We start from the raw sequence: 57358 nt of genomic DNA on the forward strand, positions 1-57358 counted from the left end.
ACCCAGGTCATAGAGCACGCTATTGGGTTGGGCGAATTGCGCGGCGAGCACGCCGAGGTTTTCGACGATGGTCGGGTAACCCGGCACCGAACGCTTGATCATGTCCGGAAACACCCGCACCACGTCCTCGTTGAAGGCGAAGTCCGGCACTTGGGCCAGGGGTTGGGCGAATAGGCGATCGGGTTCTTTGCTCACGGCGGTTCCAGCGGCATGGGTGGTGAAAAGGCCGGCATTTTAACCAAAAAACCGGTGGGAGCGAGCTTGCTCGCTCCCACATTGATCTTTGTTCAGCGCTGCTTTTGCGGGAACGCTGACGCCGTGATGCCCCATTGGCCCAGCCAATAACTGATGATGATCAGATAAGGCGCGGCATGGAAGGGCTGTATGAACCGGTTGATGCCGATCAGGCTGTCGGAAAACACAAAGGCCAGCGCCCCGGCGGCGGCCAGCCAGGCCGAGCGTTTCGGCACCTCGGTACCCAACCGTGCCAGGGCTCGCCAGAGCATGGCGCTGATAGCCAGGCCGTAGACAATCACCGGCACCAGCAACGGCCCGAGACCGCTCGACAGCAGTATCCCCAACAGCACTGCGCCGATGCCCAAGGCCAGGGCCAATGGCAGCAGCGCCGGACGGTGACAGTCGCTCAGGTAAGCTTTCAGGTAAGCCAGGTGCGCCAGCAGAAACGCGCCAAGGCCGAACACGAACAGATCCCCCGGCCAGGCCAGTAACACATCGCCCACCAGCGAAAAAATCAGCCCGAGGCTGATCCAGCGCCGATACTCGCCTGGCGGCGCATCGTGCAGCCAACCGAGCAGGGCCAGCACCGGCATAGGCTTGACCAGCAGACACAGCAGCGTGGCGTGCATGGCCAGGCCGTACAGGTAAGTGGCTGCGCCCATCAGTGCAAGGATCAGCCAACCCACGGTCAATTCACCGCAATGGCGCAGTCGAAGGTTTCCACGGGCGGTACTTCCGGAGCCCAGGGTTGTTGATAAGTCAGGCGCAGACGCCCAGTGCCGGCGTTGAACGCCTGGAAGCGCCAGGTCGAGACCCCGGCGGCGCCGACGATGCCGGCGTCTTCCGGGTTGCGATAAACCTCGGGGCCGAGGCCTTTGAGCACGCCGCCGGCCGAATCCTGGATCGCCCAGCGATAACCGGTGGTGGGGTTGCTCGGCAAGCTCAAAATCAGGTTCTGCCCGTTATTGAGCCGCACCGGGCACTGGCTCAGTTTTTCCACGGTCACGTTGCGTCCGCTTTGCGTGGCGCAGGCGCTCAGCAGGGCGAGGCTCAAGGGGACGAGCAGGCGGGTGATGGACATAAGGGTGATGACTCCGGCATTCACGACGAACGGCGAGCATAACCGAAGATGCTACCAGGTGTGTCAGCTGGGGAAGTGCTGTCGCTGATGACGCTATCGCGGGCAAGCCTTGCTCCCACAATGGATCTTTGTCGCACACTGACTCTGTGAGCGACATTAAACCCTGTGGGAGCAAGGCTTGCCCGCGATGGGGCCCGCATAAGCGCTACAGTTCTATCAGAACAACACCTTGGCCACATCCGCAAACCGCTTGGCAAAGTGCACCGTGACGCCTTCCTTGAGGTAGTCCGGCAGTTCTTCGAAATTGCCCCGGTTGGCTTCCGGCAGGATCAGTTCATTGATTTTCTGCCGTCGCGCCGCGATCACTTTCTCGCGCACGCCGCCGATCGGCAGTACATGCCCGGTAAGGGTCAGTTCGCCGGTCATGGCCACGCCTTTTTTCGGTGGCTGGTTACGGGCCAGGGACAGCAGGGCGCTGGCCATGGTGACCCCGGCGCTCGGGCCGTCCTTGGGCGTGGCGCCTTCCGGTACGTGCAGGTGAACGAAGGCCTCGTCGAAGAATTTCGGATCGCCGCCGAATTGCTTCAGGTGCGAACTGACGTAGCTGTGGGCGATTTCCGCCGACTCTTTCATCACGTCCCCCAGTTGCCCGGTCAGCTTGAAACCGCGATTGAGGGTGTGGATGCGCGTTGCCTCGATGGGTAAGGTCGCGCCGCCCATGCTGGTCCAGGCCAGGCCGGTAATCACTCCGACGCCGGACAACACCTGCTCGTTGCGGAACACCGGTTTGCCCAGGGAGGCCTCCAAGTCTTTCGGCCCGAGCTTGATCACCGCTTTGGGGTCGTCGATCAGCTTCATCACCGCCTTGCGCACCAGTTTGCCCAGTTGTTTCTCCAACTGCCGCACCCCGGCTTCACGGGCGTAGCCGTCGATCAGGGCTTTGAGGGCGCTGTCGTTGATGCTCAGGCTGCCCTTGGACACGCCGGCCTTGGCCAACTGCTTGGGCCACAAGTGGCGCTTGGCGATGGCGACTTTTTCTTCGGTGATGTAACCCGACAGGCGGATCACTTCCATCCGGTCCAGCAAGGGGCCGGGGATCGAGTCCAGGGTGTTGGCGGTGCAGATGAAGAGCACTTTCGACAGATCCAGGCGCAGGTCCAGGTAGTGATCGAGAAATTCGACGTTCTGTTCCGGGTCGAGGGTCTCGAGCAAGGCCGACGCCGGGTCGCCCTGGTAGCTCTGGCCCATCTTGTCGATCTCATCGAGCATGATCACCGGGTTCATTACCTCGACATCCTTGAGCGCCTGCACCAACTTGCCCGGCTGGGCACCGATGTAGGTGCGCCGATGGCCCTTGATCTCGGCTTCGTCGCGCATGCCGCCAACGCTGAAACGGTAGAACGGCCGCCCCAGGGATTCGGCGATGGACTTGCCGACGCTGGTCTTGCCCACGCCCGGCGGGCCCACCAGCAACACGATAGAGCCGCTGATCTCGCCTTTGTAGGCACCGACGGCGAGGAATTCCAGGATACGGTCCTTGATGTCGTCCAGGCCGGCGTGGTGCTGGTCGAGGACCTTGCGCGCATGCTTGAGGTCAAGTTTGTCCTGGCCGTACACGCCCCACGGCACCGAGGTTGCCCAGTCCAGGTAATTGCGGGTAACGGCGTATTCCGGCGAGCCGGTTTCCAGGATGGAGAGTTTGTTCATCTCCTCTTCGATGCGCTTCTGCGCCTGGGCCGACAGCACCTTGCCTTCCAGCCGTTGCTCGAACTGTTCGATATCGGCGCTGCGGTCGTCCTTGGTCAGCCCCAGCTCCTGCTGGATGACCTTGAGCTGTTCCTTGAGGAAGAACTCGCGCTGATGCTCGCCGATCTTGTTGTTGACCTCGGCGGAAATCTCTTTCTGCAGCCGCGCCACTTCGACTTCCTTGCGCAGCATCGGCAGCACTTTTTCCATGCGCTTGAGCATGGGCACGCAGTCGAGCACTTCCTGCAGTTCGCTGCCGGTGGCGGAGGTGAGCGCGGCGGCAAAGTCGGTCAGTGGCGATGGGTCGTTGGGGCTGAAGCGGTTGAGGTAGTTCTTCAGCTCTTCGCTATACAGCGGGTTGAGTGGCAGCAGTTCCTTGATCGCGTTGATCAGCGCCATGCCGTAGGCCTTGACCTCGTCGGTCGGCTCGCTCGGCTGGTGCGGGTATTCGACTTCCACCAGATACGGTGGGCGATGGTGCTTGAGCCAGGTGCGGATACGCACGCGGGTCAGTCCCTGGGCGACGAACTGCAGTTTGCCGCCTTCCCGGCTGGCGTGGTGCACCTTTACCAGCGTGCCGTACAGCGGCAGTTTCGAGGTGTCGAAATGGCGCGGGTCTTCCTGGGGCGTGTCCATGAAGAACAGTGCCAGGGAGTGATGTTCGGACTTGGCCACCAGCTCCAGGGTCTCGGCCCACGGTTCTTCGTTGACGATGACCGGCAACACCTGGGCCGGGAAGAAGGGGCGATTGTGGATGGGGATGATATAGACCTTGTCCGGCAGGTTCTGGCCAGGCAGGGCCAGGCCGGTACCGGACGAGGTGTGTTCGATGTGTTCGGAGTCAGCGTCGTAATCGTGAGTGGCTTCAGTAGAGTGCTGGTCGCTCATGGGGCACCTGCGCAATGGGGTATGGGTCTTAGATGGGGCAGGTGGGGGGTGGTTTCAATGGTAAGCGACTGTTAGCGGTTATTTCATTGGCGGGTGTTCAGGCTTGCGACAGCTTCCCGTGGCGAGGCATGCAGCGCTCGCCACGGGCCTCAACCTAGGCGACCCGGTTCAAGTCGTTGTGGCGCGTCTCCTTCAGGCACAGCACGGCGATCACGCTGAGCAGCGCGGCTGCTGAAACATAGCCTCCGACATAGCTCAAACCGCCCATCGCCACCAGTTTCTGGGCGAAGAACGGCGCGGCCGAGGCACCGACGATACCGCCCAGGTTGTAGGCTGCCGAGGCGCCGGTGTAACGCACGTGGGTCGGAAACAGCTCCGGGAGCAAGGCGCCCATGGGGGCAAAGGTCACACCCATCAGGAATAGCTCGATGCACAGGAACAGTGCCACGCCCCCGGTCGACCCGTGGGTCAGCAAGGGTTCCATGAGGAAACCCGAGGCAATTGCCAGCACACCGCCGAGGATCAATATCGGTTTGCGGCCGTAGCGGTCGCTGGCCCAGGCCGACAGGGGGGTAGCGGCGGCCATGAACAGCACGGCAAAGCACAGCAGGCCCAGGAAGGTCTCGCGGCTGTAGCCGAGGGTGGACACGCCGTAGCTCAGGGAAAACACCGTCGAGATATAGAACAGCGCGTAACACACCACCATCGCCGCCGCGCCCAGCAGCGTCGGCGCCCAGTACTGGCTGAACAGCTCGACCAACGGCACCTTGACCCGCTCCTGGCGGGCCATGGCATTGGCGAATACCGGGGTTTCATGGAGTTTGAGCCGCACATAGAGGCCGACGATCACCAGCACCGCGCTGAGCAGGAACGGAATCCGCCAGCCCCAGGAGCGGAATTGCTCATCGTCCAGGCTCATGGCCAGGGTCAGGAACAGCCCATTGGCCGCCAGGAAGCCTATGGACGGCCCCAATTGGGGGAACATGCCGAACCAGGCACGCTTGCCCTTGGGCGCGTTCTCGGTGGCAAGCAGCGCCGCCCCGCCCCATTCACCGCCCAAGCCCAGGCCCTGGCCGAAACGTAGCAGGCACAGCAGGACCGGTGCCCAGGCGCCAATGCTGGCATAACCGGGCAGCACGCCGATGAGCGTGGTGCACACCCCCATCAGCAGCAGGGACGCCACCAGCGTGGACTTGCGCCCGATCCGGTCGCCGAAGTGGCCGAACAGCGCCGAGCCCAGCGGCCGGGCGAGGAAGGCGATGCCGAACGTCAGGAAAGACGACAGCATCTGTGCCGTGCCAGAAGTTTGCGGGAAGAACACCGGCCCGATCACCAGGGCCGCCGCCGTGGCATAAACGTAGAAATCGTAGAACTCGATGGCGGTGCCGATGAAGCTTGCGGTCGCCACGCGGGTGGCGGAATTTGTCGGCTGGACAGGCACAGCCTCGTTGCAGGTAGTGGTCGTCATGCGGTTATCCCTGACAGTCATGTGCTCCGTTGGAGCGAATTATTATGGTCGAACGCCCAGGGATGTGGGCGGGTACCCTTTCGCTGTTTCGGGTAGGAACAGTCGCAGGGCTGATGCGGATTTCGCCGATGGTCGGACCGGAACCGGCTGAGTGCAGGGTAGACGCAGGGGCCGGTAAGCGGCTTGAGTATAGGAAGGGGGCTAACGAATCAACAAGAGAGCCCGCACACAATATTGAAGCGTGCGCTGAGCTTCTGTGGCGAGGGGATTTATCCCCGCTGGGCTGCGCAGCAGCCCTAAAACCCGACAACTCGGTGCGCCAGGCAAAATTGAGTTGACTGTATTTGGGGCTGCTTTGCAGCCCAGCGGGGATAAATCCCCTCGCCACAACGGTGTTTCACTTGGGATTCAGGAAACAGCAGGCACCGAGCTGTTATGCCACGCCAGCACCTGGCTCACACGGTTGTCCACGGTCTCGATGATTTCCAGTCGATACCGCCCGATCTTCAGGCATACCGGGCTTTCAGGAATGGTTTCCAGGGCTTCGGTCACCAGCCCGTTGAGGGTTTTGGGGCCGTCGCAAGGCAGGTGCCAGCCCAGGGTCCTGTTCAACTCACGAATCGACGCCGCGCCATCGATCATCAGGCGGCCATCGGGCTGGGGATGGACATGGGGATTGTCGAGGCTGTGCTCGCTTTCGAATTCGCCGACGATTTCTTCGAGGATGTCTTCCAGGGTGACGATGCCCAGCACTTCGCCGTATTCGTCCACCACCATGCCCAGGCGCCGCTGCTGCTTGTGGAAATTCAGCAATTGCAGCTGCAGTGGTGTGCTCTCGGGCACGAAGTAGGGCTCGTGAGAGGCGGTCAGCAGCGCTTCCTTGGTCAGGCTCGCGTCCGCCAGCAGGTGGCGGATCTGGCGGGTGTTGAGCACCGCTTCGACCTGGTTGATGTCGCTGTGGAACACCGGCAGGCGGGTACGACGGTTCAGGCGTAGCTGTTCGATGATCTCGCCGATGGGGTCGTCGAGGTTGATGCCATCGACCTCGCTGCGGGGCACGAGGATATCGTTGACGGTGATGTTGTCCAGGGCGTGGATGCCGGAAATCGGGTGCAGCCGGCCGCTGTTGTGCTCCGGTTCATGCTCGCTACGCGGTGGCGCGGGCATTTCGTCGTCGCTCTGTTGCACCATGCTGGCCTTGCGGGCAAATGGGCGCAGCAGCAATTGGCTGGCGCCATTCAACAGCCAGGCAAACGGATAGAGGATCTTCAACGGTATGCCCAGCAAGGTGTTGCCTAGTGCCAGCACCGCTTCTGGCTGGCGAGTGGCCAAGGTGCGCGGCAGGTAGTCGGCAAACACCAGCAGGGCGGCGCTGGTGCCGAGCCAGGCCACCCAGGGGCCGTTTTCCAGCCAGGTAAAAATCGCCAGCAAGGTGCCGATGACCACGGCCAGGGTACGGCAGAGGGTGTTGCACAGGATCAGGCTGGCCAGCGGGAATGTCAGCGTCGCCAGCGGTTTGTCAGTGGCGCGCGAGGCCGTACGCTGGGCCAGCAGGTGTTGCTGGGCGGCTTCGATCGCGGTGAACAGGGCCGACCAGAGGATCAGCACCACCAGCACGGCAAACAGCGGCGCCACGGGCAACGTATCCATCAGGGCCGTCCGTCACACATGCAGGATGTATTCGCGGACCAGCTTGCTGCCGAAGTACGCGAGCATCAGCAGGCAGAAACCGGCCAGGGTCCAGCGAATCGCCTTGTGCCCGCGCCAGCCGAGGCGGTTGCGGCCCCACAGCAGCACGCTGAAGACTATCCATGCCAGGCAGGCGAGCAGGGTCTTGTGCACCAGGTGCTGGGCGAACAGGTTCTCGACGAACAACCAGCCGGAGATCAGCGACAGTGACAGCAAGCCCCAGCCGGCCCAGAGGAAGCCGAACAGCAGGCTCTCCATGGTTTGCAGCGGCGGGAAATTGCGGATCAGCCCGGACGGGTGCTTGTTCTTGAGCTGATGGTCTTGCACCAGTAACAGCAGGGCCTGGAACACCGCGATGGTGAACAGGCCATAGGCCAGGATCGACAGCAGGATGTGGGCGAGGATGCCCGGCTCTTCATCGATGATCTGCACTGTACCCGACGGCGCGAACTGCGCCAGCAGCACCGTGGCCAGCCCCAGCGGGAACAGCAGCACCAGCAGGTTTTCCACCGGGATGCGCGAGCAGGCCACTAGTGTCAGGGCGATCACGGCGACGGCGATCAGGCTGGCGGCGTTGAAAAAGTCCAGGCCCAGGCCGATCGGCGTCATCAGGTGGGTATAAAGGCTGGCCGCATGGCCGAGCACCGCCAGCACGCCAAGCGTGACCAGCAGGCGTTTGTTCGCCTTGGCACCGGTGGCCAGGCGTGAGCCTTGATAGAGGGTCGCAGCGGCATAAAGGCAAGCGGCGGCGAGCGTGGCAAACAAGCTGGGTGACAAGGGGAGCATAAATCCTGTTAGGCAAGCCCGAAAGGCGCTGAGTTTGGCATAGAACCCCCTCCGCACGAAAGACCACCGCAACTGACAGTAAGGTGTACGTCGCCCGCTTCTTCGCTATAATCCGCGACCTGCCCACGCCGCAGGCTCGCCGAGCACATTTTTCACGGTCTGGGCCGCCATTATCCCGGTCTCATCTGGGCCTGAAAGGATCGCGCATGTTTGAAAACCTAACCGACCGTCTCTCGCAGACGCTGCGCCATGTCACCGGCAAGGCGAAACTGACCGAGGACAACATCAAAGACACCCTGCGCGAAGTGCGCATGGCGTTGCTCGAAGCCGACGTCGCCCTGCCGGTGGTCAAGGACTTCGTCAATTCGGTCAAGGAACGCGCCGTCGGCACCGAAGTGTCGCGCAGCCTGACGCCGGGCCAGGCGTTCGTGAAGATCGTCCAGGCCGAACTCGAAAGCCTCATGGGCGCCGCCAACGAAGACCTGAACCTCGCCGCCGTACCGCCAGCGGTGGTGCTGATGGCAGGTCTGCAAGGCGCGGGCAAGACCACGACGGCCGGCAAGCTGGCTCGCTTCCTTAAAGAGCGCAAGAAAAAGTCGGTGATGGTGGTGTCCGCGGACATCTATCGTCCGGCGGCCATCAAGCAGCTGGAAACCCTGGCCAACGATATCGGCGTGACGTTCTTCCCGTCCGACCTGAGCCAGAAGCCGGTGGACATCGCCCAGGCGGCTATTAAAGAAGCAAAACTGAAATTCATCGACGTGGTCATCGTCGATACCGCCGGTCGCCTGCACATCGATGAAGAGATGATGGGCGAGATCAAGGCGTTGCATGCCGCGATCAACCCGGTGGAAACCCTGTTCGTGGTCGATGCCATGACCGGCCAGGACGCGGCCAACACCGCCAAGGCGTTCGGTGACGCACTGCCGTTGACCGGCGTGATCCTGACCAAGGTCGACGGCGATGCCCGTGGCGGTGCCGCGCTGTCGGTGCGCGCCATCACCGGCAAGCCGATCAAGTTCATCGGTATGGGCGAGAAGAGCGAAGCGCTCGAGCCGTTCCACCCCGAACGTATCGCTTCACGCATCCTCGGCATGGGCGACGTGCTCAGCCTGATCGAGCAGGCCGAGCAGACGCTCGACAAGGACAAGGCCGACAAACTGGCCAAGAAGCTGAAGAAGGGCAAGGGCTTCGATCTCGAGGACTTCCGCGACCAACTGCAACAAATGAAGAACATGGGCGGTCTTGGCGGGCTCATGGACAAACTGCCGAACATCGGTGGTGTGAACCTGGCGCAGATGGGCAATGCCCAGGGCGCGGCTGAAAAGCAGTTCAAGCAGATGGAAGCCATCATCAACTCCATGACCCCGGCCGAGCGCCGCGACCCTGAGCTGATCAGCGGTTCGCGCAAGCGTCGTATCGCCATGGGTTCCGGCACCCAGGTGCAGGACATCGGTCGCTTGATCAAGCAACACAAGCAGATGCAGAAGATGATGAAGAAATTCTCCGCCAAGGGCGGGATGGCCAAGATGATGCGCGGCATGGGCGGTATGTTGCCCGGCGGCGGCATGCCGAAAATGTAAAGAATCTGCGCCGGCTGTCATGTCGGCGTTGCCCCGCACGGATGCGGGGATCTCCAGCAAACCCGTGCTGCACGGGAGCTGACCTGCCGTTTTTCATGACGGCTCCATGGCAAATCTTGATCGCACGGCCCAGGCGCCGGAAAAAGACATTTGCAAAAGGCCGGATATTCCTTAGAATATGCGGCCTTTCGGGCACCTATGCCCGCTGTGCATTTAGATTTGCAGCACCGACTACAGGAACGATGTTCACATGCTAACAATCCGTCTTGCCCTTGGCGGCTCCAAAAAGCGCCCGTTTTACCACCTGACCGTAACCGACAGCCGCAACCCGCGTGACGGTTCCCACAAGGAGCAGGTTGGTTTCTTCAACCCTGTTGCCCGTGGTCAGGAAGTTCGTCTGTCCGTGAACCAAGAGCGCGTAGCCTACTGGCTGAGCGTTGGTGCACAACCTTCTGAGCGCGTTGCTCAGTTGTTGAAGGAATCGGCTAAGGCTGCGGCCTGAGCAATATGAACGCGACGCCAAAAGATGCCGGTGATTTGATCGTTGTCGGCAAGATCTATTCTGTACATGGCGTTCGCGGCGAAGTGAAGGTGTATTCCTTTACTGATCCGATCAAGAACCTGTTGGACTACAAAACCTGGACGCTCAAGCGCGAAGGTAGCGTGAAACAGGTGGAGCTGGTCAGCGGACGTGGGAACGACAAGTTCCTGGTCGCAAAGCTCAAGGGTCTCGATGATCGTGAAGAAGCGCGTCTTCTGGCCGGTTATGAGATCTGCGTGCCGCGCAACCTGTTCCCTGAACTGACCGACGGCGAGTACTACTGGTACCAGCTGGTGGGTCTGAAGGTCATCGACCACCTCGGGCAATTGCTCGGGAAAATCGATCACCTGCTCGAGACCGGTTCGAACGATGTCATGGTGGTCAAGCCTTGCGTCGGCAGCCTGGATGATCGCGAACGCCTGTTGCCCTATACCGAGCAATGCGTGTTGGCCGTCGACCTTGCCGCAGGCGAGATGAAGGTGGAATGGGATGCGGATTTCTAAACGTGGCTAATTTGCGCGTTGAAGTCATCACATTGTTTCCCGAGATGTTTTCCGCCATCAGCGAGTACGGCATAACCAGCCGCGCGGTGAAACAGGAGCTGTTGCAGCTCACTTGTTGGAATCCGCGGGACTACACCACGGATCGACATCACACTGTGGACGATCGCCCGTTTGGCGGTGGTCCGGGCATGGTGATGAAGATCAAGCCCCTGGAAGACGCTCTGGTTCAGGCCAGAACCGCAGCCGGGGAGGGCGCGAAGGTGATCTACCTGTCGCCCCAAGGCCGCCAGCTGACTCAGTCGGCGGTACGCGAGCTGGCGAATTCGGATGCATTGATCCTGATTGCCGGCCGTTACGAAGGCATTGACGAGCGTTTCATTGAAGCTCATGTCGATGAAGAGTGGTCGATTGGCGACTATGTACTGTCTGGCGGCGAGCTGCCGGCGATGGTCCTGATCGATGCGGTTACACGACTGCTGCCTGGAGCTTTAGGGCATGCAGATTCCGCTGAGGAAGATTCCTTTACGGATGGTCTGCTGGATTGCCCGCACTACACCCGACCGGAGGTGTATGCGGATCAGCGTGTTCCCGACGTGTTGCTAAGTGGCAACCACGCGCACATCCGGCGTTGGCGTTTACAGCAGTCCCTTGGTCGGACCTATGAACGACGCGCCGATCTTCTGGAAAGCCGCTCGCTTTCTGGAGAAGAGAAGAAGCTGCTCGAGGAATACATCCGCGAGCGGGACGATAGTTAACAACGTATCGATGGTGAGTCCGACGACTTGCCTTAGGAGCACAGCATGACTAACAAAATCATCCTTGCACTCGAAGCAGAGCAGATGACCAAAGAAATCCCTACCTTTGCCCCGGGCGACACCATTGTCGTTCAGGTGAAAGTGAAGGAAGGCGACCGTTCCCGTCTGCAAGCGTTCGAAGGCGTCGTTATCGCCAAGCGTAACCGTGGCGTGAACAGTGCATTCACCGTTCGTAAAATCTCCAACGGTGTCGGCGTAGAGCGTACTTTCCAGACCTACAGCCCGCAAATCGACAGCATGGCTGTGAAACGTCGCGGCGACGTGCGTAAAGCCAAGCTGTACTACCTGCGTGACCTGTCCGGTAAAGCAGCTCGCATCAAGGAAAAACTGGCTTAAGTCCAGCTTCCGATGCAAAAAAAAGCAGCCTGCGGGCTGCTTTTTTGTTGCCTGCGATTTGCGCTTTGAGCACCCTGCATGGCTTCATTTCCCCTTTCGATGCCGTGTGCCCGCATCCTTCAAGAGTCTTTATGCCAGCCATCGATCATCCGCTGATAGACCAGTTTCTCGACGCCCTGTGGCTGGAGAAGGGGCTGTCCGATAACACCCGCGATGCCTATCGCAGCGACCTGGCGCTGTTCAACGGCTGGTTGCAGGAAAACCACCTGGAGCTGGTCAATGCCGGCCGGGAGTTGATCCTCGATCACTTGGCCTGGCGCCTGGAGCAGAACTACAAACCACGCTCGACCGCGCGGTTTCTCTCCGGTTTGCGTGGGTTTTATCGCTACTTGCTGCGGGAAAAGCTGATTGCGGTGGACCCGACCTTGCGCGTGGAAATGCCGCAATTGGGGCGCCCGTTGCCCAAATCCCTGTCGGAAGCCGATGTGGAAGCGTTGCTGGCGGCGCCCGACCTCAGCGAAGCCATCGGTCAGCGCGACCGGGCCATGTTGGAAGTCCTGTATGCCTGCGGCCTGCGTGTCACCGAGTTGATCAGCTTGACGCTGGAGCAGGTCAATTTGCGCCAGGGTGTGCTGCGGGTGATGGGCAAAGGTAGCAAGGAACGCCTGGTGCCGATGGGGGAGGAAGCGATTGTCTGGGTCGAGCGCTACGTGCGCGATGCCCGCCATGAACTGCTGGGCGGGCGTCCCAGCGACGTGCTGTTTCCCAGCCTGCGCGGCGAGCAGATGACCCGTCAGACCTTCTGGCACCGTATCAAGCACCAGGCCAAGGTGGCCGGGATCAACAAATCCCTTTCGCCTCACACCTTGCGCCACGCCTTCGCCACGCACCTGCTCAACCACGGCGCCGACCTGCGAGTGGTGCAGATGTTGCTCGGCCATAGCGACCTGTCCACCACCCAGATCTACACTCACGTTGCCCGGGCGCGGTTGCAGGATCTGCATGCCAAGCATCACCCGCGTGGCTGAATAAAATCCCCTGTGGGAGCAAGGCTTGTCCGCGATGAACGATAACGCGGCTCCGTTGTTACACCGCGGCGCGGCCATCGCGGGCAAGCCTTGCTCCCACACGCCCGCTCCCACGGAAAAGCCGCCACCAATGTCTTGCGTCAGCGGCATTCGGTCACGCGAGCCTTATGTGGTAGGCTTTGTCGGTTTGCACAGTGGGCGGTTGGAACCCGAATCTGCGGGTCGGCGTTTCCCGTCTCATTTGTTCGCCTCAGGAGTCCCCATGCGTTTGATCCAGATGTTCACCGCCGCCGCCATTGCGTTGGCCAGTACCTTTGCCATCGCCGACGACGCGGCCGACAAGGCTATCCGCAAGAGCCTGGAAAACCTTCAGCTCGAAGTGCCGATCGAAACCATTTCGGCCAGCCCCATGGCCGGCCTGTATGAGGTCAAGCTCAAGGGCAGCCGCGTGCTTTACGCCAGCGCCGACGGTCAGTACATCGTCCAGGGCAACCTGTTCGAGCTCAAGGATGGCAAGCCGGTCAATCTCACCGAAATGACCGAGCGCCAGGGCATTTCCAAGTTGATCAACGGCATTCCAGTCGCAGAAACCGTGGTTTATCCGGCGATTGGCGAAACCAAGTCCCACATCACGGTGTTCACTGACACCACCTGCCCGTATTGCCACAAACTGCACGCCGAAGTGCCCGAGCTGAACAAGCGCGGCATCGAAGTGCGCTATGTCGCGTTCCCGCGTCAGGGCCTGGGCTCGCCGGGCGATGAGCAGTTGCAGGCGGTCTGGTGCTCCAAGGACAAGAAAGCGGCCATGGACAAGATGGTCGATGGCAAGGAAATCAAGGCCGCCAAGTGCGAGAACCCGGTCTCCAAGCAGTTCGCCTTGGGCCAGTCCATTGGCGTGAACGGTACGCCGGCCATCGTTTTGGCCGACGGCCAGGTGATTCCGGGCTACCAGCCGGCGCCACAAGTCGCCAAACTGGCACTGGGCGCGAAATGATCATGGGCGATTCGCTTCTGAAGATCACGGCTCGGCGAAAACCTTCGTCGGGCCGTTAAACAAAAAGTCGCGTTGCTGCGCGGCTGTATTTCACGGCCGACCTTGCGTCGGCCGTTTCATGGGGAGTCAAGAGTGAATCCGGTCAAAGTAGGCATCTGTGGGTTAGGTACCGTCGGTGGCGGCACCTTCAACGTACTTCAGCGCAACGCCGAGGAAATTGCTCGTCGTGCCGGGCGTGGGATCGAAGTGGCACAAATTGCCATGCGCACGCCAAAGCCTCAGTTCCAGACGACCGGTATTGCGATTACCAACGATGTCTTCGAAGTGGCCACGAACCCTGAGATCGACATCGTCATAGAGCTGGTGGGCGGCTATACCGTTGCCCGCGAGTTGGTACTCAAGGCCATCGAGAATGGCAAGCATGTGGTCACCGCGAACAAGGCGCTTATCGCTGTTCACGGTAATGAAATTTTTGCCAAGGCCCGGGAGAAGGGCGTGATCGTGGCTTTCGAAGCCGCCGTGGCCGGTGGCATCCCGGTGATCAAGGCGATCCGCGAAGGCCTGTCGGCCAACCGTATCAACTGGGTCGCGGGGATCATCAACGGCACCGGCAACTTCATCCTCACCGAGATGCGCGAAAAGGGTCGCACCTTCGAGGATGTGCTAGCCGAAGCTCAGGCCCTGGGCTACGCCGAGGCGGATCCGACATTCGACGTGGAAGGCATCGACGCAGCGCACAAGCTGACGATCCTGGCCTCCATTGCGTTTGGCATTCCATTGCAGTTCGACAAGGCCTACACCGAAGGCATCACCAAGCTGACCACCGCTGACGTGAACTACGCCGAAGCCCTGGGCTATCGCATCAAGCACCTGGGCGTGGCGCGCAGCACCGCCAACGGCATCGAGCTGCGTGTGCACCCGACCTTGATCCCGGCCGATCGCCTGATCGCCAACGTCAACGGCGTGATGAACGCGGTGATGGTCAACGGTGATGCCTCCGGCTCGACGTTGTTCTACGGCGCTGGTGCGGGCATGGAACCGACGGCCTCTTCGGTGATTGCCGACCTGGTGGACGTGGTTCGCGCCATGACTTCGGACCCGGAAAACCGTGTGCCGCACCTGGCCTTCCAGCCAGACTCGCTGTCGGCTCACCCGATTCTTCCGATCGAAGCGTGCGAAAGCTCCTACTACCTGCGTATCCAGGCCAAGGACCATCCGGGCGTGCTGGCCCAAGTGGCGAGTATCCTCTCGGAACGCGGTATCAACATCGAGTCGATCATGCAGAAGGAAGTCGAGGAGCACGACGGCCTGGTGCCGATGATTCTGCTGACCCACCGTGTGGTCGAGCAGCGCATCAACGATGCGATTGCGGCGCTGGAAGCGCTCCAGGGGGTCGTTGGCCCGGTGGTCCGTATCCGCGTTGAACATTTGAATTAATTTAGCGGCAAGCGGATAAGTTGCAGGCCGCGAACGAAGGCAAACGTGCCTTTGATGTGTAGCTTGCAACTTCTAACGCTTGAAGCCCAAACCGAAGGTTTGCCCCATGCGCTATATCAGCACCCGCGGCCAGGCACCGGCCCTGAATTTCGAAGATGTCCTGTTGGCCGGCCTGGCTACCGACGGCGGCCTCTATGTGCCGGAAAACCTGCCGCGTTTCACCCAGGAAGAAATCGCTTCCTGGGCCGGCCTGCCGTATCACGAGCTGGCGTTCCGGGTCATGCGCCCGTTCGTCACCGGCAGCATCCCGGACGCCGATTTCAAAAAAATCCTGGAAGAGACCTATGGCGTCTTTTCCCACAACGCCATCGCGCCGCTGCGTCAGCTCAACGGTAACGAATGGGTCATGGAGCTGTTCCACGGCCCGACCCTGGCGTTCAAGGACTTCGCTCTGCAATTGCTCGGTCGCCTGCTGGACTACGTGCTGCAAAAGCGTGGCGAGCGTGTGGTGATCGTCGGTGCCACCTCTGGCGACACCGGCTCGGCGGCCATCGAAGGCTGCAAGCATTGCGAGAACGTCGACATTTTCATCCTGCACCCGCACAACCGGGTCTCGGAAGTGCAGCGTCGGCAGATGACGACGATTTTTGGCGATAACATCCACAACATCGCCATCGAAGGCAACTTCGATGACTGCCAGGAAATGGTCAAGGCCAGTTTCGCCGACCAGAGCTTCCTCAAGGGCACGCGGTTGGTGGCGGTGAACTCGATCAACTGGGCGCGGATCATGGCCCAGATCGTTTATTACTTCCACGCGGCCCTGCAATTGGGCGGCCCGGCCCGCTCGGTGTCGTTCTCGGTGCCGACCGGCAACTTCGGCGATATCTTCGCCGGCTATCTGGCGCGCAACATGGGCCTGCCGATCAATCAATTGATCGTCGCCACCAACCGCAACGACATCCTGCACCGCTTCATGAGCGGCAACCAGTACGTCAAGGAAACCCTGCACGCCACGCTGTCGCCTTCGATGGACATCATGGTGTCGTCGAACTTCGAGCGCCTGCTGTTCGACCTGCACGGTCGCAATGGTGCGGCCATTGCCGGCCTTATGGACAGCTTCCGCCAGGGTGGTGGTTTCAGCGTCGAGCCTGAGCGCTGGACCGAAGCCCGCAAGCTGTTCGATTCCCTGGCCGTGGACGATGAACAGACCTGCGAAACCATCGCCGAGGTGTTCGGTCAGAGCGGTGAACTGCTCGATCCGCACACGGCCATCGGCGTCAGGGCCGCCCGGGAGTGCCGTCGCAGCCTGGACATCCCGATGGTAATCCTGGGCACGGCTCACCCGGTCAAGTTCCCGGAAGCGGTGGAGAAAGCAGGTGTAGGAAAAGCGCTCGAACTACCTGCGCATCTTTCTGATTTGTTTGAACGAGATGAGCGTTGCACCGTGTTGCCTAACGACTTGAAGGCCGTGCAGGCCTTTGTCAGCCAGCATGGCAACCGCGGCAAGCCGCTCTGACCGCGTAAATCTGTCACATTTTGAAGCCCGTCTCCTGACGGGCTTTCTTGTTTCTGCATGCCAAACTGGTCGGGTTTCGCCCTTGGAGGAACGGGCGAGTCATCTCGAAGGAAATGCAGATGTCGTTTTTTATCAAAGGCAAGCCCGCCTTGGGCTGGGTAATGGGCCTGGCGCTGATGTACTCGGCGCAGGGGGGGAACGCGGCGCAGTTGGCGGCTTTCGAAACGCCGCCGTTCAATCCTGGCGAGCGCCTGATGCTGGATGCGCAGGAATTGAAGTGGATCAAGGAGAACCCCAGGGTCATCGTGGCGACGATGCAGTTTCCGTTGTACCTGTTCAAGAATGAACAGGGGCAGTGGAACGGACTGAACCACGACATTCTCCAGCGCATCGCGCAAATGACCGGCCTTGAGTTCGTGCATCGGGAGTCGTTCTCCCCCGGCGAGTTGCTGACGATGCTGGAGAATGGCGAGGCCGACATGACGACCCTGCTGGCGATGAATGAAGAACGTAGGGATTTTCTGAGTTTCAGTCATGCATTCGGCGGTTCCGGCTGGGTATTCGTCGGCCGTGACGGGGAATCGTCTCTTCATTCGCTGGAGCAGCTTGAAGGGAAGGTCCTGGCATTGCCGGCACGGCATGCATTGGAAGCGGAAATCAGGCGCGATTACCCGGCGATCAAATTGCGTACGACCAAGACCTATGGTGAGGCGCGGGCGCTGGTAGAGAGCCGGGAAGCCTATGCCACCATCGAAAATGAAACCGGGGTGCATCTCTATCCAGCCGGGCAATTGCAGGTAGGCAGCGGCCTCGAGGGCAAGTGGGAACCGGACTACCTGGCGGTACGCCAGGACCTGTCCGCGCTGTTGAGCATCTTGAATAAAGCCTTGGAAGCTTTTCCGGCCGAGGACATGCGCGCGCTGCGCACCAAGTGGATGGCCGGTATTACGCCGGTCCAGGCGCCATCGATCTGGGAGCGGCTGTCTCGATGGGGTTACTGGTGTGTGACCGTGGTCGTGGTCTTTGGCCTCTTGTCCCTGCTGTGGAACCGCCGCCTGCAGATTCAGATCGATCAACGCCTCAAGGCCGAAGCGGTTCTCAAGGACCAGTTGATGCTCCAGCGGGCCTTGATGGATGCCATTCCCGACCCGATTTTCATCCGTGATCTGGAGGGGCGCCTGATCATGTGCAACAAAAGCTACGAGGACCAGTTTGCGACCCGCTTCGAAAAGCTCCGGGGCACGCGGCTGACGGATTCGGCAGCATTCCCGCCAGCCACCGCGCAGTTGCTGCATGGGGAGGTGATGGAGCAATTGCGCACTGGCCAGTCTCGGTTCTTCGACCGGCAATTGATGTTCAGCGGCCAATTGCGGGAAATCTATCATTGGTCGGTGCCTTTCTATGGGGCCGATGGGCAATTGCGCGGCATCCTGGGGGGCTGGTCCGATGTCGGGCGGCGTTTGCGTCGTTGCGACAGGTTCATGGCTTGATGCCGACCGTCACCACGCAAAGGCTGCTAGAGAAAGCTGTTGTTTGCCTGTCATATTGGACGCGCATGCTCGGTTGAACAGGTTGAAGGCGTGCCGGTTCGGTGCGCTGACGAACTTTCTGCTGCGGCCCACGGTCACTTACTGTGAACATGCAGTTGTTTTCGGACTATTGAAGGGTGAGCGAATGGAAAGTATCAGCCTATTGCTGGGTGAGGCTTTGAGCCCGTATCAGGTCACGCTGACTCCCTCCGGCGCCAAGGGCGAATGCCTGGTGACGCTGAAGAATGCCTCCGGGGCCATTATGGTCGAGCGAGTGTTCAATCAGGCCCAATTGACCGACAAGCGTCAGTTGACGGATGTGGTCGATGGCCTGCATCGCGATGTGCTGATTGCCGAGGGTCGCCTGGAGCCTTGTGTGATTGCGGCGCTGCGTAATCTGGCGCGCGACAAGGTCATGGGCGCGGCGAATTGACCGGGATTTTGTGGGAACCTTCCTACTGCCTAATGAGTCAGACTCTTTACCAACAAGAGCGAGCATTGTGCTCCGGTGCTTGTCGCTTGTTGTACGGACCTTGAATGGTCACGTTTAACCCCGAGTTGTCTCCCCACTTCTCGGGGTTTCTTTTTGCCTGGCGTTTGAGGTGGTTCTACCAAGTGCTGAAGCTTTTGTGGGAGCGAGCTTGCTCCCACAGTCGATTTTCAGTGGACCGCCGGTTTTCGCTCGCAGCATGGTGTATCAAATGGCCCCATCGCTGCGCAGCTTGGCGATCTGCTGCGCGTCGTAGCCCAGCTCGCCGAGCACCTGGGCGTTGTGTTCCCCCAGCGCTGGTCCGACCCATTCGGAGGTGCCCGGGGTGTCGGAAAGCTTCGGTACGATTCCCGGCATCTTGAACGCCTTGCCGTCCGGCAGCTTGGCCTGCAGGAACATTTCACGGGCCAGGAATTGCGGGTCGCTGAACATATCCTCGGCACTGAAGATCCGGCTGGCCGGGACCTCGGCCTGGTTCAATTGGTCGATGACAGTATCGAGCGGCAGTGAGTTGACCCAGCGATCGATGACCCCGTACAGCTCATCACGGCGCTCGTCACGGCCATCATTGCTGGCCAGTTGCGGGTCGTTGGCCAAGTCGTCGCGGCCGATGATTTGCATGAAACGCTTGAAGATCGCGTCGCCATTGGCGCCAATTTGCACGTGCTTGCCGTCGGCGCTGGTGTGGATGGACGAGGGGGTGATGCCGGGCATGATGTTGCCGGTGCGTTCGCGGATGAATCCGAACACGTCGAATTCCGGCACCATGCTTTCCATCATGGCGAAAATTGCCTCGTACAAGGCTACGTCCACCACTTGCCCGGTTCCGCCGTTGATCTCGCGGTGACGCAGGGCCATCAATGCGCCAATCACGCCCCAGAGGGCGGCGATGGAGTCGCCGATGGAAATCCCGGTGCGCACGGGCGGGCGATCCTCGAAGCCGGTGATGTAGCGCAGGCCGCCCATGGATTCGCCCACCGCGCCAAATCCTGGCTGATCTTTCATCGGCCCGGTCTGGCCGAAGCCCGAAAGCCGCACCATCACCAGTTTCGGGTTCAGTGCATGCAGGACATCCCAGCCCAGGCCGAGCTTTTCCAACACCCCGGGGCGGAAATTCTCGATCAGGATGTCGGCTTCGCCGAGCAGTTTTTTCAGGATCGCCAGGCCTTCGGGGTGCTTGAGGTTCAAGGTCAGGGATTTCTTGTTGCGTGCCTGGACGAACCACCACAGTGAGGTGCCCTCGTACAGCTTGCGCCACTTGCGCAGCGGATCACCGCCGTCGGGCGATTCGACCTTGATGATCTCGGCGCCGAATTCGCCGCAGATGCGCGAGGCGAAGGGACCGGCGATCAAGGTGCCAAGTTCGATGACTTTGACGCCGGCAAGGGGTTTGGCAGTAAGCGACATGACAGATCCTGTAGGACAAAGGCAGAACGAATAGAGCGTTTTATCATAGGCCAAGGCTGGTCGCCGCAGGTTGATGGTCGGCAATTCGTGGATTGCCCGCGTCATCGGTTAGACTTGCCGCCTTTCCTCGTATCAAGAAGCCCGTTCATGGCCCAGCCGTCCACGACTTATAAGTTTGAACTGAACCTCACCGACCTCGACCGCAGTGTGTATGAGAATGTGAAGCAGACCATCGCCCGCCATCCTTCGGAGACCGAAGAGCGCATGACCGTGCGCCTGTTGGCCTACGCGTTCTGGTACAACGAGCTGCTGGCGTTTGGTCGTGGTCTGTCAGACGTCGATGAACCCGCGCTGTGGGAAAAAAGCCTGGATGACCGTGTTTTGCACTGGATCGAAGTCGGCCAGCCCGACGCCGATCGCCTGACCTGGTGTTCGCGTCGCACCGAGCGTACCAGCCTGCTGGCCTACGGCAGCCTGCGAGTGTGGGAAGGCAAGGTGATCCCGGCCGTCAAAAACCTGAAGAACGTCAACATCGCCGCCGTGCCTCAGGAAGTGCTGGAAACCCTGGCCCAGGACATGCCTCGCGTGATCAAGTGGGATGTGATGATCAGCGAGGGTACGATTTTCGTGACCGACGACCGTGGTCAGCATGAAGTCCAGCTGCAATGGCTGCTGGGCGAGCGTGGTTGAGCCATTGACCCGGTATTGAGTGAACTCATTGTGGCGAGGGAGCTTGCTCCCGCTTGGGTGCGCAGCACCCACAAAAGGGGGCCGCTACGCAGCCCAGCGGGAGCAAGCTCCCTCGCCACAGTCCAGGATTCCAAAAAATAGAGAAATGTCCGTTCCCCCATGCGCATAGAACCCCGCCAGTTACCCGACACCCTGCCATTTCTCGGTGACCTGCCGCCGCTGTTGACCCGCCTGTACGCAGCGCGTGGCGTGCAGTCCGAGGCTGAACTGGACAAGAGCCTGGCGCGCTTGATTCCTTATCAGCAGCTCAAGGGGATCGACGCCGCGGTGGATCTGCTGGTGACGGCGCTGGAAGAACGCCAGCGCATCCTGATCGTCGGTGACTTCGATGCCGATGGCGCGACCGCCAGCACCGTCGGCATGCTGGGGCTGCGTCTGCTCGGCGCGGCCCATGTCGACTATCTGGTGCCCAACCGCTTCGAATACGGCTACGGGCTGACCCCGGAAATCGTCGAAGTCGCGCTGACTCGCGAGCCGCAGTTGCTGATCACCGTGGACAACGGCATCTCCAGCGTGGAAGGCGTGGCGGCGGCGAAAGCGGCGGGGCTCAAGGTGCTGGTCACCGACCACCACTTGCCGGGCCTCGAACTGCCGCTGGCCGATGCGATCGTCAATCCGAACCAGCCGGGCTGCGAATTCCCGAGCAAGGCGCTGGCGGGTGTCGGGGTTATTTTTTACGTGCTGATGGCGTTGCGTGCCCGTCTGCGCAGCCTGGGTTGGTACACCAGCAAACCCCAGCCGAACATTGGTGAGCTGTTGGACCTGGTGGCCCTGGGCAGCGTGGCTGACGTGGTGCCCCTGGACGCCAATAATCGCATTCTGGTGCACCAGGGCCTGGAGCGGATTCGTGCTGGGCGTGCCCGTCCCGGGATCAAGGCCATTCTCGAAGTGGCCAAGCGTGACCATTCGCGCATTACCTCCACGGACCTCGGGTTTATCCTCGGTCCGCGTCTGAATGCGGCGGGGCGCCTGGACGACATGAGCCTGGGTATCGAGTGCCTGCTCACCGACGATGCCGCCCTGGCGCGGGAGATGGCGGCGCAACTGGACGGCATGAACCAGGACCGCAAATCCATCGAGCAGGGCATGCAGCGCGAAGCCCTGGCCCAGCTCAAGGACCTGCCGGTGGAGTCGATGCCATTCGGCTTGTGCCTGTTCGATCCGCAGTGGCACCAGGGCGTGATCGGTATCCTTGCCTCGCGGATGAAAGAGCGCTATTTCCGCCCGACCATCGCCTTTGCCGATGCCGGCGACGGTTTGCTCAAGGGCTCGGGTCGCTCGGTGCCGGGCTTCCACATTCGCGATGCGCTGAGCGTGGTGGCGGCGCAGCATCCGACCCTGATCAGCAAGTACGGCGGTCACGCCATGGCGGCGGGCCTGACCTTGCCAGAAGCGAATTTCCCATTGTTCGCCGAGGCGTTCGACGCGGAAGTGCGCCGGCAATTGCGCGAAGAAGACCTGACCGGTCGGCTGTTGTCGGACGGCACCCTGGCGGTGGAGGAATTCCACTTGGAACTGGCCCGGGCGCTGCGTCACGCCGGGCCCTGGGGCCAGCATTTCCCGGAGCCGATGTTCCACGGCGTGTTCCAGTTGGTCGAACAGCGGGTGGTGGGCGAGCGGCACCTGAAGGTGGTGCTCAAGAGCGAATGCGGTTCGGTGAAGCTCGATGGCATCGCCTTCGGCATCGACCGCGAGATCTGGCCGAACCCCACCGTGCGCTGGGTCGAACTGGCCTACAAGCTCGACCTCAACGAGTTCCGCGGCCAGGAAACGGTGCAGTTGATGATTGCCCATATCGAGCCGCGGTAGATACAAGTGTTATCTATCAGGTGATAGCACTTGTGGCGAGGGGATTTATCCCCGCTCGGCTGCGAAGCAGTCGTGGAACCGGCCAGCGCCGTTTGGCTGAGGAAATGCGGTGCAGGAATATTTAGGGGCTGCTGCGCAGCCCAGCGGGGATAAATCCCCTCGCCACACAGTGACCGACCCAAGCGGGAGCAAGCCCTCTCGTCACACCGTCGGTTTTTAAGTTCTGAACCCTCCCGCCTCCCGGGTTGTCGACTAGGCTCTAAGCACTGCTTGATAGCCGTTGTGACGTCTTGTCGATTTTCGTTGCCCGCGGGGGCGGGTGTTGCACCTTTTGTCACTCGTCGACTTTTCAAACAGAACCCTGGAGCCTGCCCACTGATTCGAGAGGTGCCCCATGAGTCTGCTGCTGGAACCCTATACTCTTCGCCAATTGACCCTGCCCAATCGCATCGCGGTATCGCCGATGTGCCAGTATTCGAGCACCGATGGCCTGGCCAACGATTGGCACCTGGTGCACTTGGGCAGCCGCGCCGTGGGCGGTGCCGGCCTGGTGTTCACCGAAGCCACCGCCGTGACCGCCGACGGCCGCATCACCGCCCAGGACCTGGGGCTGTGGAACGACGAACAGATCGAACCCTTGCAACGCATCACCCGGTTCATCACCGCCCAAGGGGCCGTGCCGGGCATACAGCTGGCCCATGCCGGGCGCAAGGCCAGCACTTGGCGGCCCTGGCTGGGCAAGCATGGCAGCGTCAAACCAGCGGACGGCGGTTGGGTGCCGGTCGGTCCGTCGCCGATAGCCTTCGACCCGCAACACACCCAGCCGGTGCAACTGGACGAAGGGCAGATCGCCGGAGTCATCCAGGCCTTCGTGGACTCGGCCAAGCGAGCTCTTACGGCCGGCTTCAAGGTGGTCGAGGTCCACGCGGCCCATGGCTATCTGCTGCATCAGTTCCTGTCGCCCTTGAGTAATCAGCGCCGCGATCAATACGGCGGTTCGTTCGAGAACCGCATCCGCCTGGTGCTGCAAGTCACTGAAGCGATCCGGGCCGTATGGCCTGAAGAATTGCCCGTGTTCGTTCGTGTCTCCGCCACCGACTGGGTCGAGGACGGTTGGAACCCGGATGAAACCGTGGAGCTGGCGCGACGCTTCAGGGCCCTGGGAGTGGACTTGATCGATGTGTCATCGGGCGGCACCGCCGCGAATGCGGAAATTCCCACAGGCCCGGGCTACCAGACACGCTTTGCCGAACGGGTTCGCAAGGAGTCGGAAATCGCCACCGGCACTGTCGGCATGATTACCGAACCGGCCCAGGCCGAACACATCCTGCGTACCTGCCAGGCCGACATCATTTTCCTCGCCCGGGAATTGTTGCGCGATCCGTACTGGGCCCTGCATGCCGATGATGACTTGGGTGGACGCAAGGCTACATGGCCGGCGCAGTACCAGCGGGCCACGCATCGGGACCAGCCGATCCATGAGTCGGATTTGCGGGATTGAGTGCTTGGTAAAACCCAAAGCCCCGGTCGTCATTGGCCGGGGCTTTGGGTTTGTTTGAAAAAAATTGGTGCTTGTACCGGCCTCATCGCGAGCAGGCTCGCTCCCACAGTGGATCTGTTGTGTGGCGCGGATAGCGTTCACAACAAGGCTCAATGTGGGAGCGAGCCTGCTCGCGAAGGCGTCATTCCTGACACAGCAGGGCTCAGGGATACTTGCGCTTATCCGGCGCCGGCGGGAAGTACTGGTACAACCAGGTCTCGCTCAAGGTCCGGTCCTTGGTGCGAATGAACAGGCGCATCTGCACCGGGTCCACACGGTCGTCGGTCGGGTACCAGTCGAAGGTGATGCGGTAGCCCTTGATCGCATCCAGCACCAGCACGTTGAAGTCCTTCACCTCGCCGTGGGAACAGGTCACCACCGGTTCGATGCCGGTGCCCGGCGGCAATTGGTCGAGGCCGCCGCCGCTGAAGTCCACGGCGAAACGACGGGCCCAGACGGTCGGGTAATGTTCGCCCGGTGCCCAGCCTTCGATGAAGCCGCCCATGCCCGAACGGGTCGCGTCGACATGGGCCAGGTCCGTGCTCACGGGTGGCAGCGCGCTCCAGTAGAGCTTGTAGCCATAGTTCAGCGAGTCGCCGGCAGCCACCGGTTTTTTCGGTGTCCAGAACGCAACGATGTTATCCAGGGTTTCGCCGGTGGTAGGGATCTCCAGCAGGTCGACCGAGCCTTCGCCCCAGGCCGTCGTAGGCTCGACCCACAGGCTCGGGCGCTTGCTGTACCAGTCCACGGTGTCCTGGTAGCTGGCAAAGTCATGGTCGGTCTGCACCAGGCCGAAGCCTTTCGGGTCCTTGTCGGCGTAGGCATTGAACTGCAGGTTGGCGGGGTTGTTCAACGGGCGGCAGACCCACTCGCCGTTGCCGCGCCACATGGCCAGCCGGTCGGAATCGTGGATTTGCGGATGGATGGTGTCGCACATGCGCCGCTCGACGGTGCCGCAGCTGAACATGCTGGTCATGGGCGCAATGCCCAGTTGCTCGATGGCGGTACGGGCATTGATGTGCGCGTCGATCTCCATCACCACCCGGGTCGGCTGGCAATCGATATCAAACCGATAGGCACCGGTGGCGCTGGGGGAGTCGAGCAGGGCGTAGACCACGAACCGGGTGCTGTTCTTCTCCGGGGTTTCGAACCAGAACTTGGTGAAGTCCGGGAATTCCTCACGCTTCTTGGCATAGGTGTCGATGGCCAGGCCGCGTGCCGACAGCCCGTACTGGCCGCTGGCGTCCACTGCGCGGAAATAGCTGGCCCCCAGGAAAGAAACGATGTCGTGCCGGTCCAGTTCCGGCGCCTTGAAGACACGGAAGCCGGCGAAGCCCAGGTCACCCGTCAACTGCGAGGTGTTGACCGTGGTTTTCTCATAGTTGAACAGTTCCGGACGAAAGTGCACCTCACGGGCCATACGCGTCTTCGGGTCGACGCTGTACATGCGCACCGGCTGCTTGAAACCCATGCCGACGTGGAAGAATTGTGCGTCCAGTTGCCCGTCCAGCGCATTCCACAGCGAATGATTGGCGTCATAACGGATGGCGTTGAACTGCAGCGGCGACATTTGGGCCAGGGTCGGTGGCAGGACTTGCTTGGTGTCGACGTAGCGGCTCTCGGCCAGCCGCCGGGCCTGATCCTTCAAACCGTTGAAATCGAAGGGACGGGCTTCGCCGTCGGCAGTCTGATCGGCGGCCCAGGCACGGGCGGCCATGAGCCCGGAGGCCGATAGCCCAGTGTAGGCGGCGAAAGCCATGGAGGCCTTGAGCAGATTCCTGCGGTGCATAAATACAACCTTTCTCGAAACAATCCCGAGCCGATCCTGGCAACAGAGATTGGTAAAGGAGTTCGGACATGCCTTTGGCCAAACGCGACGAACGTTAGAACAGATGCCTGAGAGCTGGATCGGTTCACCGAGGCGCAAAATCATAGGGGAAATGCAGGCTTGGAGAGAAAGGGAAAGCGTGGCTTGGTCAAATTTTCTTACAGTTATTTCTTTTTTTATGTCGATTCCAACTTTTTTTGACTAATTACTCTAAAACTCCCTTTTCACGCTTTGAATCCTCCCTATTCTTTAGCGTGATAGACGATTCAACCCGGATTCAGACGGCGCTATCAGGTCAACTCGACGTAAAGAAGGACAGTTCATGACAAAAATACAGGGCATTACCGAAATGCTGGGGATCTTTCCAGGCCTGACCAATGGACGCAGGACACGACGGCTCAGCCTGGAAGAGTTAAGGCTGGTGGAGCGCTATCGGGAACTGTCGGAAAACGACCGCATCGCCATGCGTTACCTGGTGGATGCGATGCGCAGTGTTTCCAGATTCTGATCAAGCGCGGTGATGATGGCCGGGCCAGGAGAGCACCGGCCAAAGTTACTCCATTGACCAATCCTGGGGCCGTTCGCCGCGCTGGTGCAATATCCGCAGGATTTGCAATTGCCCCTGTACGAGTCGGTAAGGCGCAACGAATGGATAGCGTGTCAGCACCAGCTCTCGAGTATCGGGAACGACTGAAGGACGGCCTGAACCGGGAAAACGCTGCAATTGTCGCAGCGTCTCCAGGATGGCGATGATGACATCGTCAGCGCCTTGCGTGCCGATAGCGCTTTGGTAATGTTCATGAATCGAGTCGAGGTCACTCTGTGCTTTATCGGTCAGTACGATGCTCGGCACGTTTTGCCCACTTAGCCTTCACGGCATCCAGATCGGTCAGATTTCCAGCATCGGCGTCTGCTATGCCTTCGCTGATGGCTTGCAGATGCCAGGACTCGGCCTCTACATATCGAACCAGTGCACGCTTGAGGTGATATTGACGGTCGCGGTCGGTGGCGGCAGCCAGCAAATCCAGCTGTTGGGCCAGACCTTCTTCCACACGAAAGGACAAAACGGGCGAGGCCATGGCTAATCTCCAAGCTGTATACGTTGTAGACACCCTAGGTCCTGCCAGGATTTCCGTCAACCGGCGAGCGTGCGCCCGTCGACGAAAACCTTAGCAGCGTGCAGGTCGGGCGGGCGCGAGCATGTGTTGCTAACGTTGTCTTGGCTTCAATGCTTGAACATCACATGCCGCACCACCGTGTAGTCCTCCAGCCCATACATGGACATGTCCTTGCCATAGCCGGAACGTTTCTGACCGCCATGGGGCATTTCGCTGACGAGCATGAAGTGCGTGTTGACCCAGGTGCAGCCGTATTGCAGGCGTGCCGACAGGCGATGGGCGCGGCCGACGTCGGCGGTCCACACCGATGAAGCCAGGCCGTAGTCCGAATCGTTGGCCCAGGCCAGCACTTGCGCTTCGTCGAGGAACGGCGTGACGGACACCACCGGCCCGAAGACTTCGCGGCGGACGATTTCGTCATCCTGCTGCGCGTCGGCCAGCACCGTTGGTTCGAAGAAGAACCCGTTGCCGTCCACGGCCTTGCCGCCGGTGACCAGGCGGATATGCGGCTGGGCGATGGCGCGTTCGACGAAGCCGGCGACGCGGTCGCGGTGCTGGGCGGTGATCAGCGGGCCCATCTCGGTGTCTGGCGCGGTTTGCAGGCCGTACTTGATACTGCCCACCGCGGCGCCGAGCTTCTCGACGAAGCGGTCGTAGATGCCTTGCTGGGCATAGATGCGGCATGCGGCCGTGCAATCCTGGCCGGCGTTGTAGAACCCGAAGGTGCGGATGCCTTCCACCGCCGCGTCGATGTCGGCGTCGTCGAAAATGATCACCGGGGCCTTGCCGCCCAGTTCCATGTGCGTGCGCTTGACGCTGTCGGCGGTGCTGGAAATGATGTTCGAACCGGTGGCGATGGAGCCGGTCAGCGACACCATGCGCACTTTCGGATGAGTCACCAGCGGTTGGCCGACGGTTTGCCCACGACCGAACACCACGTTGAGCACACCCGCTGGGAAAATTTCCGACGCCAGTTCCGCCAGGCGCAACGCGGTCAGCGGGGTCTGTTCCGATGGCTTGAGCACCACGGTATTACCAGCGGCCAGGGCCGGGGCGATTTTCCAGGCAACCATCATCAACGGGTAGTTCCATGGCGCGATGGAGGCGATGACCCCCACCGGGTCGCGGCGGATCATCGAGGTGTGCCCCGGCAGGTATTCGCCGCCCGCCGAGCCGTTCATGCAGCGGCTGGCGCCGGCAAAGAAGCGGAACACGTCGGCGATTGCCGGGATCTCGTCGTTCAGCGCGGCGCTCAAGGGTTTACCGCAATTGTCCGATTCGAGCTTTGCCAGTTCTTCGCCGTGGGCTTCGATGGCATCGGCCAGTTTTAGCAGGAGCAGGGAACGGTCCTTGGGCGAGACTTGGGACCAGCTTTCGAAGGCACTGTCGGCCGCACGCACGGCGGCATCGACCTGGGCCTCGCTGGCTTCGTTGATTTCCACCAGAACCCGCCCCAGTGCCGGGTTGAACACCGCCTGGCCGGGGCCTTCGCCGTTTACCAAGTGGCCGTTGATCAGCAGTTTGGTTTGCATGTGCATATCCTCGTCTGTCGCCGTTTTTCTGTGGGAGCGAGCCTGCTCGCGAAGCTTTTGGCGCCTTCAGAAACGCCATCGCGAGCAGGCTCGCTCCCACATTGGGTGGTCATCGTTAGTATCAGATTCATTTCCCGCCACTCCCCGCCACGCTCTCCCCGCCCCGGGTCAGGTAATAAGCGCCGAGTATCGGCAGCATCGTCACGATCATCACCAGCATCGCCACCACGTTGGTCACCGGCACGTCGCGAGGGCGGCTGAGCTGGTTGAGCAGCCACAGCGGCAGCGTGCGTTCGTGGCCGGCGGTGAAGGTGGTAACGATGATTTCGTCGAACGACAGCGCAAACGCCAGCATCCCTCCGGCCAGCAGTGCCGAGCCGAGGTTGGGCAGGATGATGTAGCGGAAGGTTTGCCAACCGTCGGCGCCCAGGTCCATCGAGGCTTCGATCAGGCTGTGGGAGGTGCGGCGTAGGCGGGCGATGACGTTGTTGTAGACGATCACCACGCAAAAGGTCGCGTGGCCGACGATGATGGTGAACATGCCCGGTTCGATGCCCAGGGTCTTGAAGGTCGACAACAGGGCAATGCCGGTGATGATCCCTGGCAGGGCAATCGGCAGGATCAGCATCAGCGAAATGCCCTGCTTGCCGAAGAAATCCCGGCGGTACAGCGCTGCCGAGGCCAGCGTACCGAGCACCATGGCGATGAGCGTGGCGATGGCCGCGATCTGCAACGACAGCTTGATAGCTTCGAGCACATCCGGGCGCGCGAAGGCGACGCTGAACCACTTCAGGGTCAGGCCCTTGGGCGGAAAGCTGAAGGCTGCGTCCTCGGTGTTGAAGGCGTAGAGGAAGATGATCAGGATCGGGAAATGCAGGAACACCAGCCCGCCCCACGCGGCGATCTTCAGGCCCCAGGAGGATTTTTCAGAGTGCATCGAAAGCCCCCAGGCGCTTGACGATAGACAGGTAGATGGCAATCAGCACGATGGGTACCAGCGTGAACGCCGCAGCCATGGGCATGTTGCCGATGGCGCCTTGCTGGGCGTAGACCATGCTGCCGACGAAGTAGCCCGGCGGGCCCACCAGTTGCGGCACGATGAAATCCCCCAGGGTCAGCGAGAAGGTGAAGATCGAGCCGGCGGCAATGCCCGGGATCGACAGCGGCAAGATCACCTGCATGAACGTCTGGCGTGGTCTGGCGCCCAGGTCCGCCGAGGCTTGCAGCAGCGATGGCGGCAGGCGCTCCAGTGAGGCCTGGATCGGCAGGATCATGAACGGCAGCCAGATGTAGACGAACACCAGGAAACGTCCCAGGTGTGAGGTGGACAAGGTGCTACCGCCCACTCCGGGGATCCCCAGTACGAACTGCAACAGCGGTTCCAGCCCCAGGTGCTGGACGAACCACTGCGCTACGCCACCCTTGGCCAGCAGCAGCGTCCAGGCATAGGCCTTGACGATGTAGCTGGCCCACATTGGCAACATCACTGCGATGTAGAAAAACGCCTTGGTCTTGCCGCTGGTGTAGCGCGCCATGTAGTAGGCAATCGGGAACGCGACGATGGCGCTGGCGATGGACACGACAATGGCCATGCTCAAGGTGCGCAGGATGATGTCGAAGTTCGAGGGCTGGAACAGTGCGGTGAAATTCGCCAGGGTCAGGTCGGGGGTGACCGCCATGGTGAAGTCATCGAAGGTGTAGAAGCCCTGCCACAGCAAGGTCAGCAGCGAGCCCAGGTAGATCGCGCCGAACCAGATCAGCGGCGGCACCAGCAACATCGACAGGTACAGGTTGGGCCGCCGATACAGCAGGTTGGAAAAACGCCGCAACGGTGAACCGGACGCAGGCGTTTGGTTGATGGTCAGGGTGTTCATCTCACACCTCACCGCCGACAGTGTCATGCAGCGCGACCATCGCCTCCCGCGCCCAGCGTACGCTGAGGGGCTGGCCAGTCTGGTGCTGGGCGGTGTTGTCGAGCCACTGGGTGTTGGCCTGGCTGAGGTTCAGGGTCTGGCCGTTGGCAAGTTTCAACTCGTAGCGCGTGGCGCTGCCCTGGTACTGGATGTCGTGCAGCAGGCCGTGGACTTCGATTTCATGGGCGGCCAACGGACCTTCGGCGAAGCGTACGTGTTCCGGACGGATCGAGAACGGCTGTGGATAACCGCTCAGTTCCCGGGCCAGTTCGCCGCGAATCACATTGGAAGTACCGACGAACTCGGCGACGAAGGTGGTCGCCGGTTTCATGTACAGGTTGCGCGGCGTGTCGACCTGTTCGATCCGGCCCTTGTTGAACACTGCCACGCGATCGGACATCGACAAGGCTTCGGTCTGGTCGTGGGTGACGAAAATGAAGGTGATGCCCAGCTGGCGTTGCAGTTTCTTCAACTCGCCTTGCATCTGCTCGCGCAGCTTCAGGTCCAAGGCGCCCAAGGGTTCGTCCAGCAGCAACACCCGCGGGCGATTGACCAGTGCACGAGCGAGGGCCACACGTTGACGCTGGCCGCCGGAGAGTTGCACGGGCTTGCGTTCGCCATAACCGCCCAGGGCCACCATCTCCAGTGCTTCGTCGGCGCGCTTGATGCGCTCGGCCTTGGCGACGCCTTTGACTTTCAAGCCGTAGGCGACGTTGTCGCGCACATTCATGTGCGGGAAAAGCGCGTAATCCTGGAACACCGTGTTGACGTCCCGTTGATAGGGCGGGAGTCCGGCGGCTTCTTCGCCGTGGATGCGGATCGAGCCGGCACTGGGTTGTTCGAACCCGGCGATCAAGCGCAGGCAGGTGGTCTTGCCCGAGCCGGAGGGGCCCAGCATGGAAAAGAACTCGCCGTCCTGAATGTCGATGGAAACCCGGTCAACGGCCTTCACTTCGCCAAACTGACGGGATACCTGGGTGAATTGGACTGCAAGCGTCATGGTGCGGGGCTCCAAAAAGCGCGACTTCCGTTGGATTGTTGGTGGTGGGCCGGACACTGGACCTGTGGGAACAGCGCTGTGGGAGCAAAGCTTGCTCGCGATACAGGCACCTCGGTTCCCCGAAAGACCGCATCATCTTCATCGCGGGCAAGCCTTGCTCCCACACAAGAGCGGTGTTCAGTTTCCTAAGCCGACTGAGGCTTACCGCCCACCCATGATCGCAATGTAGTCCTGGGTCCAGCGGCTGTACGGCACGAACTTGCCGCCCTCGGCCTGCGGGGTTTTCCAGAAGGCGATCTTGTCGAACTGGTCGAAGCCGTTGGTCTTGCAGCCTTCGGCACCGAGCAGTTCGCTGCCCTTGCACGCCGCCGGTACCGCTGGCAACGAGCCGAACCATGCGGCCACGTCACCCTGGACTTTCGGTTGCAGCGACCAGTCCATCCATTTGTACGCGCAGTTGGGGTGCTTGGCCTCGGCGTGCAGCATCGTGGTGTCGGCCCAACCGGTGGCACCTTCTTTTGGAATGGTCGAGGCGATCGGTTGTTTTTCGTTCATCAGGCCGTTGACCTGATACGGCCAGGCGCCGGACGCCACCACGCCTTCGTTCTTGAAATCGCTCATCTGCACGGTGGTGTCGTGCCAGTAGCGATGGATCAACGGTTGCTGGGCCCGCAACAATTCCAGCACGGCCTTGTACTGCGCTTCGTCGAGTTGGTAGGGGTCCTTGATGCCCAGCTCAGGCTTGGCGGTCTTGAGGTACAGCGCCGCGTCGGCGATGTAGATCGGGCCATCGTAGGCTTGCACGCGTCCCTTGTTCGGCTTGCCGTCGGGCAGGTTCTGGGCGTTGAACAGCACGCCCCAACTGGTGGGCGCCTGCTTGAATACTTCGGTGTTGTACATCAACACGTTCGGGCCCCACTGATACGGGGTTCCGTAGGTCTGCTGGTTGACCACGTACCACGGCGCATCCTTGAGGCGCGGGTCGAGGTTTTTCCAGTTGGCGATCAGCGCGGTGTTGATCGGTTGCACGCGCTTGCCGGCAATCAGCCGCAGCGAGGCGTCGCCCGACGCGGTGACCAGGTCGTAGCCGCCCTTGGTCATCAGGCTGACCATTTCGTCGGACGTCGCGGCGGTTTTCACATTGACCTTGCAGCCGGTTTCCTTCTCGAAACCGGTCACCCAGTCGTAGGCCTTGTCGCTTTCGCCGCGTTCGATGTAACCCGGCCAGGCGACGATATCCAGTTGGCCCTCGCCAGCGCCGATGGCCTTGAGCGGTTCGGCGGCCTGGAGGCTGACGCTGGTCAGCAGCGCCGTGGTGATTGCACTGAGCAATACGGTCTTGTGCGCGTACATGGAAATCCCTCTTGCTTTAATTATGGTCGGGGCAGTGTTTCAACGGGGTGAAGCGCCATTGAAGGCCTGTTATTAGAGTAGTGCTGTTATCTACAGATGCTGGCCGTGGCGGGCCATGATGTGGCGCACCACGCTGTAATCCTGGAGCGAATCGCTGGACAGGTCTTTGCCATAGCCCGAGCGTTTCAGGCCGCCGTGGGGCATTTCACTGACCAGCATGAAGTGACTGTTGATCCAGGTGCAGCCGTATTGCAGCCGCGCCGCCACCTGCATTGCCTTGTCCAGGTTCTGGGTCCACACCGAGGACGCCAGGCCGTATTCGGAATCGTTGGCCCAGTCCACCGCCTGGCTGAGTTCGTCGAAGCGGGTCACGGTGACCACCGGGCCGAACACCTCGCGCTGGACGATTTCATCGCTTTGCTTGCAGCCGGCCAGCAGCGTGGGCTGGTAATAGAAACCGGCACCGGAATGCACCGCCGCGCCAGTGATGCGTTCGATGTGCGGCTGGCCGAGGGCGCGCTCGACAAAACTGGCAACCCGGTCGCGCTGGCGGGTGCTGATCAGCGGGCCGATTTCATTGTCGGCATCGCGCTTGCCGGCAAAGCGCAGGCTGCTGACTGCCGCGCCGAGTTCGGCCACCAGCCGGTCATGAATCGCCCCTTGGGCGTAAATCCGGCACGCCGCGGTGCAATCCTGCCCGGCGTTGTAATAACCGTAGGTACGCACGCCTTCGACCACCGCCTGGAGGTCGGCGTCGTTGCACACGATCACCGGCGCCTTGCCACCGAGCTCCAGGTGCGTGCGCTTGAGGGTTTTCGCTGCGGCCTGGAGGATCTTCTGCCCGGTGACGATATCGCCGGTCAGCGAGACCATGCGTACTTTCGGATGGCTGACCAGATGGCTGCCCACACCTTCGCCACCCCCGCAGACGATGTTGATCACGCCCCGTGGCAGGATCTCGGCCAGCGTTGGGGCCAAGGCCAGGATCGACAGCGGCGTGTGTTCCGAGGGCTTGAACACCAGCGTATTGCCGGCGGCCAGGGCCGGGGCGATTTTCCACGCGGCCATCATGATCGGGTAATTCCATGGCGCAATGGACGCCACTACACCGATTGGGTCGCGGCGCACCATGCTGGTGTAGCCGGGCAGGTATTCGCCGCTGAGCTGGCCGGTCTGGCAGCGCACGGCACCAGCGAAGAAACGAAATACATCCACCGTGGCGCTCAGGTCATCCTGACGCGCCAAATGCAGTGGCTTGCCGCAGTTCAGGGATTCGAGGCGGGCCAGCTCATCGGCGTTTTTCTCGATGGCACTGGCAATCTCCAGCAGCAGGTTCGAACGCTGTTGTGGCGTGGTGCGCGACCAACCATCGAAGGCGTGATGGGCGGCGAGAATCGCGGCTTCGACCTGCTCGGTGCTGGCCTCGGCGATGTGAGCCAACACTTCGCCGGTGGCCGGGTTGAGGATCGGCTCGACAATGCCCTCACCAGGAGCGAGTTCCCCGTCTATCAGCAACGCGGTGCATAACGGGGTTTGCGTGCCTGCCATTTTTTATAGGTCTCAGTGGAAACAAAGAACCTGTGGGAGCGAGCCTGCTCACTCCCACAATGGAATGTGGTGATGCAGCAAGACTAGTGCTCAGCCTCAAGGCCGACAAATTCGAAATACTCAAGGCTTCGTTCGATTAAATAGATGGCTTGCGTCCGCCATGGGGCTGTTCCCGGGCGACGGCCAGGAACGGGTCGACCGACGCCGGTCGCGCCGTGCCCCGGCGCCAGGCCAGGCCGACGTCGAGGGTCTGGTTGAGGTCGGCAATCGGTCGCGCTTCGATGATGTCGCCTTCCAGCGACCATGGGCGGTACGTCATGTCCGGCTGGATCGACACGCCCAATCCCGCCGCCACCAGGCTGCGCACCGCTTCGGTCGAGGCGGTGCGCAGGGTGACCTTCGGTTGCAGGCCGGCACCGCGCCACAGGCGCTGGGCGTTGCGGTCCATTTCATCGACGTTCAACTGGATCAGCGGTTCGCGGGCGACGTCGGCCAGGTTGATGCTGTCGTGTTCCAGCAGCGGATGCTGCGCCGGCAGCCACAAGCGATGGGGCGAATGGGTCAGGACTTCGGTCTGCAAGGCGTGGCGGTCTTCCAGGTTGGACAGGATCAGCACCCCGACATCGATTTCGCCGCTGACCAGCAGATGCTCGATGTAGGGCCGCTCGTCCTCCATGACGCGGATTTCCACGTTGGGATAGGCGCGCTGGAAACGGGTCAGCAGGTCCGCCAAGTAATACCCGGCGACCAGGCTGGTGACGCCGATGGTGACTTGGCCGGCAACCTGGTCGGTGCTTTGTTGCAGGCTGCGCTTGGCGTTGTCGACGGTGGCCAGGATCAAGTGGGCCTGGCGCAGGAATTGGTGGCCCTGGTGCGTCAGGGTCATGCCCTTGGCGTGGCGATTGAACAGGTTGACGCCGATCTCCTGCTCCAATTGCTGGATGGCCAGGGTCAAGGTCGACTGGGAAATGAAGGCCGTTTGCGCAGCGGCAGAGATGGAGCCGGTTTCGGCCACGGCGATGAAATGGCGAATCTGACGCAACGTCATCATGGGGATTGCCCGCTGAGCGGTTTTATCGATGAGCTCCAGTGTATATCGTTTTTTTCAATGGGTAGCGAGTCGACAGGCAACATCTCGAAGCAATCTCGCCGAAGGCGGCGGGGCACTTTCGATCTAGGCTGATGGCCTTAATGATCCGGTTACTCCGAATGCGTGGAGGCAGCAAATGAACACTCGTGGATTGCTCGATCAGCTTCTCAAGTCCGGCCAGGAAATGTTGCAGAACAAGGCGGGCGGCTCCCAGGGCAAATCGTCCGGCGGCCTGGGCGGATTGCTCGGCGGCTCCGGCAACCTGGGCGGAATGCTTTCCGGTGCGGGCGGCGGGGCATTGGCCGCCGGGGCCATGGGCCTGTTGCTGGGCAACAAGAAAGCCCGCAACTTCGGCGGCAAGGCCCTGGCCTATGGTGGCCTGGCGGCCTTGGGCGTGATCGCCTACAAGGCTTACGGCAACTGGCAGGCCCAGCAGGGCAGCGCACCGAAAACCGAACCGCAGACCCTCGACCGCGTTCCGCCGGCGCAGGTCGAACAGCACAGCCAGGCGATCCTCAAGGCGCTGGTGGCGGCGGCCAAGGCCGACGGCCATGTGGACGAACGTGAGCGGCAGTTGATCGAAGGTGAGTTCACCAAGCTCGACAACGACCAGGAACTGCAACACTGGCTGCACGCCGAACTCAACAAGCCCCTGGACCCCACTGACGTCGCCCGCGCCGCCAGCACCCCGGAAATGGCCGCGGAAATGTACATCGCCAGCGTGATGCTGGTGGACGAGGAAAACTTCATGGAGAAGTCCTACCTCGATGAACTGGCGCGCCAACTCAAGCTGGAACCGGGGTTGAAGGTGGAACTGGAGAAACAGGTGCGCCAGGCGACCGTATAGAACAGCCCCAACGCTATTCCCTGTGGGAGCGAGCCTGCTCGCGATGGCGCCTGGTCAGTCACAGCATCATTGGCTGATACACCGCTATCGCGAGCGGGCCCGCTCCCACAATGGTTTTGTGTCGTTTGATAGTCTTGTATCCAACGCATTTTCCTGTGGGAGCGAGCCTGCTCGCGATGGCGCCCGGTCAGTCACAGCATAGTTGGCTGATATACCGCTATCGCGAGCAAGCTCGCTCCCACAAGGGGGCATTGCTCATTTTGAGAAAACGGTGAACTTCGGCCTCGCCAAAATCACCCCACAGCGCCATACAGATGCGACGCCGCCCTCGGCTATACTCCCCAGCATTTTCAAGTGCCCGAGGTTTTACTGTGAAGAATTGGACATTGCGCCAACGCATCCTGGCGAGTTTTGCGGTGATCATCGCCATTATGTTGCTGATGGTGGTGGTCTCTTATTCACGGTTGTTGAAGATCCAGGACAGTGAAGAAAAGGTGCGGGCCGATGCGGTGCCGGGGGTGTATTACAGTTCCATGATTCGCGGTGGCTGGGTCGACAGCTACGTCTTGACCCAGCAAATTGTCGGTCTCTCGGGGAACCGGGAAATCACCGCCGAGGACAAGGCCCGCTACCAGGGCTTCGAGCAGCACCTGCGCGAAGAAATACAGAACTATCAAAAGCTGATCCAGAACCCCGCCGACCAGGCCTCTTTCGATGAGTTCGAGGCCAATCACCTGGCATTCAACCAGGCCATGGCAAAGGTCCTGGACTTGTACCAGCGCAAGGACTACGAAGGTGCCCGGCTGGCGCTGGATAAAGAGCTGACGCCGGCATGGATCGGCGGTCGCGGGCATCTGAATCACATTATCGAGCGCAATCGTGAACTGGCGGAAGACGCCACCCAGACCATCGGTGATGCGGTGACGGCGGCCAAGGTCGCCATGGGCCTGTCGTTCCTGGTCGCGCTGATTATCGCTGTACTGTGTGGCCTGTTGCTGATGCGCGCGATCATGGCGCCGATGAACCGTATCGTCGAAATCCTCGAGATCATGCGCAGCGGTGACCTGAGCGGGCGCCTGAACCTGGCGCGCAAAGACGAGTTCGGTGCAGTGGAAACCGGCTTCAACGACATGATGGCCGAGCTGACCTCACTGGTGTCCCAGGCCCAACGCTCGTCGGTGCAGGTCACCACTTCGGTCACCGAGATCGCCGCCACCTCGCGCCAGCAACAGGCCACGGCCACCGAAACCGCCGCGACCACCACCGAGATCGGCGCGACGTCCCGGGAAATCGCCGCCACCTCTCGCGACCTGGTGCGCACCATGACCGAAGTCTCCACCGCCGCCGACCAGGCCTCGGTGGCCGCCGGTTCCGGCCAGCAGGGCTTGGCGCGCATGGAAGAAACCATGCATTCGGTGATGGGCGCCGCCGACCTGGTGAACGCCAAGTTGGCGATCCTCAACGAGAAGGCGGGCAACATCAACCAGGTGGTGGTGACCATCGTCAAAGTGGCCGACCAGACCAACCTGCTGTCCCTCAACGCGGCCATCGAGGCCGAGAAGGCCGGTGAGTACGGTCGCGGTTTCGCCGTGGTGGCGACTGAAGTCCGACGCTTGGCCGACCAGACCGCCGTGGCGACCTATGACATCGAGCAGATGGTGCGCGAGATCCAGTCCGCTGTATCGGCCGGCGTGATGGGCATGGACAAGTTCTCCGAAGAAGTGCGCCGGGGCATGGCCGAAGTGCAGCAGGTCGGCGAGCAACTGTCGCAGATCATCCATCAGGTCCAGGCCTTGGCGCCGCGGGTGTTGATGGTCAACGAGGGCATGCAGGCCCAGGCCACGGGGGCCGAGCAGATCAACCACGCCCTGGTGCAACTGGGCGATGCCAGCAGCCAGACCGTGGAGTCCCTGCGCCAGGCCAGTTCCGCCATCGACGAGCTGAGCCAGGTCGCCGTGGGGCTGCGCAGCGGCGTCTCGCGTTTCAAAGTCTGATGGGCGAGTTCGAGACCCGGCGTGGTGCCGCACCGACGGCCCGCCAGACGTTGTTCCTGGAGTTCCGCATCGGCAGCGAGCGTTATGCCCTGCAGGCCATCGATGTGGTGGAAGTGCTGCCGCGCCTGCCCCTCAAGCCGATCGCCCGGGCGCCGTCCTGGGTGGCGGGGGTGTTTGCCTGGCGCGGGACGGTGGTGCCGGTGATCGACCTGTGCGCCCTGACCTTTGGCCAGAGTGCCGAGGCCAGGACCAGCACGCGACTGGTGCTGGTGCGCTATCAGGGCGACGCACAACAAACGGAACAGGTGTTGGGCCTGATCCTGGAACAGGCGACCGACACCGTGCGCTGTGACCCGACCGATTTCAAACCCTACGGCCTGGACAATCGGCAGGCGCCGTACCTCGGTCCGGTCCGCGAAGATGCCCATGGGTTGTTGCAATGGGTACGGGTCAATGACCTGCTCGATGAGTCAGTGCGTGGGCTGCTGTTTCCTGCGTCGCCGCTGAACCTCGATGATCTCGAGGCTCTGCCATGAACAACGACCAGCGGTTTTTCGATTTTCTCAAGGAGCGCATCGGCCTGGATGTGACCTCCGTCGGCACCGCGATCATTGAGCGGGCCGTGCGCCAGCGCATCATTGCCGTGCCCGGGCGTACCGCCGATGAATATTGGCAGGGCCTGCAGCATTCGGCCCAGGAGCAGCAAGCGCTGATCGAAGCAGTGATCGTTCCGGAGACCTGGTTCTTCCGCTATCCCGAATCCTTCGCGACCCTCGCCAGGCTGGCCGTCAAGCGCCTGGCCGAGATCAAGCACCTGCGGGCCCTGCGCATTCTCAGCTTGCCGTGCTCCACCGGTGAAGAGCCTTACTCTATTGCCATGGCCTTGCTCGACGCCGGCCTGGGGCCACATCAGTTCAAGGTGGACGGCCTGGACGTCAGCCCGCTGTCGGTGGCGCGGGCCAAGGAGGCACGTTACGGCAGGAATTCCTTTCGTGGTGCGGAGCTGGGTTTTCGCGAGCGGTATTTCGACGCCGAAGACGAGGGCTACCGCCTCAGCGAACGGGTGCGTGAACAGGTGCGCTTGCAAGTGGGCAACCTGCTGGATCCGGCCCTGCTGGTGAACGAGGCACCTTACGATTTTGTGTTCTGTCGCAACCTGCTGATCTATTTCGACCAGCCGACCCAACAGCAAGTGTTCGAGGTACTCAAGCGCCTGACCCATCAGGACGGCGTGCTGTTTATCGGCCCTGCCGAGGGCAGCTTGCTGGGACGACTGGGCATGCGCTCGATCGGGATTGCTCAATCGTTCGCTTTCAGCCGCCAGGGGGCTCCCGAGCCACAGCCAGTGCCGGCGTTGATGTCGACCCCGTTGCCGGTTCGGCAGCCACCGTCGCGCGTTGTCCCGCCGGTGATTCGGCCGCGACCGTTTGCGGCGAGCGTGACGCCGATTGCCGAGCCCAAAGGCAGCGATGCCGCGACCTTGCTGGCCAATATCGCCGCCCTGGCCAACGGCGGCAAAAGCGCCGAGGCCCGTGCGACTTGCGAAGAATACTTGCGCAGCCACGCGCCAAACGCTCAGGTGTTCTATTGGTTGGGCCTGCTCAGCGACATGGCCGGCAGCGCGCTGGAAGCCCAGGGTTTTTATCGCAAGGCGCTTTATCTTGAACCGCAACACGCCGAGGCCCTGGTGCATCTGGCGGCGCTGCTGGCTTCCCAGGGAGACGCGGCCGGAGCCCGTCGATTGCAGGAACGTGCCGCCCGCAGCGGGCGCACGGCAGACAGTGAGCACAAACGATGAGCGGTTCGGCTTCTTACACCGTCACCCATGACGATGCCCAGGCAATCGACGACTGCTGGAATCGCATCGGTGTGCATGGCGACAAATCCTGTCCGTTGTTGGCCGAGCATATCCACTGCCGTAATTGTTCAGTGTATTCGGCGGCCGCCACCCGGCTGCTCGACCGTTATGCCTTGCCGCACGATCAGCGGGATTTGTCCCTTGCCCCGGTAGACAGCGATGTGGTCACGCGTTCGCTGCTGATGTTCCGCCTCGGCGAGGAATGGCTGGGCCTGACGACGCGCAGCCTGGTGGAAGTGGCGCCGTTGCAGCCGATCCATTCCTTGCCTCACCAGCGTTCACGGGCCTTGCTGGGCGTGGCGAACGTGCGCGGGGCGCTGGTGGCTTGCTTGTCGCTGGTGGAACTGTTGGACCTGGAACCCGGCGTGGCGGCAGTTTCCGGCGCACGGGTGATGCCACGCATGTTGATTGTCGCGGCCAAGGGCGGGCCAGTGGTGGTGCCGGTGGATGAGGTGGACGGCATCCACGCCATCGATGAGCGCATCCTGGCGGGCGCTTCGCAATCGGCGGCCAAGTACACCCGGGGCGTGCTGCCCTATAAGGGCCGCAGTCTGCGCTGGCTGGATGAAGAACAGTTGCTGTCCGCTGTGGCCCGGAGCCTGTCATGACCCCCGATCAGATGCGCGACACCTCGTTGCTGGAGCTGTTCAGCCTGGAAGCCGAAGCCCAGGTCCAGGTGCTGAGCGCCGGCCTGCTGGCCCTGGAGCGCGATCCGACCCAGGCCGATCATCTTGAATCGTGCATGCGTGCGGCGCATTCCCTCAAGGGCGCGGCGCGTATTGTCGGGGTGGACGCCGGGGTCAGCGTGGCCCATGTGATGGAAGATTGCCTGGTCAGCGCCCAGGAGCGGCGCCTGGTGCTGGGCGCCGAACATATCGACGCCTTGCTGCAAGGCACTGACCTGCTGACACGCATCGCCACCCCGGGCAACAGCGTCGGCGCCCCGGACATCGATGCCTACGTGGCGTTGATGGGGCGTCTTCTCGATCCCAATGCGCCACAGGTCCCGGCGGTGGCGCCACCGATCATCGAGACGCCAGTCGAGCCGGTACGCGTCGAGCTGTCGCAAGCGCCATCGCCCGAGGCAATGGAACCGGCGCCGAAACGCAAGCGGGTCACCGAAGGCGGCGAGCGGGTCCTGCGGGTCACGGCTGAGCGCCTCAACAGTCTGCTCGACCTGTCGAGCAAGTCCTTGGTGGAGACGCAGCGCCTCAAGCCCTGGCTGGCGACGCTGCAACGGCTCAAGCGCCAGCAAGGCAGTGGCTTGCGCGCCCTTGAAGAGCTGAACGTGCACCTCAAGGCTCACCCCCTGAGCCTGCAAGCCCAGGAAGCCCTTGGTGATGCCCGCCGCTTGCTCGCCGAAACCCAGCAGTTGTTGGCGCAGAAAACCGCCGAGCTGGATGAATTCGCCTGGCAGGCCAGTCAGCGGGCGCAGGTGCTCTACGACACCGCACTGGCCTGTCGCATGCGGCCGTTCGCCGACGTGCTTTCGGGTCAGGCACGAATGGTCCGTGACCTGGGCCGCAGCCTGGGCAAACAGGTGCGCCTGGAGATTGAAGGCGAGAAAACCCAGGTCGACCGTGATGTGCTGGAAAAGCTCGAAGCACCGCTGACCCACTTGTTGCGCAACGCCGTGGACCATGGCATCGAAACCCCGGAGCAACGGCTGCTGGCCGGCAAGCCCGCCGAAGGCCTGATCCGCCTGCGCGCCTCTCATCAGGCCGGTCTGCTGGTGTTGGAGCTGGCGGACGACGGCGCCGGGGTGGACCTGGAGCGGGTGCGCCGCAGCATCGTCGAGCGCGGTCTTTCTCCTGAGCAAACCGCCGCCAGCCTGAGCGAAGAGGAGCTGCTGACCTTCCTGTTCCTGCCCGGGTTCAGCCTGCGCGACACCGTCACCGAAGTGTCCGGGCGCGGCGTCGGCCTGGACGCCGTCCAGCACATGGTCCGGCAGTTGCGCGGCGCGGTGGTGCTGGAGCAGGCGGCAGGCGAGGGCAGTCGTTTCCATCTCGAGGTGCCGCTGACGCTATCGGTGGTGCGCAGCCTGGTGGTGGAAGTCGGCGATGAAGCGTATGCCTTTCCCCTGGCCCACATCGAACGCATGTGCGACCTGGCGCCGGAAGACATCGTGCAGGTCGAAGGCCGCCAGCACTTCTGGCATGAAGGCCGGCACGTGGGGCTGGTCGCCGCCAGCCAGTTGCTCAATCGCCCGGCCACGCAGAACAACGGCCAGACCCTCAAGGTCGTGGTGATCCGCGAGCGCGAGACGATCTACGGCGTGGCGGTGGAGCGCTTCATCGGTGAGCGGACCCTGGTGGTCTTGCCCTTGGACGAACGCCTGGGCAAGGTCCAGGACATTTCTTCCGGGGCCTTGCTCGACGATGGCTCGGTGGTGTTGATCGTCGATGTCGAAGACCTGCTGCGTTCGGTGGACAAGTTGCTCGATACCGGGCGCCTGGAACGCATTGCCCGGCAGGACCAGGCCCAGGCCCCGCGCAAGCGGATCCTGGTGGTGGACGATTCCCTGACCGTGCGCGAGCTGCAGCGCAAGTTGTTGCGGGGTCGCGGCTACGACGTGGCCGTGGCGGTGGATGGCATGGACGGCTGGAACGCCTTGCGCTCGGAGGATTTCGATCTGCTGATCACTGACATCGACATGCCGCGCATGGACGGTATCGAGTTGGTGTCGCTGTTGCGGCGTGACAACCGTTTGCAATCGCTACCGGTGATGGTGGTGTCCTACAAGGATCGCGAAGAAGATCGCCGCCGTGGCCTGGACGCTGGCGCCGACTATTATCTGGCCAAGGCGAGTTTCCATGACGACGCCTTGCTCGACGCCGTGGTCGAATTGATCGGAGGGGCACGCGCTTGAAGATCGCCATCGTCAATGACATGCCCCTGGCGGTCGAGGCCCTGCGCCGCGCCCTGGCGTTCGAGCCGGCGCATCAACTGGTCTGGGTGGCCACCAACGGGGCCGAGGCGGTGCAGCGCTGCGCCGAATACACCCCGGACCTGATCCTGATGGACTTGCTCATGCCGATCATGGATGGCGTGGAGGCCACCCGACGGATCATGGCCGACAGCCCCTGTGCGATCGTGATTGTCACTGGTGACAGCCAGCAGAACGTTCACCGGGTGTTCGAGGCGATGGGCCATGGCGCGCTGGATGTGGTCGATACCCCGGCCCTGGGCGTCGGTAACCCGGCGGACGCGGCGGCGCCGTTGCTGCGCAAGATCACCAACATCGGCTGGCTGATCGGTGAGCGCAACAAGCGTGAACGACCCGCGCCAGCGCCGCAGCGTGCGGCAGTGTCGCGCAAGAGCCTGGTGGCCATCGGATCGTCCGCGGGCGGGCCGGCGGCGCTGGAGGTGCTGCTCAAGGCGCTGCCGCGTGACTTTGCCCCGGCCATCGTGCTGGTCCAGCATGTGGACGAGGTGTTCGCCGCAGGCATGGCCGAGTGGCTGGGCAGTGTATCGGGCCATACGGTGCGCCTGGCCCGGCACGGCGAGACACCGCAGAGCGGTACCGTGTTGCTGGCCGGGACCAACCATCATTTGCGTTTGTTGAAGGATGGCACCCTGGCCTACACCGCCGAGCCGGTGAACGAGATCTACCGGCCCTCCATCGACGTGTTTTTCGACAGTGTCGCCCAGTACTGGAGTGGCGACGCGGTGGGCGTATTGCTCACTGGCATGGGCCGTGATGGTGCACAAGGGCTTAAACTCATGCGCCAGCAGGGCTATGTGACCATCGCCCAGGACCAGCGCAGCAGTGCGGTGTACGGGATGCCCAAAGCGGCCGCCGCCATCGACGCCGCCGCCCATATTCTTGCCCTGGACGCTATCGCGCCACGGTTGTTGGAGATTTTTACCCCATGAAGAACCCCGCCAGCTTTGCCCCAGGCCGTATTCAGGTAAGCCACCATGAATGATCTGCAGCTCGACGAATTCAAGCGCGATGAGAACGCCGCCATGGTCTTGCTCGTCGACGACCAGGCGATGATCGGCGAAGCGGTGCGGCGCGGGCTGTCGAATGAAGAAAACATCGACTTCCACTTCTGCGCCGACCCGCACCAGGCCATCGCCCACGCGGTTCGCATCAAGCCGACGGTGATTCTCCAGGATTTGGTGATGCCTGGCCTCGATGGCCTGAGCCTGGTGCGCGAGTACCGTAACCATCCGGCCACCCGTGATATCCCGATCATCGTCCTGTCCACCAAGGAGGACCCGCTGGTCAAGAGCGCGGCGTTTGCCGCCGGGGCCAACGACTATCTGGTCAAGTTGCCGGACAACATCGAACTGGTGGCGCGCATCCGCTATCACTCGCGTTCCTACATGATGCTGTTGCAGCGCGACGCGGCCTATCGCGCGCTGCGGGTCAGCCAGCAGCAACTGCTCGACACCAACCTGGTGCTGCAACGCCTGATGAACTCCGATGGCCTGACCGGGCTGTCCAATCGCCGGCACTTCGACGAGTACCTGGAGCTGGAATGGCGCAGGGCGATGCGCGACCAGAGTCAATTGTCGCTGCTGATGATCGACGTGGATTACTTCAAGTCCTACAACGACAACTTCGGTCACCTGGAGGGCGACGAAGCCTTGCGCAAGGTCGCCACGGCGATCCGCGAGGCGTGCAGCCGTCCGTCCGACTTGCCGGCCCGCTACGGCGGCGAAGAGTTTGCTTTGGTACTGCCCGGCACCTCGCCTGGCGGCGCCCGGCTGATGGCCGAGAAACTGCGCCAGAACGTCGTCGCCCTGAAAATCCCCCACGCCACGCCCGACGGCGGCGAGAACCTGACTATCAGCATCGGCGTCTCGACCTTTACCCCACAGCAGGGTAGCGATAGCCGGCAATTGATCTCGGCGGCGGACAAGGGGCTGTACGTGGCCAAGCACAGTGGGCGCAATCGGGTGGGGGTTGAATAGATCACCCTGGATGTCGACTGGAACGCCTTTGTGGCTGAGGGGCTTATTGTGGCGAGGGGATTTATCCCCGCTGGGCTGCGTAGCAGCCCCAAATACAGTCAACTCAATTTGCCTGGCACACCGAGTTGTCGGGTTTTTAGGGCTGCTTCGCAGCCCAGCGGGGATAAATCCCCTCGCCACAGGGGTATTGTGCAGAATCCCCCCTGAAGCTCATTGCCCCTAAAGCCGCCAGGCGGGCTGCCGCTGGCGCTTGATTACGTTATACTCGCCGGCTTTCAAAAGTTCGCCAACGAGTGCTGCCCGCCATGGAAATCAACCCGATCCTTAACACCATCAAGGACCTGTCCGAGCGCTCCGAAACTATTCGGGGGTATCTTTGACTACGATCAAAAGCATGAGCGCCTGACCGAAGTCAATCGCGAGCTTGAAGATCCGAATGTCTGGAACAACCCTTCGTACGCCCAGGAACTGGGCCGCGAGCGTTCCGCGCTGGCGCAGATCGTCGAGACCCTGGATGAACTGTCCAGCGGCCTGGCCGATTGCCGCGACCTGCTGGACATGGCTGTCGAAGAGAACGATGAAGGTGCGGTCGGCGATGTCGTCGCCGAGCTGACACGCCTTGACGAGAACCTCGCCAAGCTGGAATTCCGTCGCATGTTCAGCGGCGAGATGGACATGAACAACGCCTACCTGGACATCCAGGCCGGTTCCGGCGGCACCGAAGCCCAGGACTGGGCCAACATCCTGCTGCGCATGTACCTGCGCTGGGCTGACAAACGCGGTTTCGACGCCACCATCATGGAGCTGTCGGCCGGTGAAGTCGCCGGGATCAAGGGCGCCACCGTGCACATCAAGGGCGAATATGCCTTTGGCTGGCTGCGTACCGAGATCGGCGTGCACCGCCTGGTGCGCAAGAGCCCGTTCGACTCCGGCAACCGTCGCCATACCTCGTTCTCGGCGGTGTTCGTCTCGCCGGAAATCGATGACAACATTGAGATCGAGATCAACCCGGCGGACCTGCGCATCGATACCTACCGCTCCTCCGGGGCCGGTGGCCAGCACGTTAACACCACCGACTCGGCCGTACGGATTACCCACGTACCGACCAACACCGTGGTCAGCTGCCAGAACGAGCGTTCCCAGCACGCCAACAAAGACACCGCGATGAAGATGCTGCGGGCCCGCCTGTACGAGCAGGAAGTGCAGAAGCGCAATGCGGCGTCCCAGGCGCTGGAAGACACCAAGTCGGATATCGGCTGGGGTCACCAGATCCGTTCGTACGTGCTCGATGCCTCGCGGATCAAGGACCTGCGTACCAGCATCGAACGCAGCGATTGCGACAAGGTGCTCGACGGCGATATCGATGAATACCTGATCGCCAGCCTCAAACAAGGGCTGTAACGCGACACCCATGCGGCGGGCAGGCACGCTTCCACCAGGGAGCGCTGCTCGCCCGCAAACTCCGGCCCCGGGGCCGGGGGCAACGAACCTGTGATGGAATCCTTAAAGACATGAGCGACCTAGAACTCGACCCGCAAGCCCTGCAACAGGAAGAAAATTCCCTGATCGCCCTGCGCAAGGAAAAGCTTGCTGCCGAGCGTGCCAAGGGCCAGGCCTTCCCCAACGACTTCCGCCGCGACGCCTACTGCGACGTCTTGCAGAAGACGTACGCGGACAAGACCAAGGAAGAGCTGGCCGAGGCGGCGATTCCAGTCAAGGTGGCCGGTCGCATCATGCTCAATCGCGGTTCGTTCATGGTGATCCAGGACATGACCGGGCGCATCCAGGTCTACGTCAACCGCAAGACTCTGCCGGAAGAAACCCTGGCCGCCGTCAAGACCTGGGACCTGGGTGACATCATTGCCGCCGAAGGTACCCTGGCCCGTTCCGGCAAGGGTGACCTGTACGTCGAAATGACCAGCGTGCGCCTGCTGACCAAGTCCCTGCGCCCACTGCCGGACAAGCACCACGGCCTGACCGACACCGAGCAGCGCTATCGCCAGCGCTACGTCGACCTGATCGTCAACGAAGACGTGCGCCAGACGTTCCGCGTGCGCTCGCAAGTCATCGCCCACATCCGCAGCTTCCTGATGAAGCGCGACTTCCTGGAAGTCGAGACGCCGATGCTGCAGACCATCCCCGGTGGCGCGGCGGCCAAGCCGTTCGAGACCCACCACAACGCCCTGGACATGGAAATGTTCCTGCGTATCGCGCCGGAGCTGTACCTCAAGCGCCTGGTTGTCGGCGGCTTCGAGAAAGTCTTCGAGATCAACCGCAACTTCCGTAACGAAGGTGTTTCGACCCGGCACAACCCCGAGTTCACCATGCTCGAGTTCTACCAGGCCTACGCCGACTACGAAGACAACATGGACCTCACCGAGGAGCTGTTCCGCGAGCTGGCGCAGCTTGTTCTCGGGACCACCGACGTGCCGTATGGCGACAAGGTGTTCCACTTCGGCGAACCGTTCGTGCGCCTGTCGGTGTTCGACTCGATCCTCAAGTACAACCCTGAGATCAGCGCCGCTGACCTGAACGACATCGACAAGGCCCGTGCCATCGCCAAGAAGGCCGGGGCCAAGGTGCTCGGCTTCGAAGGCCTGGGCAAGCTGCAAGTGATGATTTTCGAAGAGCTGGTCGAGCACAAGCTGGAACAGCCGCACTTCATCACCCAGTACCCGTTCGAAGTGTCGCCGCTGGCCCGTCGTAACGACGAGAACCCTAGCGTGACCGACCGTTTCGAGCTGTTCATCGGTGGCCGCGAGATCGCCAATGCCTACTCCGAGCTCAACGATGCCGAAGACCAGGCCGAGCGCTTCATGGCCCAGGTGGCCGACAAGGACGCCGGCGACGACGAAGCCATGCACTACGATGCCGACTTCGTGCGTGCCCTGGAGTACGGCATGCCGCCGACCGCTGGTGAAGGCATCGGCATCGATCGCCTGGTGATGTTGTTGACCAACTCACCGTCGATCCGGGATGTGATTCTCTTCCCGCACATGCGGCCTCAAGCGTAAGTGTTTCAACTAAAAAGCCGCCTGGAAGGGCGGCTTTTTATTGCCTGTCTGGTACAAACGTATCAATTGGTTACTTTTGAAAAAAAGAGGAAGACCTGTCGTGAATCGTGCAATGGCTTCAGAAGGTGCAGCGGGCGTCGCCACGGCTGTCGCTGAAAGTGTTCAGTACCAGGGCCGCAAGGCCAGCCGACAGGGCAGTGAGCAGCGTCGCCAGGAAATTCTCGACGCGGCCATGCGCATCGTGGTGCGCGATGGCGTGCGAGCCGTACGCCATCGCGCCGTGGCTGCCGAAGCCGGCGTGCCGCTGTCGGCCACCACGTACTATTTCAAGGACATCGATGACCTGCTCACCGACACCTTTGCCCAGTACGTGGAACGCAGTGCGGCATTCATGGCCAAGCTGTGGACCAACAACGAAGGCCTGCTGCGGGAAATGGTCGCCTACGGTGACGGCAGCGCCCAATCACGCTCGCAACTGGCGGACGACATCGCCCGGATGACCGCTGACTATGTACAGCACCAACTGGACAGTCGCCGCGAGTACCTGATGGCCGAACAGGCCTTTCGCCAGGAAGCGCTGCTCAACCCACGCCTGGCGGAGTTGGTGCGTTCCCACCAGCAGATTTTGCTGCACGGCACGTGTCAGTTTTTCCAGGTATTAGGCTCCCGCGAGCCGCAACAGGATGCCAAAGTGTTGACGGCGATTATCGGACGGATGGAATATCAGGGCTTGCTCAATGGCGCCGAGCCGGTAGCCGATGAAGATATGCTCGGTATCCTGACCCGCTACATGCACCTGGTACTGGCGTCGGTGTAGTCCCTTTGTGGAGGCCACCACCGTCCCTGTGGCGAGGGAGCTTGCTCCCGCTGGGCTGCGCAGCGGCCCCTTTTTGTGAGTGCTGCGCACTCAAGCGGGAGCAAGCTCCCTCGCCACAAGGGCAAGGCAACATGTGCCATAGGGAGTTCCAATGAAAGCCTGGCGTGCCGTTGTACTGGCCATGTCGTTGCTGCTGCTCAGTGGCTGCCTGGTGTCCTTCAAGGCTCCGTTGCCGGAGAGCGAAGCGGCGCCCAAGGGCTTGCTCGGTCACTGGACCAGCACCAACGCCTGGGGTGAGCCGTTGAACCTGGAGTTGACCGAGATCGGCAAACACCACTACCAGGCCATCAGCTACTTCCGGGCCAGGCCCCATGAGCGCGAAGCCATTCCCTTGACCGTCTCCCGTCACGGCAGCCGCTGGTACCTGTCGGCCAAGGTGCCGGCACGGTATGGCGGGCATTTCGTGATCGCCGGTTTTGAACTGACCGATAAACAGGAACTGGTGGTCTACAACCTGGACCTGGAGCAGATTAACCAGGCCATCGACCAGAAACGCCTCAGTGGCCAGCCGAACCCGAGCGAAGAAGGCGACGGCGTGCTGGTGGACAGCGACATGAACAAGGTCTTCAGTTACCTCGACGACCCGGCCAATTCCGATGTGTTCTCGGAGGCCGTGCGTTACCAGCGGCTGCTCAAATCCCAATAAGCAACAACCCAATAACAGCAACAAGCGGACGTTTTTTCACAGGAGTTCCGGGTGGACGATTACCAGCAGACGATACGCACCTTGTCCGATCGCATTGTGCTGGCGCAAACGCCGATTCGCATTCTCGACGCGGTGAAATGGGATGACAGCATCCGTAAGGGATTCCTCAAGGCCAAGGGCAAGGAAATGCCCGCCGTGGACCGCGACTATTACCTCAACCGGCCGTTGTCCTTCGATTCCAGCAAGGTGAAGCTGGAGTTCCAGAACATCGAGCGTGACATCACCCGCCAACTCGGGCAGTTCAACCCGGTCGGCCAGATCATGCGGCGCATGTGCAAGGAATACCGCATGGTGGTGCGCATGCTCGAAGCGCGCGGCACCGAGGATTTCGGGCTGATTTCCCAGGAGCTGTACGGTGCGGCTTCCGATGCGTTCCACGCCGGCGACCCGACCCTGGCAGACCTGGGGTTGATGCTGTCCGACTACCTGAACAACATCGATGGCCGTGGCGACCTGAAGGACGAGCCGAAGATCCTCACCGCCAAGGACGCTGTCAGCTTGCTGCAGCATCGGCTCAACCGGGTGTTCGGCGAAGCCGAGGAAACCATCCGCGTGTTCGAGTCCGATGGCATCGTGGCCGATGCGGCGGCGGGGGCGGACTACATCAAGATCCGCACCGATGCGATGTTCAACGAGCGTGACGTGCGGGCGCTGGAGGTCCACGAAGGGCTGGTGCATGTCGGCACCACCCTCAACGGCCTGAACCAACCGATCTGCACCTTCCTGTCCAAGGGGCCGCCCTCATCCACCGTGACTCAGGAAGGCCTGGCGATCCTGATGGAGATCATCACTTTCGCCTCCTACCCCAGTCGTCTGCGCAAACTCACCAACCGCACCCGCGCCATTCATATGGTGGAGGAGGGGGCCGATTTCCTGCAGATCTTCGAGTTCTTCCGCGAGCAGGGCTTTGAAATGGCTGAAAGCTACGGTAACGCCAGCCGGGTGTTCCGTGGCTCGGTGCCGACCGGGCTGCCATTCACCAAAGACTTGTCCTACCTCAAGGGCTTCATCATGGTTTACAACTACATTCAGTTGGCCGTGCGCAAGGGCAAGCTGGAACAGGTGCCACTACTGTTCTGCGGCAAGACCACGCTTGAGGACATGCGCACGTTGCGGCAACTGGTGGACGAAGGCCTGGTCGTACCGCCCAAGTACCTGCCCGAGCAGTTTCGCGACATGAACGCGCTGTCGGCCTGGATGTGTTTTTCCAACTTCCTGAACCACCTGAGCCTGGATCGGATCGAAGCGGATTATTCCAACATCCTTTGAACACAATGCGATGCGGTTAAAGATGTGGGAGCGAGCCTGCTCGCGATAGCGGTGTTCCAGTCAACATTGATGTTGAATGTCCGACCGCTATCGCGAGCAGGCTCGCTCCCACAGGGGGACTGTTTATAACTTCTGATTTTGCGAGGTTTCACCGGATGCGAACCCTCGGCATCATTTGCCTGCTGCTGGCCCTGAGCGGTTGCAGCTCCCTGCTGTTCTACCCCGAGCGCGGCCTGCCGTTCACCCCGGAGCGGGCCAAGCTCGAGTACCGCGACGTCACCCTGACCACCGCCGACGGTCTCAAGCTGCGTGGTTGGTGGCTGCCGGTCAAACCCGGCGTGGAGGTCAAGGGCACGGTGCTGCATCTGCACGGCAATGGCGGCAACCTGGCCTGGCACCTGGGTGGGAGTTGGTGGTTGCCGGAGCGTGGTTACCAGGTGTTGATGGTCGACTACCGTGGTTACGGCGTGTCCGAAGGTGAGCCGAGCCTGCCGGCGATTTACCAGGACATCGACGCCGCGTTCAAATGGCTCGATCAATCTCCTGATGTCCAAGGCAGGCCACTGGTACTGCTCGGCCAGAGCCTGGGCGGCGCGCTGGCGGTGCATTATCTGGTCGAGCATCCCCAGCGCCAACGGCAGCTCAAGGCCCTGGTGCTCGATGGCGTGCCGGCCAGCTATCGCGACGTCGGGCGTTTCGCCCTGAGCACTTCGTGGCTGACCTGGGCGTTCCAGGTGCCGCTGTCCTGGCTGGTGCCCGACGGTGACAGCGCGATTGCCTCCGTTGCGCAATTGACCGGCGTACCGAAATTGATCTACCACAGCCTGGATGATCCCATCGTGCCTCTTTCCAACGGCATCCGTCTGTATCAAGCTGCGCCGCCGCCGCGGGTCCTGCAACTGACCCGCGGCGGACATGTGCAGACATTCGCCGACCCGGTCTGGCGCACAGTGATGCTGCGTTACCTTGACGACCCCCAGCACTTTGACGGCCTGCGCCGCCTGGGCGAAGTCCCGAATTATCCGAAATCACCCGTTGAATCTTCAGAGAGCCCGCAATGAGCGAAGAACGTAACGCCATCCCCCTGATCATCACCGGTATCTGCAGCATCCTCGGCACCGTCGCGGTGCTCTGGTACTACGGCTACCTGCACTTCGCCAAACCCGAGGACGCGTTGCTGCTCAATGAATTCACCATGCTCAAGACCGTGCCGGGCGAGGACTACAAAGTCGCCCTGGAACCGGCGCCGCAGGTGGCCCAGTGCATCGACGGCGTGCTGGTGTTGTTCGACACCGAACAGAAAGGCCTGACCGGCGTGCTGATCAACGAGAAGAAGCGCGCGGTGCGTTGCATGGGGCAGGAGACGCCACAAAAATTGCAGCCATAAGCAACCCCCCTGTGGGAGCGAGCCTGCTCGCGATGGCGGCAGGTCAGCTGTATAGGTGTTTACTGAACCACCGCTATCGCGAGCAGGCTCGCTCCCACAGGGAATATGGCTGGCTCGAAGAATGTGTGCGGGCATGAAAAAGCCCCGCCTGATTAACTCAGGCGGGGCTTTTTTGTTGCACTCAGCCGATCAGTTGGCGCTCATGGTCGAACGCGGGGCCACTGGCTGGTTGTCGTTGGAAATGGTCACTTCCACCCGACGGTTCATGGCACGGCCCGAGACACTGGTGTTGTCGGCCACCGGGAATTCCTTGCCGTAACCCTGGGTCACGATACGGGCCGGATCGACGCCCATTTTCACCAGCGCGAGTTGCACGGAACTGGCGCGGCGTTCGGACAGCGACTGGTTGTAGGAATCCGAACCGGTGCTGTCGGTGTAGCCTTCGATGATCACCTTGCGGTCCGGGTTTTCCTGGAGGAACTGCGCCAGTTTGCTCACATTCGTCATGCCGCTGGCGCGCAGGTCGGACTTGTTGGTGGCAAACAGCACGTCACCGAAGGTCACCAGCGTACCGCGTTCGGTCTGCTTGGCGTTCAGGCTGTCCTGCAATTGCTTGATCTGCGCATTACGCGCATCGAGCAGGGCACGGGCGCGTTCGTCACCGGCGTTTTTCAGCTCGGCTTCGGCGTTGCGCAGGGCGATGGTCTGCTTGGCCACTTCAACGCGTTGGTTGGTCAGGTAGGCCAACTGGTCGACCTTGGCTTCGTCTTCCTTGTCCAGGTAGGCCTTGTCGGCCTTGGCCAAGAAGTCGGCGGCGTCTTTGGTTTCCAATGCGGCCACTTTCGTTGCCGCCGGGTCAGCCTGCAGACCGTTGTAGTTGGTGCGAGCCTGTTCCAGGTTCGCGTTCGGGTCGTGGGAGCAAGCGGCCAGGGCTACGCAGGCAGCGAGCAGGGCGGGCATCATCAAGTGTTTGTGCATCATAGTCTGTCGTCCTTTTATCAATGAGAAGTACGTCGTGGCGTGAACGGTTTACTGAACCTTGTTCATGCCTTCCTGACGCAGTTCCTGAACCCCTTTCTGAGAGTCCTTGAGGGCTTGTTCGGCCTTGGCGGCCTGGGCCTTGCGCTCGGCGACGCGGGCGTCCCACTCGGCCTGTTCGGCCAGACGCTTGGCTTCTGCGTAGTTCTTGTCATGCATGGCGATCTCGGCCTGCTTGAGCTTGTCCTGGGCCGATTTCATTTCCACCGCGGCGAATTCGGTACCGCCGGCGCTGACGGCGCTGTTGACCGCCGATTGGGTCACCGCGTACTGCTCCGAAGGTGGATTGCCAGCACACCCGGCGAGGATGAAGCTGCTACCGATAGCCAGGGCAGCCAACTTCAGGCCGCGCAGGCCAGTGGATGAGGGTTTGGCAGTGCAGGTATTCATAGGCTTCAACTCCATTGGAAAACTCCTGAAAAAACTACAAATCCATGCTGGGACCGAAGCTGTGACGTGTGGGTTGGCGCGGGCGCCAAGGCGCGTTTATTTAAACGACCGTTCCAGTATGGTTACTCGGTGTGACCCGAGGCGTTTTTCAAAAGTTCAGCGAGGATGGCCATTCGCCAAAAGAATTACTGACTGATCGGTCAGCGGCAGAAAAGCTGAACTTTCCAGGCGCGCAGCGGTATTGCGGCGCAGTGGAAAGAGACACCGCGCCGCAAAATCGCAACCTGGAGGGAAGGAAGTCAGTGTTTGGATTTGTCGTTCTGCGAGGAAAGTTCGTGCAGATGCCGACGGGACAATGCGAGGAACCGTGGCGTCGGGCCCACGTCTTCGTACAGCGGGTCGCCTTCTTCATCGGTGGCGACGACTTGCGAACCCTTGATGTAGGGGAAGCTTGCTTCCAGCTCTTCCAGCGCCGCCCCGATCAGTTCGCCCAGCAGCTCTTCGGGCTGGCGCTTGGGGTACATGTCGCAGATCGCCGCCAGCCGTGCGGCGGCTTCCACGTCCAGATGGATCGTGTAGCCGGTCTGGGTCAGGCGGCCCTTGGCGTTTTCTTCCCAATTCTGGGCAAGCTCACGAATTTTCATGATGACCTCAATCAGCCTGCTCGTGGCAGGCGCGGTGAGTGACAAGCCGTTGTGTGGCTTACTCATGAGACTAGCTTCGTTGTGTAAGGTTTAAAGTCCCTTCGTCGCTTGTCATAAGCGACGGGCATCGGCACTCTCTAATGCAAGAGCTGTCCGGACTTTTTTGCTGGAGAAATGCTGATGACCGATATCGATGCTCGCTTGCGCGAGGATGTCCACCTGCTCGGCGAACTGCTGGGCAATACCATCCGCGAACAGTATGGGGACACGTTTCTCGACAAGATCGAGCAGATCCGCAAGGGCGCCAAGGCTGACCGGCGCGGTTCCGTGGATGCCGAGCTCAGCGCCAGCCTCAACCAGTTGAGCGAGGACGAACTGCTGCCGGTGGCGCGGGCGTTCAACCAGTTTCTCAACCTGGCCAACATCGCTGAGCAATATCAACTTATCCATCGTCGCGAAGAGTCACAGCCGCAACCCTTCGAGGCGCGGGTGCTGCCCGAACTGCTTGCAAGGTTGCGAGCCGAGGGCCATGGCGCCGAGGCCCTGGCCCGGCAACTGGGGCGGCTGGAAATCGAATTGGTCCTCACGGCTCACCCGACGGAAGTGGCCCGCCGTACGCTGATCCAGAAGTACGACGCCATCGCTGCGCAATTGGCGGCCCAGGATCACCGCGACCTGACCAGCGCCGAGCGCGCGCAGATCCACGAGCGCCTGCAACGATTGATCGCCGAAGCCTGGCACACCGAAGAAATCCGCCGCACCCGGCCGACTCCGGTGGATGAAGCCAAGTGGGGGTTCGCGGTGATCGAGCATTCGCTGTGGCAGGCCATTCCCAATTACCTGCGCAAGGCCGACCAGGCCCTGCATGCCGCCACCGGGCTGCGCCTGCCACTGGAGGCGGCGCCGATCCGCTTTGCCTCGTGGATGGGCGGCGACCGCGACGGCAACCCGAATGTCACCGCTGCCGTGACCCGCGAGGTGCTGTTGCTGGCGCGCTGGATGGCAGCGGACCTGTACCTGCGCGACGTCGATCAACTGGCGGCCGAGTTGTCGATGCAACATGCCAGCGAGGTCTTGCGTGCCCAGGCTGGCGACAGCGCCGAGCCTTATCGCGCCGTGCTCAAGCAACTGCGTGAGCGCCTGCGCGCCACCCGCAACTGGGCCCACGCCTCCCTGACCGCCGCCACGCCGCCAGGCGCCGATGTGTTGCAGCACAACCGCGAGCTGCTGGACCCGCTGGAGCTGTGCTACCACTCGTTGCACCAATGCGGCATGGGCGTGATTGCCGATGGGCCGCTGCTCGATTGCCTGCGCCGGGCGGTGACGTTCGGCTTGTTCCTGGTGCGCCTCGATGTACGCCAGGACTCGACGCGTCATACCGCCGCCATGACGGAAATCACCGACTACCTGGGCCTGGGGCGCTTTGAAGATTGGAACGAGGAGCAACGCATCAGCTTCTTGCTGGAGGAGCTGAACAACCGGCGTCCGTTGCTGCCGGCCCATTTCAAGCCGTCGGCCGACACCGCGGAAGTGTTGGCGACGTGCCGGGAAGTGGCCGCGGCACCGGCGGCGTCCCTGGGTTCCTACGTGATCTCCATGGCCGGCGCGGCTTCTGATGTCCTCGCCGTGCAGCTGTTGTTGAAGGAGGCCGGTGTATTGCGGCCGATGCGGGTGGTGCCGTTGTTCGAGACCCTGGCCGACCTGGATAACGCCGGGCCGGTGATCGAGCGACTGTTGGGTCTGCCCGGCTATCGCTCGCGGCTGCAAGGCCCCCAGGAAGTGATGATCGGCTATTCCGACTCGGCCAAGGATGCCGGGACCACGGCGGCGGCCTGGGCGCAGTACCGGGCCCAGGAGCGGCTGGTGGACATCTGCCGCGAGCAGCAAGTCGAACTGCTGTTGTTCCACGGTCGTGGCGGCACCGTGGGCCGTGGTGGTGGTCCGGCGCATGCCGCGATCCTGTCCCAGCCACCGGGTTCGGTGGCCGGGCGTTTCCGCACCACCGAACAAGGCGAAATGATTCGTTTCAAATTCGGCCTGCCGGACATCGCCGAACAGAACCTCAATCTTTACCTCGCCGCGGTGCTTGAAGCGACGCTGCTGCCACCGCCGCCACCCACGCCCCAGTGGCGACACCTGATGGACGAACTGGCGGCCGACGGCGTCAGTGCCTACCGCGCCGTGGTGCGGGAAAACCCGCAATTTGTCGAATACTTCCGCCAGTCCACGCCGGAGCAGGAACTGGGGCGCCTGCCCCTGGGCAGCCGTCCGGCCAAGCGTCGCGCCGGCGGTATCGAAAGCCTGCGGGCGATCCCGTGGATCTTCGGCTGGACCCAGACCCGCCTGATGCTGCCGGCCTGGCTCGGCTGGGAAACCGCGCTGAGCAAGGCCTTGGAGCGCGGCGAAGGTGAATTGCTGGGGCAGATGCGCGAGCAATGGCCGTTCTTCCGTACCCGCATCGATATGCTGGAAATGGTGCTGGCCAAGGCTGACGCCGATATTGCCCGCTCCTACGACGAGCGTCTGGTGGAGCCGGGGCTCCTATCTTTGGGTGCGCATTTACGCGACCTATTGTCGCAGGCCTGTTCCGTGGTCCTGGGGTTGACCGGTCAGTCGCAGCTACTGGCACATAGCCCAGCCACACTGGAATTCATTCGCCTGCGCAACACCTACCTCGACCCGCTGCACCTGTTGCAAGCCGAACTGTTGGCACGCTCGCGGCAACAGGATGGGGCCCAGGGCAGCCCCGTGGAACAGGCGTTGCTGGTGTCTGTGGCGGGGATTGCCGCCGGTTTGCGCAATACCGGCTAAGGTTAGGCAGCGCACCGAAACAGCTCGCCCGGCGTTCCCGGGCGT

General features: G+C 61.8%; 52 protein-coding genes (1 of these 52 cut by a window edge). 31 read left to right on the forward strand and 21 right to left on the reverse strand.

The window, feature by feature from the left end; translation table 11 throughout:
- The 7 genes from cmoA to DTP52_RS12550 form a co-directional block, all read right to left on the reverse strand.
- Positions 1 to 195 carry the 5' end (the start) of a carboxy-S-adenosyl-L-methionine synthase CmoA gene (gene cmoA / locus DTP52_RS12515; protein WP_109753640.1) on the reverse strand. It extends 549 nt beyond the left edge of the window, so the window shows 195 of its 744 coding nt (coding positions 1–195); the start codon lies at positions 193 to 195; the stop codon falls past the left edge of the window.
- Between the two features lie 92 nt (positions 196 to 287).
- Complete coding sequence (locus DTP52_RS12520) at positions 288 to 923, reverse strand: lysoplasmalogenase (protein ID WP_109753641.1); 636 nt, start codon at positions 921 to 923, stop codon at positions 288 to 290.
- A gap of 2 nt (positions 924 to 925) precedes the next feature.
- Positions 926 to 1318: a protease inhibitor I42 family protein gene (locus DTP52_RS12525; protein WP_109753642.1), complete on the reverse strand. Its 393-nt coding sequence runs from the start codon at positions 1316 to 1318 to the stop codon at positions 926 to 928.
- A 216-nt stretch (positions 1319 to 1534) separates the two neighbouring features.
- Positions 1535 to 3952, reverse strand: coding sequence for an endopeptidase La (gene lon, locus DTP52_RS12530; protein WP_109753643.1), 2418 nt, complete (start codon positions 3950 to 3952; stop codon positions 1535 to 1537).
- A gap of 154 nt (positions 3953 to 4106) precedes the next feature.
- Positions 4107 to 5420 (reverse strand): MFS transporter, encoded by a 1314-nt coding sequence (locus DTP52_RS12535; RefSeq protein ID WP_109753644.1) that lies wholly within the window; start codon positions 5418 to 5420, stop codon positions 4107 to 4109.
- A gap of 408 nt (positions 5421 to 5828) precedes the next feature.
- Positions 5829 to 7070 (reverse strand): HlyC/CorC family transporter, encoded by a 1242-nt coding sequence (locus DTP52_RS12545; RefSeq protein ID WP_109753646.1) that lies wholly within the window; start codon positions 7068 to 7070, stop codon positions 5829 to 5831.
- Positions 7071 to 7082: 12 nt separating this feature from the next.
- Positions 7083 to 7895, reverse strand: coding sequence for an inner membrane protein YpjD (locus tag DTP52_RS12550; protein ID WP_109753647.1), 813 nt, complete (start codon positions 7893 to 7895; stop codon positions 7083 to 7085).
- 206 nt (positions 7896 to 8101) lie between these two features.
- Here DTP52_RS12550 and ffh point away from each other — a divergent pair, with 206 nt between their 5' ends.
- From ffh to DTP52_RS12605, 11 genes are all read left to right on the forward strand, one after another.
- The gene (gene ffh, locus DTP52_RS12555; RefSeq protein ID WP_060739058.1) at positions 8102 to 9478 is read left to right on the forward strand and encodes a signal recognition particle protein; all 1377 of its coding nucleotides are present in this window, start codon (positions 8102 to 8104) and stop codon (positions 9476 to 9478) included.
- A 250-nt stretch (positions 9479 to 9728) separates the two neighbouring features.
- Positions 9729 to 9980, forward strand: a complete 252-nt coding sequence (gene rpsP, locus DTP52_RS12560) for a 30S ribosomal protein S16 (protein WP_003198088.1) — start codon at positions 9729 to 9731, stop codon at positions 9978 to 9980.
- 5 nt (positions 9981 to 9985) lie between these two features.
- Entirely contained in the window at positions 9986 to 10522 is a 537-nt protein-coding gene (rimM, locus tag DTP52_RS12565) for a ribosome maturation factor RimM (protein ID WP_053182269.1), read from the forward strand.
- Entirely contained in the window at positions 10504 to 11277 is a 774-nt protein-coding gene (trmD, locus tag DTP52_RS12570) for a tRNA (guanosine(37)-N1)-methyltransferase TrmD (protein ID WP_170845966.1), read from the forward strand. Before rimM ends, trmD begins: the two co-directional genes overlap by 19 nt.
- Positions 11278 to 11322: 45 nt before the next feature.
- Positions 11323 to 11673, forward strand: coding sequence for a 50S ribosomal protein L19 (gene rplS / locus DTP52_RS12575; protein ID WP_003175895.1), 351 nt, complete (start codon positions 11323 to 11325; stop codon positions 11671 to 11673).
- A 131-nt stretch (positions 11674 to 11804) separates the two neighbouring features.
- On the forward strand, positions 11805 to 12701 hold the full coding sequence (xerD, locus tag DTP52_RS12580; RefSeq protein ID WP_109753648.1) for a site-specific tyrosine recombinase XerD: 897 nt from the start codon (positions 11805 to 11807) through the stop codon (positions 12699 to 12701).
- Between the two features lie 262 nt (positions 12702 to 12963).
- Positions 12964 to 13695, forward strand: a complete 732-nt coding sequence (locus DTP52_RS12585) for a DsbC family protein (RefSeq protein ID WP_063322825.1) — start codon at positions 12964 to 12966, stop codon at positions 13693 to 13695.
- Between the two features lie 132 nt (positions 13696 to 13827).
- Entirely contained in the window at positions 13828 to 15132 is a 1305-nt protein-coding gene (locus DTP52_RS12590; protein ID WP_003198098.1) for a homoserine dehydrogenase, read from the forward strand.
- Between the two features lie 106 nt (positions 15133 to 15238).
- Positions 15239 to 16648: a threonine synthase gene (gene thrC, locus DTP52_RS12595; protein WP_109753649.1), complete on the forward strand. Its 1410-nt coding sequence runs from the start codon at positions 15239 to 15241 to the stop codon at positions 16646 to 16648.
- Between the two features lie 119 nt (positions 16649 to 16767).
- Entirely contained in the window at positions 16768 to 18138 is a 1371-nt protein-coding gene (locus DTP52_RS12600) for a transporter substrate-binding domain-containing protein (RefSeq protein WP_109753650.1), read from the forward strand.
- Between the two features lie 184 nt (positions 18139 to 18322).
- Positions 18323 to 18610, forward strand: coding sequence for a DUF3509 domain-containing protein (locus tag DTP52_RS12605; protein WP_109753651.1), 288 nt, complete (start codon positions 18323 to 18325; stop codon positions 18608 to 18610).
- 264 nt (positions 18611 to 18874) lie between these two features.
- Here DTP52_RS12605 and DTP52_RS12610 read toward each other — a convergent pair whose 3' ends face one another.
- Positions 18875 to 20074 carry a CaiB/BaiF CoA-transferase family protein gene (locus DTP52_RS12610; RefSeq protein ID WP_109753652.1) on the reverse strand — a complete coding sequence of 400 codons (1200 nt, stop codon included), beginning with the start codon at positions 20072 to 20074 and terminating at the stop codon, positions 18875 to 18877.
- Positions 20075 to 20221: 147 nt separating this feature from the next.
- Here DTP52_RS12610 and DTP52_RS12615 point away from each other — a divergent pair, with 147 nt between their 5' ends.
- The 3 genes from DTP52_RS12615 (at position 20222) to DTP52_RS12625 (ending at position 24134) form a co-directional block, all read left to right on the forward strand.
- Positions 20222 to 20764 (forward strand): YaeQ family protein, encoded by a 543-nt coding sequence (locus tag DTP52_RS12615; RefSeq protein ID WP_109753653.1) that lies wholly within the window; start codon positions 20222 to 20224, stop codon positions 20762 to 20764.
- A 159-nt stretch (positions 20765 to 20923) separates the two neighbouring features.
- Positions 20924 to 22633, forward strand: coding sequence for a single-stranded-DNA-specific exonuclease RecJ (gene recJ / locus DTP52_RS12620; RefSeq protein WP_109753654.1), 1710 nt, complete (start codon positions 20924 to 20926; stop codon positions 22631 to 22633).
- Between the two features lie 394 nt (positions 22634 to 23027).
- Positions 23028 to 24134, forward strand: coding sequence for an NADH:flavin oxidoreductase/NADH oxidase (locus DTP52_RS12625; RefSeq protein ID WP_109753655.1), 1107 nt, complete (start codon positions 23028 to 23030; stop codon positions 24132 to 24134).
- Positions 24135 to 24336: 202 nt separating this feature from the next.
- Here DTP52_RS12625 and DTP52_RS12630 read toward each other — a convergent pair whose 3' ends face one another.
- Entirely contained in the window at positions 24337 to 25962 is a 1626-nt protein-coding gene (locus DTP52_RS12630) for a glucan biosynthesis protein D (RefSeq protein WP_109753656.1), read from the reverse strand.
- Positions 25963 to 26323: 361 nt separating this feature from the next.
- On the opposite strand from DTP52_RS12630, the gene DTP52_RS12635 reads away from it, so the two are divergent.
- Complete coding sequence (locus DTP52_RS12635; protein ID WP_109753657.1) at positions 26324 to 26509, forward strand: hypothetical protein; 186 nt, start codon at positions 26324 to 26326, stop codon at positions 26507 to 26509.
- Between the two features lie 45 nt (positions 26510 to 26554).
- Here DTP52_RS12635 and DTP52_RS12640 read toward each other — a convergent pair whose 3' ends face one another.
- The 9 genes from DTP52_RS12640 to DTP52_RS12680 form a co-directional block, all read right to left on the reverse strand.
- Positions 26555 to 26854, reverse strand: coding sequence for a type II toxin-antitoxin system RelE/ParE family toxin (locus DTP52_RS12640; protein WP_109753658.1), 300 nt, complete (start codon positions 26852 to 26854; stop codon positions 26555 to 26557).
- Positions 26829 to 27080: a CopG family ribbon-helix-helix protein gene (locus DTP52_RS12645; protein ID WP_109753659.1), complete on the reverse strand. Its 252-nt coding sequence runs from the start codon at positions 27078 to 27080 to the stop codon at positions 26829 to 26831. Before DTP52_RS12645 ends, DTP52_RS12640 begins: the two co-directional genes overlap by 26 nt.
- Positions 27081 to 27226: 146 nt before the next feature.
- Positions 27227 to 28651 (reverse strand): gamma-aminobutyraldehyde dehydrogenase, encoded by a 1425-nt coding sequence (locus tag DTP52_RS12650; protein WP_109753660.1) that lies wholly within the window; start codon positions 28649 to 28651, stop codon positions 27227 to 27229.
- A gap of 127 nt (positions 28652 to 28778) precedes the next feature.
- Positions 28779 to 29588 carry an ABC transporter permease gene (locus DTP52_RS12655; RefSeq protein WP_109753661.1) on the reverse strand — a complete coding sequence of 270 codons (810 nt, stop codon included), beginning with the start codon at positions 29586 to 29588 and terminating at the stop codon, positions 28779 to 28781.
- Complete coding sequence (locus DTP52_RS12660) at positions 29578 to 30525, reverse strand: ABC transporter permease (protein WP_109753662.1); 948 nt, start codon at positions 30523 to 30525, stop codon at positions 29578 to 29580. The genes DTP52_RS12655 and DTP52_RS12660 overlap by 11 nt, the downstream gene beginning before the upstream one ends.
- A 1-nt stretch (position 30526) precedes the next feature.
- On the reverse strand, positions 30527 to 31564 hold the full coding sequence (locus DTP52_RS12665) for an ABC transporter ATP-binding protein (protein ID WP_109753663.1): 1038 nt from the start codon (positions 31562 to 31564) through the stop codon (positions 30527 to 30529).
- Between the two features lie 201 nt (positions 31565 to 31765).
- Positions 31766 to 32917 (reverse strand): putative ABC transporter substrate-binding protein YdcS, encoded by a 1152-nt coding sequence (gene ydcS / locus DTP52_RS12670; RefSeq protein ID WP_109753664.1) that lies wholly within the window; start codon positions 32915 to 32917, stop codon positions 31766 to 31768.
- A 90-nt stretch (positions 32918 to 33007) separates the two neighbouring features.
- On the reverse strand, positions 33008 to 34465 hold the full coding sequence (locus DTP52_RS12675) for a gamma-aminobutyraldehyde dehydrogenase (protein ID WP_109753665.1): 1458 nt from the start codon (positions 34463 to 34465) through the stop codon (positions 33008 to 33010).
- Between the two features lie 136 nt (positions 34466 to 34601).
- The gene (locus DTP52_RS12680; RefSeq protein WP_109753666.1) at positions 34602 to 35516 is read right to left on the reverse strand and encodes a LysR family transcriptional regulator; all 915 of its coding nucleotides are present in this window, start codon (positions 35514 to 35516) and stop codon (positions 34602 to 34604) included.
- Positions 35517 to 35691: 175 nt separating this feature from the next.
- Here DTP52_RS12680 and DTP52_RS12685 point away from each other — a divergent pair, with 175 nt between their 5' ends.
- The 15 genes from DTP52_RS12685 to DTP52_RS12755 all read left to right on the forward strand — a co-directional run bounded on the left by DTP52_RS12685 (position 35692) and on the right by DTP52_RS12755 (position 52430).
- Complete coding sequence (locus DTP52_RS12685) at positions 35692 to 36402, forward strand: tellurite resistance TerB family protein (protein WP_109753667.1); 711 nt, start codon at positions 35692 to 35694, stop codon at positions 36400 to 36402.
- Positions 36403 to 36773: 371 nt separating this feature from the next.
- Positions 36774 to 38396, forward strand: coding sequence for a methyl-accepting chemotaxis protein (locus tag DTP52_RS12690; RefSeq protein WP_109753668.1), 1623 nt, complete (start codon positions 36774 to 36776; stop codon positions 38394 to 38396).
- The gene (locus DTP52_RS12695; protein WP_109753669.1) at positions 38396 to 38932 is read left to right on the forward strand and encodes a chemotaxis protein CheW; all 537 of its coding nucleotides are present in this window, start codon (positions 38396 to 38398) and stop codon (positions 38930 to 38932) included. The genes DTP52_RS12690 and DTP52_RS12695 overlap by 1 nt, the downstream gene beginning before the upstream one ends.
- Positions 38929 to 40194 (forward strand): CheR family methyltransferase, encoded by a 1266-nt coding sequence (locus DTP52_RS12700; protein WP_109753670.1) that lies wholly within the window; start codon positions 38929 to 38931, stop codon positions 40192 to 40194. The genes DTP52_RS12695 and DTP52_RS12700 overlap by 4 nt, the downstream gene beginning before the upstream one ends.
- A complete protein-coding gene (locus tag DTP52_RS12705) occupies positions 40191 to 40862 on the forward strand; it encodes a chemotaxis protein CheW (protein ID WP_109753671.1) in 672 nt (223 codons plus the stop codon). Before DTP52_RS12700 ends, DTP52_RS12705 begins: the two co-directional genes overlap by 4 nt.
- Positions 40859 to 43123: a hybrid sensor histidine kinase/response regulator gene (locus DTP52_RS12710; protein ID WP_109753672.1), complete on the forward strand. Its 2265-nt coding sequence runs from the start codon at positions 40859 to 40861 to the stop codon at positions 43121 to 43123. Before DTP52_RS12705 ends, DTP52_RS12710 begins: the two co-directional genes overlap by 4 nt.
- The gene (locus DTP52_RS12715; RefSeq protein ID WP_109753673.1) at positions 43120 to 44130 is read left to right on the forward strand and encodes a chemotaxis response regulator protein-glutamate methylesterase; all 1011 of its coding nucleotides are present in this window, start codon (positions 43120 to 43122) and stop codon (positions 44128 to 44130) included. Before DTP52_RS12710 ends, DTP52_RS12715 begins: the two co-directional genes overlap by 4 nt.
- A 45-nt stretch (positions 44131 to 44175) precedes the next feature.
- Positions 44176 to 45177 (forward strand): diguanylate cyclase domain-containing protein, encoded by a 1002-nt coding sequence (locus DTP52_RS12720; protein WP_109753674.1) that lies wholly within the window; start codon positions 44176 to 44178, stop codon positions 45175 to 45177.
- Positions 45178 to 45482: 305 nt separating this feature from the next.
- Positions 45483 to 46578 (forward strand): peptide chain release factor 2 gene (prfB, locus tag DTP52_RS12725; RefSeq protein ID WP_095963568.1). Its coding sequence is split into 2 segments (ribosomal slippage): positions 45483 to 45554 and positions 45556 to 46578, totalling 1095 coding nucleotides; the frame shifts between segments, so codons are not numbered across the junction.
- A gap of 110 nt (positions 46579 to 46688) precedes the next feature.
- Positions 46689 to 48191, forward strand: a complete 1503-nt coding sequence (gene lysS / locus DTP52_RS12730; RefSeq protein WP_109753675.1) for a lysine--tRNA ligase — start codon at positions 46689 to 46691, stop codon at positions 48189 to 48191.
- 100 nt (positions 48192 to 48291) lie between these two features.
- On the forward strand, positions 48292 to 49008 hold the full coding sequence (locus tag DTP52_RS12735) for a TetR/AcrR family transcriptional regulator (protein ID WP_109753676.1): 717 nt from the start codon (positions 48292 to 48294) through the stop codon (positions 49006 to 49008).
- A gap of 151 nt (positions 49009 to 49159) precedes the next feature.
- Entirely contained in the window at positions 49160 to 49714 is a 555-nt protein-coding gene (locus DTP52_RS12740) for a hypothetical protein (protein WP_109753677.1), read from the forward strand.
- 51 nt (positions 49715 to 49765) lie between these two features.
- Positions 49766 to 51043: a flavohemoglobin expression-modulating QEGLA motif protein gene (locus tag DTP52_RS12745; protein ID WP_109753678.1), complete on the forward strand. Its 1278-nt coding sequence runs from the start codon at positions 49766 to 49768 to the stop codon at positions 51041 to 51043.
- A 155-nt stretch (positions 51044 to 51198) separates the two neighbouring features.
- A complete protein-coding gene (locus DTP52_RS12750) occupies positions 51199 to 52104 on the forward strand; it encodes an alpha/beta hydrolase (protein ID WP_109753679.1) in 906 nt (301 codons plus the stop codon).
- A complete protein-coding gene (locus DTP52_RS12755; RefSeq protein WP_045155163.1) occupies positions 52101 to 52430 on the forward strand; it encodes a hypothetical protein in 330 nt (109 codons plus the stop codon). Before DTP52_RS12750 ends, DTP52_RS12755 begins: the two co-directional genes overlap by 4 nt.
- Before the next feature lie 189 nt (positions 52431 to 52619).
- Here the strand turns inward: DTP52_RS12755 and DTP52_RS12760 are convergent, their stop codons facing one another.
- The 3 genes from DTP52_RS12760 to DTP52_RS12770 form a co-directional block, all read right to left on the reverse strand.
- The gene (locus DTP52_RS12760; RefSeq protein WP_109753723.1) at positions 52620 to 53408 is read right to left on the reverse strand and encodes an OmpA family protein; all 789 of its coding nucleotides are present in this window, start codon (positions 53406 to 53408) and stop codon (positions 52620 to 52622) included.
- Between the two features lie 51 nt (positions 53409 to 53459).
- On the reverse strand, positions 53460 to 53873 hold the full coding sequence (locus DTP52_RS12765; RefSeq protein WP_109753680.1) for a DUF4398 domain-containing protein: 414 nt from the start codon (positions 53871 to 53873) through the stop codon (positions 53460 to 53462).
- A 284-nt stretch (positions 53874 to 54157) separates the two neighbouring features.
- On the reverse strand, positions 54158 to 54502 hold the full coding sequence (locus tag DTP52_RS12770) for a pilin assembly protein (protein WP_109753724.1): 345 nt from the start codon (positions 54500 to 54502) through the stop codon (positions 54158 to 54160).
- A gap of 180 nt (positions 54503 to 54682) precedes the next feature.
- Between DTP52_RS12770 and ppc the strand changes: the two genes are divergently transcribed.
- Positions 54683 to 57313, forward strand: coding sequence for a phosphoenolpyruvate carboxylase (ppc, locus tag DTP52_RS12775; RefSeq protein ID WP_109753725.1), 2631 nt, complete (start codon positions 54683 to 54685; stop codon positions 57311 to 57313).
- The last annotated feature ends 45 nt before the right edge of the window (positions 57314 to 57358 follow it).

Origin of the sequence: Pseudomonas sp. 43mfcvi1.1 (assembly GCF_900115935.1) — a bacterium.
Lineage (GTDB): Bacteria > Pseudomonadota > Gammaproteobacteria > Pseudomonadales > Pseudomonadaceae > Aquipseudomonas > Aquipseudomonas bijieensis.

Excerpts from the sequence above, each read along its gene's own strand:
- DTP52_RS12710 (WP_109753672.1), top strand. The coding sequence starts at position 40,859 with ATGACCCCCGATCAGATGCGCGACACCTCGTTGCTGGAGCTGTTCAGC.
- thrC (WP_109753649.1), top strand. The coding sequence starts at position 15,239 with ATGCGCTATATCAGCACCCGCGGCCAGGCACCGGCCCTGAATTTCGAA.
- lysS (WP_109753675.1), top strand. The coding sequence starts at position 46,689 with ATGAGCGACCTAGAACTCGACCCGCAAGCCCTGCAACAGGAAGAAAAT.
- DTP52_RS12770 (WP_109753724.1), bottom strand. The coding sequence starts at position 54,502 with ATGAAAATTCGTGAGCTTGCCCAGAATTGGGAAGAAAACGCCAAGGGC.
- DTP52_RS12720 (WP_109753674.1), top strand. The coding sequence starts at position 44,176 with ATGAATGATCTGCAGCTCGACGAATTCAAGCGCGATGAGAACGCCGCC.
- DTP52_RS12665 (WP_109753663.1), bottom strand. The coding sequence starts at position 31,564 with ATGACGCTTGCAGTCCAATTCACCCAGGTATCCCGTCAGTTTGGCGAA.
- DTP52_RS12755 (WP_045155163.1), top strand. The coding sequence starts at position 52,101 with ATGAGCGAAGAACGTAACGCCATCCCCCTGATCATCACCGGTATCTGC.
- DTP52_RS12740 (WP_109753677.1), top strand. The coding sequence starts at position 49,160 with ATGAAAGCCTGGCGTGCCGTTGTACTGGCCATGTCGTTGCTGCTGCTC.
- DTP52_RS12535 (WP_109753644.1), bottom strand. The coding sequence starts at position 5,420 with ATGACGACCACTACCTGCAACGAGGCTGTGCCTGTCCAGCCGACAAAT.
- DTP52_RS12655 (WP_109753661.1), bottom strand. The coding sequence starts at position 29,588 with ATGCACTCTGAAAAATCCTCCTGGGGCCTGAAGATCGCCGCGTGGGGC.
- ydcS (WP_109753664.1), bottom strand. The coding sequence starts at position 32,917 with ATGTACGCGCACAAGACCGTATTGCTCAGTGCAATCACCACGGCGCTG.
- DTP52_RS12630 (WP_109753656.1), bottom strand. The coding sequence starts at position 25,962 with ATGCACCGCAGGAATCTGCTCAAGGCCTCCATGGCTTTCGCCGCCTAC.
- rimM (WP_053182269.1), top strand. The coding sequence starts at position 9,986 with ATGAACGCGACGCCAAAAGATGCCGGTGATTTGATCGTTGTCGGCAAG.
- DTP52_RS12610 (WP_109753652.1), bottom strand. The coding sequence starts at position 20,074 with ATGTCGCTTACTGCCAAACCCCTTGCCGGCGTCAAAGTCATCGAACTT.
- DTP52_RS12625 (WP_109753655.1), top strand. The coding sequence starts at position 23,028 with ATGAGTCTGCTGCTGGAACCCTATACTCTTCGCCAATTGACCCTGCCC.
- recJ (WP_109753654.1), top strand. The coding sequence starts at position 20,924 with ATGCGCATAGAACCCCGCCAGTTACCCGACACCCTGCCATTTCTCGGT.
- DTP52_RS12695 (WP_109753669.1), top strand. The coding sequence starts at position 38,396 with ATGGGCGAGTTCGAGACCCGGCGTGGTGCCGCACCGACGGCCCGCCAG.
- DTP52_RS12545 (WP_109753646.1), bottom strand. The coding sequence starts at position 7,070 with ATGGATACGTTGCCCGTGGCGCCGCTGTTTGCCGTGCTGGTGGTGCTG.
- rplS (WP_003175895.1), top strand. The coding sequence starts at position 11,323 with ATGACTAACAAAATCATCCTTGCACTCGAAGCAGAGCAGATGACCAAA.
- lon (WP_109753643.1), bottom strand. The coding sequence starts at position 3,952 with ATGAGCGACCAGCACTCTACTGAAGCCACTCACGATTACGACGCTGAC.
- DTP52_RS12525 (WP_109753642.1), bottom strand. The coding sequence starts at position 1,318 with ATGTCCATCACCCGCCTGCTCGTCCCCTTGAGCCTCGCCCTGCTGAGC.
- DTP52_RS12760 (WP_109753723.1), bottom strand. The coding sequence starts at position 53,408 with ATGCACAAACACTTGATGATGCCCGCCCTGCTCGCTGCCTGCGTAGCC.
- rpsP (WP_003198088.1), top strand. The coding sequence starts at position 9,729 with ATGCTAACAATCCGTCTTGCCCTTGGCGGCTCCAAAAAGCGCCCGTTT.
- ffh (WP_060739058.1), top strand. The coding sequence starts at position 8,102 with ATGTTTGAAAACCTAACCGACCGTCTCTCGCAGACGCTGCGCCATGTC.
- xerD (WP_109753648.1), top strand. The coding sequence starts at position 11,805 with ATGCCAGCCATCGATCATCCGCTGATAGACCAGTTTCTCGACGCCCTG.
- DTP52_RS12660 (WP_109753662.1), bottom strand. The coding sequence starts at position 30,525 with ATGAACACCCTGACCATCAACCAAACGCCTGCGTCCGGTTCACCGTTG.
- trmD (WP_170845966.1), top strand. The coding sequence starts at position 10,504 with ATGGGATGCGGATTTCTAAACGTGGCTAATTTGCGCGTTGAAGTCATC.
- ppc (WP_109753725.1), top strand. The coding sequence starts at position 54,683 with ATGACCGATATCGATGCTCGCTTGCGCGAGGATGTCCACCTGCTCGGC.
- DTP52_RS12680 (WP_109753666.1), bottom strand. The coding sequence starts at position 35,516 with ATGATGACGTTGCGTCAGATTCGCCATTTCATCGCCGTGGCCGAAACC.
- DTP52_RS12650 (WP_109753660.1), bottom strand. The coding sequence starts at position 28,651 with ATGCAAACCAAACTGCTGATCAACGGCCACTTGGTAAACGGCGAAGGC.
- DTP52_RS12675 (WP_109753665.1), bottom strand. The coding sequence starts at position 34,465 with ATGGCAGGCACGCAAACCCCGTTATGCACCGCGTTGCTGATAGACGGG.
- DTP52_RS12645 (WP_109753659.1), bottom strand. The coding sequence starts at position 27,080 with ATGGCCTCGCCCGTTTTGTCCTTTCGTGTGGAAGAAGGTCTGGCCCAA.
- DTP52_RS12585 (WP_063322825.1), top strand. The coding sequence starts at position 12,964 with ATGCGTTTGATCCAGATGTTCACCGCCGCCGCCATTGCGTTGGCCAGT.
- DTP52_RS12635 (WP_109753657.1), top strand. The coding sequence starts at position 26,324 with ATGACAAAAATACAGGGCATTACCGAAATGCTGGGGATCTTTCCAGGC.
- DTP52_RS12700 (WP_109753670.1), top strand. The coding sequence starts at position 38,929 with ATGAACAACGACCAGCGGTTTTTCGATTTTCTCAAGGAGCGCATCGGC.
- DTP52_RS12750 (WP_109753679.1), top strand. The coding sequence starts at position 51,199 with ATGCGAACCCTCGGCATCATTTGCCTGCTGCTGGCCCTGAGCGGTTGC.
- DTP52_RS12685 (WP_109753667.1), top strand. The coding sequence starts at position 35,692 with ATGAACACTCGTGGATTGCTCGATCAGCTTCTCAAGTCCGGCCAGGAA.
- DTP52_RS12605 (WP_109753651.1), top strand. The coding sequence starts at position 18,323 with ATGGAAAGTATCAGCCTATTGCTGGGTGAGGCTTTGAGCCCGTATCAG.
- DTP52_RS12600 (WP_109753650.1), top strand. The coding sequence starts at position 16,768 with ATGTCGTTTTTTATCAAAGGCAAGCCCGCCTTGGGCTGGGTAATGGGC.
- DTP52_RS12615 (WP_109753653.1), top strand. The coding sequence starts at position 20,222 with ATGGCCCAGCCGTCCACGACTTATAAGTTTGAACTGAACCTCACCGAC.
- DTP52_RS12765 (WP_109753680.1), bottom strand. The coding sequence starts at position 53,873 with ATGGAGTTGAAGCCTATGAATACCTGCACTGCCAAACCCTCATCCACT.
- DTP52_RS12705 (WP_109753671.1), top strand. The coding sequence starts at position 40,191 with ATGAGCGGTTCGGCTTCTTACACCGTCACCCATGACGATGCCCAGGCA.
- DTP52_RS12550 (WP_109753647.1), bottom strand. The coding sequence starts at position 7,895 with ATGCTCCCCTTGTCACCCAGCTTGTTTGCCACGCTCGCCGCCGCTTGC.